General features: G+C 59.1%; 52 protein-coding genes, 1 tRNA gene and 3 riboswitches (2 of these 56 cut by a window edge). Of the genes, 28 read left to right on the forward strand and 25 right to left on the reverse strand.

What is annotated here, in order from left to right:
* On the reverse strand, positions 1-589 hold the 5' portion of the coding sequence (locus tag LOH53_RS00475) for a carbohydrate ABC transporter permease (protein WP_230065757.1). The gene continues 377 nt to the left of window position 1, outside the view; 589 of the gene's 966 nt are visible here — the first part of the coding sequence; the start codon lies at positions 587-589; the stop codon falls past the left edge of the window.
* Positions 589-1,899, reverse strand: a complete 1,311-nt coding sequence (locus tag LOH53_RS00480; protein WP_230065758.1) for an ABC transporter substrate-binding protein — start codon at positions 1,897-1,899, stop codon at positions 589-591. Before LOH53_RS00480 ends, LOH53_RS00475 begins: the two co-directional genes overlap by 1 nt.
* Positions 1,900-2,210: 311 nt before the next feature.
* On the opposite strand from LOH53_RS00480, the gene LOH53_RS00485 reads away from it, so the two are divergent.
* From LOH53_RS00485 to LOH53_RS00495, 3 genes are read left to right on the forward strand one after another with little or no spacing between them, the layout of a single operon-like run.
* Positions 2,211-3,350, forward strand: coding sequence for a GntR family transcriptional regulator (locus LOH53_RS00485; protein ID WP_230065759.1), 1,140 nt, complete (start codon positions 2,211-2,213; stop codon positions 3,348-3,350).
* A 7-nt stretch (positions 3,351-3,357) separates the two neighbouring features.
* Positions 3,358-4,371, forward strand: a complete 1,014-nt coding sequence (locus LOH53_RS00490; RefSeq protein ID WP_230065760.1) for a Gfo/Idh/MocA family protein — start codon at positions 3,358-3,360, stop codon at positions 4,369-4,371.
* Positions 4,368-6,284: a DUF2264 domain-containing protein gene (locus LOH53_RS00495; RefSeq protein ID WP_230065761.1), complete on the forward strand. Its 1,917-nt coding sequence runs from the start codon at positions 4,368-4,370 to the stop codon at positions 6,282-6,284. Before LOH53_RS00490 ends, LOH53_RS00495 begins: the two co-directional genes overlap by 4 nt.
* On the opposite strand, the gene LOH53_RS00500 is transcribed toward LOH53_RS00495, so the two are convergent.
* On the reverse strand, positions 6,244-7,764 hold the full coding sequence (locus LOH53_RS00500) for a sulfatase-like hydrolase/transferase (RefSeq protein WP_230065762.1): 1,521 nt from the start codon (positions 7,762-7,764) through the stop codon (positions 6,244-6,246). The genes LOH53_RS00495 and LOH53_RS00500 overlap by 41 nt on opposite strands.
* Before the next feature lie 160 nt (positions 7,765-7,924).
* Here LOH53_RS00500 and LOH53_RS00505 point away from each other — a divergent pair, with 160 nt between their 5' ends.
* Entirely contained in the window at positions 7,925-8,764 is an 840-nt protein-coding gene (locus tag LOH53_RS00505) for a sugar phosphate isomerase/epimerase family protein (protein WP_230065763.1), read from the forward strand.
* Positions 8,765-8,945: 181 nt separating this feature from the next.
* On the opposite strand, the gene LOH53_RS00510 is transcribed toward LOH53_RS00505, so the two are convergent.
* From LOH53_RS00510 to LOH53_RS00520, 3 genes are read right to left on the reverse strand one after another with little or no spacing between them, the layout of a single operon-like run.
* Positions 8,946-10,613: a DNA repair helicase XPB gene (locus LOH53_RS00510; protein WP_230065764.1), complete on the reverse strand. Its 1,668-nt coding sequence runs from the start codon at positions 10,611-10,613 to the stop codon at positions 8,946-8,948.
* The gene (locus LOH53_RS00515; protein WP_230065765.1) at positions 10,610-12,943 is read right to left on the reverse strand and encodes a helicase-associated domain-containing protein; all 2,334 of its coding nucleotides are present in this window, start codon (positions 12,941-12,943) and stop codon (positions 10,610-10,612) included. Before LOH53_RS00515 ends, LOH53_RS00510 begins: the two co-directional genes overlap by 4 nt.
* Positions 12,944-12,970: 27 nt before the next feature.
* Entirely contained in the window at positions 12,971-13,210 is a 240-nt protein-coding gene (locus tag LOH53_RS00520) for a hypothetical protein (RefSeq protein ID WP_230065766.1), read from the reverse strand.
* Positions 13,211-13,410: 200 nt separating this feature from the next.
* Between LOH53_RS00520 and LOH53_RS00525 the strand changes: the two genes are divergently transcribed.
* Together LOH53_RS00525 and LOH53_RS00530 are read left to right on the forward strand one after the other, a co-directional pair.
* Positions 13,411-13,791 (forward strand): cold-shock protein, encoded by a 381-nt coding sequence (locus LOH53_RS00525; RefSeq protein WP_230065767.1) that lies wholly within the window; start codon positions 13,411-13,413, stop codon positions 13,789-13,791.
* Between the two features lie 11 nt (positions 13,792-13,802).
* Positions 13,803-14,369 (forward strand): DUF3027 domain-containing protein, encoded by a 567-nt coding sequence (locus LOH53_RS00530; RefSeq protein WP_230065768.1) that lies wholly within the window; start codon positions 13,803-13,805, stop codon positions 14,367-14,369.
* 90 nt (positions 14,370-14,459) lie between these two features.
* On the opposite strand, the gene serC is transcribed toward LOH53_RS00530, so the two are convergent.
* Entirely contained in the window at positions 14,460-15,587 is a 1,128-nt protein-coding gene (gene serC, locus LOH53_RS00535) for a phosphoserine transaminase (protein ID WP_230065769.1), read from the reverse strand.
* 235 nt (positions 15,588-15,822) lie between these two features.
* Between serC and LOH53_RS00540 the strand changes: the two genes are divergently transcribed.
* The 3 genes from LOH53_RS00540 to LOH53_RS00550 all read left to right on the forward strand — a co-directional run bounded on the left by LOH53_RS00540 (position 15,823) and on the right by LOH53_RS00550 (position 18,808).
* Positions 15,823-16,518, forward strand: coding sequence for a metal-dependent transcriptional regulator (locus tag LOH53_RS00540; protein ID WP_230065770.1), 696 nt, complete (start codon positions 15,823-15,825; stop codon positions 16,516-16,518).
* Positions 16,519-16,648: 130 nt separating this feature from the next.
* Positions 16,649-16,875, forward strand: a riboswitch (cyclic di-AMP (ydaO/yuaA leader).
* A 2-nt stretch (positions 16,876-16,877) separates the two neighbouring features.
* The gene (locus LOH53_RS00545) at positions 16,878-17,678 is read left to right on the forward strand and encodes a M23 family metallopeptidase (protein ID WP_326832715.1); all 801 of its coding nucleotides are present in this window, start codon (positions 16,878-16,880) and stop codon (positions 17,676-17,678) included.
* 168 nt (positions 17,679-17,846) lie between these two features.
* Positions 17,847-18,031, forward strand: a riboswitch (cyclic di-AMP (ydaO/yuaA leader).
* Positions 18,032-18,034: 3 nt separating this feature from the next.
* Entirely contained in the window at positions 18,035-18,808 is a 774-nt protein-coding gene (locus tag LOH53_RS00550; RefSeq protein ID WP_230065771.1) for an NlpC/P60 family protein, read from the forward strand.
* A 79-nt stretch (positions 18,809-18,887) separates the two neighbouring features.
* Here the strand turns inward: LOH53_RS00550 and LOH53_RS00555 are convergent, their stop codons facing one another.
* Positions 18,888-20,462 (reverse strand): MDR family MFS transporter, encoded by a 1,575-nt coding sequence (locus LOH53_RS00555; protein WP_230065772.1) that lies wholly within the window; start codon positions 20,460-20,462, stop codon positions 18,888-18,890.
* A 74-nt stretch (positions 20,463-20,536) separates the two neighbouring features.
* Positions 20,537-21,175 (reverse strand): TetR/AcrR family transcriptional regulator, encoded by a 639-nt coding sequence (locus tag LOH53_RS00560; protein ID WP_230065773.1) that lies wholly within the window; start codon positions 21,173-21,175, stop codon positions 20,537-20,539.
* 234 nt (positions 21,176-21,409) lie between these two features.
* On the opposite strand from LOH53_RS00560, the gene mobA reads away from it, so the two are divergent.
* From mobA to LOH53_RS00575, 3 genes are read left to right on the forward strand one after another with little or no spacing between them, the layout of a single operon-like run.
* Positions 21,410-22,081, forward strand: a complete 672-nt coding sequence (gene mobA, locus LOH53_RS00565; RefSeq protein WP_230065774.1) for a molybdenum cofactor guanylyltransferase — start codon at positions 21,410-21,412, stop codon at positions 22,079-22,081.
* A gap of 47 nt (positions 22,082-22,128) precedes the next feature.
* A complete protein-coding gene (locus tag LOH53_RS00570; protein WP_230065775.1) occupies positions 22,129-22,428 on the forward strand; it encodes a DUF6457 domain-containing protein in 300 nt (99 codons plus the stop codon).
* Positions 22,429-22,434: 6 nt separating this feature from the next.
* Positions 22,435-23,679 carry a molybdopterin molybdotransferase MoeA gene (locus tag LOH53_RS00575; protein WP_326832716.1) on the forward strand — a complete coding sequence of 415 codons (1,245 nt, stop codon included), beginning with the start codon at positions 22,435-22,437 and terminating at the stop codon, positions 23,677-23,679.
* Between the two features lie 144 nt (positions 23,680-23,823).
* On the opposite strand, the gene LOH53_RS00580 is transcribed toward LOH53_RS00575, so the two are convergent.
* The gene (locus tag LOH53_RS00580) at positions 23,824-24,255 is read right to left on the reverse strand and encodes an Lrp/AsnC family transcriptional regulator (protein WP_230065776.1); all 432 of its coding nucleotides are present in this window, start codon (positions 24,253-24,255) and stop codon (positions 23,824-23,826) included.
* 127 nt (positions 24,256-24,382) lie between these two features.
* Between LOH53_RS00580 and LOH53_RS00585 the strand changes: the two genes are divergently transcribed.
* Positions 24,383-25,411 (forward strand): ornithine cyclodeaminase, encoded by a 1,029-nt coding sequence (locus tag LOH53_RS00585; protein WP_230065777.1) that lies wholly within the window; start codon positions 24,383-24,385, stop codon positions 25,409-25,411.
* 94 nt (positions 25,412-25,505) lie between these two features.
* Here the strand turns inward: LOH53_RS00585 and LOH53_RS00590 are convergent, their stop codons facing one another.
* The 6 genes from LOH53_RS00590 to LOH53_RS00615 all read right to left on the reverse strand — a co-directional run bounded on the left by LOH53_RS00590 (position 25,506) and on the right by LOH53_RS00615 (position 30,752).
* Positions 25,506-25,880, reverse strand: coding sequence for a hypothetical protein (locus LOH53_RS00590; protein ID WP_230065778.1), 375 nt, complete (start codon positions 25,878-25,880; stop codon positions 25,506-25,508).
* A 45-nt stretch (positions 25,881-25,925) separates the two neighbouring features.
* The gene (locus tag LOH53_RS00595; RefSeq protein ID WP_230065779.1) at positions 25,926-27,377 is read right to left on the reverse strand and encodes an alpha/beta hydrolase family protein; all 1,452 of its coding nucleotides are present in this window, start codon (positions 27,375-27,377) and stop codon (positions 25,926-25,928) included.
* Positions 27,374-28,249, reverse strand: coding sequence for a hypothetical protein (locus LOH53_RS00600; RefSeq protein WP_230065780.1), 876 nt, complete (start codon positions 28,247-28,249; stop codon positions 27,374-27,376). The genes LOH53_RS00595 and LOH53_RS00600 overlap by 4 nt, the downstream gene beginning before the upstream one ends.
* A 182-nt stretch (positions 28,250-28,431) precedes the next feature.
* Complete coding sequence (locus tag LOH53_RS00605; protein ID WP_230065781.1) at positions 28,432-29,265, reverse strand: amino acid ABC transporter ATP-binding protein; 834 nt, start codon at positions 29,263-29,265, stop codon at positions 28,432-28,434.
* The gene (locus LOH53_RS00610; protein ID WP_230065782.1) at positions 29,252-29,911 is read right to left on the reverse strand and encodes an amino acid ABC transporter permease; all 660 of its coding nucleotides are present in this window, start codon (positions 29,909-29,911) and stop codon (positions 29,252-29,254) included. The genes LOH53_RS00605 and LOH53_RS00610 overlap by 14 nt, the downstream gene beginning before the upstream one ends.
* A 22-nt stretch (positions 29,912-29,933) precedes the next feature.
* Positions 29,934-30,752, reverse strand: coding sequence for an amino acid ABC transporter substrate-binding protein (locus LOH53_RS00615; RefSeq protein WP_230065783.1), 819 nt, complete (start codon positions 30,750-30,752; stop codon positions 29,934-29,936).
* 362 nt (positions 30,753-31,114) lie between these two features.
* Here LOH53_RS00615 and LOH53_RS00620 point away from each other — a divergent pair, with 362 nt between their 5' ends.
* Together LOH53_RS00620 and LOH53_RS00625 are read left to right on the forward strand one after the other, a co-directional pair.
* Positions 31,115-31,366 (forward strand): hypothetical protein, encoded by a 252-nt coding sequence (locus LOH53_RS00620; RefSeq protein ID WP_230065784.1) that lies wholly within the window; start codon positions 31,115-31,117, stop codon positions 31,364-31,366.
* A 573-nt stretch (positions 31,367-31,939) separates the two neighbouring features.
* On the forward strand, positions 31,940-33,841 hold the full coding sequence (locus tag LOH53_RS00625; RefSeq protein WP_230065785.1) for an ABC transporter ATP-binding protein: 1,902 nt from the start codon (positions 31,940-31,942) through the stop codon (positions 33,839-33,841).
* Between the two features lie 9 nt (positions 33,842-33,850).
* Here the strand turns inward: LOH53_RS00625 and rarD are convergent, their stop codons facing one another.
* The 3 genes from rarD to LOH53_RS00640 all read right to left on the reverse strand — a co-directional run bounded on the left by rarD (position 33,851) and on the right by LOH53_RS00640 (position 35,577).
* A complete protein-coding gene (rarD, locus tag LOH53_RS00630) occupies positions 33,851-34,747 on the reverse strand; it encodes an EamA family transporter RarD (RefSeq protein WP_230065786.1) in 897 nt (298 codons plus the stop codon).
* A 69-nt stretch (positions 34,748-34,816) separates the two neighbouring features.
* Positions 34,817-34,888: transfer RNA gene (locus LOH53_RS00635), tRNA-Arg, on the reverse strand.
* 56 nt (positions 34,889-34,944) lie between these two features.
* Positions 34,945-35,577, reverse strand: coding sequence for a hypothetical protein (locus LOH53_RS00640; protein WP_230065787.1), 633 nt, complete (start codon positions 35,575-35,577; stop codon positions 34,945-34,947).
* A 49-nt stretch (positions 35,578-35,626) separates the two neighbouring features.
* On the opposite strand from LOH53_RS00640, the gene LOH53_RS00645 reads away from it, so the two are divergent.
* Complete coding sequence (locus tag LOH53_RS00645) at positions 35,627-36,499, forward strand: inositol monophosphatase family protein (RefSeq protein ID WP_230065788.1); 873 nt, start codon at positions 35,627-35,629, stop codon at positions 36,497-36,499.
* Between the two features lie 89 nt (positions 36,500-36,588).
* Entirely contained in the window at positions 36,589-39,225 is a 2,637-nt protein-coding gene (gene pcrA / locus LOH53_RS00650) for a DNA helicase PcrA (RefSeq protein ID WP_230065789.1), read from the forward strand.
* A 47-nt stretch (positions 39,226-39,272) separates the two neighbouring features.
* Here pcrA and LOH53_RS00655 read toward each other — a convergent pair whose 3' ends face one another.
* Positions 39,273-39,908, reverse strand: a complete 636-nt coding sequence (locus tag LOH53_RS00655) for a hypothetical protein (protein ID WP_230065790.1) — start codon at positions 39,906-39,908, stop codon at positions 39,273-39,275.
* 166 nt (positions 39,909-40,074) lie between these two features.
* Between LOH53_RS00655 and LOH53_RS00660 the strand changes: the two genes are divergently transcribed.
* The 6 genes from LOH53_RS00660 to LOH53_RS00685 all read left to right on the forward strand — a co-directional run bounded on the left by LOH53_RS00660 (position 40,075) and on the right by LOH53_RS00685 (position 46,273).
* On the forward strand, positions 40,075-40,893 hold the full coding sequence (locus LOH53_RS00660; RefSeq protein ID WP_230065791.1) for a hypothetical protein: 819 nt from the start codon (positions 40,075-40,077) through the stop codon (positions 40,891-40,893).
* A 189-nt stretch (positions 40,894-41,082) separates the two neighbouring features.
* Positions 41,083-42,252: an ADP-forming succinate--CoA ligase subunit beta gene (gene sucC / locus LOH53_RS00665; RefSeq protein ID WP_230065792.1), complete on the forward strand. Its 1,170-nt coding sequence runs from the start codon at positions 41,083-41,085 to the stop codon at positions 42,250-42,252.
* A 15-nt stretch (positions 42,253-42,267) separates the two neighbouring features.
* Complete coding sequence (sucD, locus tag LOH53_RS00670) at positions 42,268-43,170, forward strand: succinate--CoA ligase subunit alpha (protein ID WP_230065793.1); 903 nt, start codon at positions 42,268-42,270, stop codon at positions 43,168-43,170.
* Positions 43,171-43,257: 87 nt separating this feature from the next.
* Positions 43,258-44,256 carry a sugar ABC transporter substrate-binding protein gene (locus LOH53_RS00675; RefSeq protein WP_230065794.1) on the forward strand — a complete coding sequence of 333 codons (999 nt, stop codon included), beginning with the start codon at positions 43,258-43,260 and terminating at the stop codon, positions 44,254-44,256.
* Positions 44,257-44,319: 63 nt separating this feature from the next.
* Positions 44,320-45,366, forward strand: coding sequence for an ABC transporter permease (locus LOH53_RS00680; RefSeq protein WP_230065795.1), 1,047 nt, complete (start codon positions 44,320-44,322; stop codon positions 45,364-45,366).
* 10 nt (positions 45,367-45,376) lie between these two features.
* Positions 45,377-46,273, forward strand: coding sequence for an ATP-binding cassette domain-containing protein (locus tag LOH53_RS00685; protein WP_230065796.1), 897 nt, complete (start codon positions 45,377-45,379; stop codon positions 46,271-46,273).
* Position 46,274: 1 nt separating this feature from the next.
* Here LOH53_RS00685 and LOH53_RS00690 read toward each other — a convergent pair whose 3' ends face one another.
* A complete protein-coding gene (locus LOH53_RS00690; protein ID WP_230065797.1) occupies positions 46,275-46,580 on the reverse strand; it encodes a rhodanese-like domain-containing protein in 306 nt (101 codons plus the stop codon).
* 137 nt (positions 46,581-46,717) lie between these two features.
* On the opposite strand from LOH53_RS00690, the gene LOH53_RS00695 reads away from it, so the two are divergent.
* Complete coding sequence (locus LOH53_RS00695; RefSeq protein ID WP_230065798.1) at positions 46,718-47,845, forward strand: LOG family protein; 1,128 nt, start codon at positions 46,718-46,720, stop codon at positions 47,843-47,845.
* A 55-nt stretch (positions 47,846-47,900) separates the two neighbouring features.
* Here LOH53_RS00695 and LOH53_RS00700 read toward each other — a convergent pair whose 3' ends face one another.
* Positions 47,901-49,001: a VIT1/CCC1 transporter family protein gene (locus LOH53_RS00700; RefSeq protein ID WP_230065799.1), complete on the reverse strand. Its 1,101-nt coding sequence runs from the start codon at positions 48,999-49,001 to the stop codon at positions 47,901-47,903.
* Positions 49,002-49,204: 203 nt separating this feature from the next.
* Here LOH53_RS00700 and LOH53_RS00705 point away from each other — a divergent pair, with 203 nt between their 5' ends.
* Complete coding sequence (locus LOH53_RS00705) at positions 49,205-49,423, forward strand: hypothetical protein (RefSeq protein ID WP_230065800.1); 219 nt, start codon at positions 49,205-49,207, stop codon at positions 49,421-49,423.
* 68 nt (positions 49,424-49,491) lie between these two features.
* Here the strand turns inward: LOH53_RS00705 and LOH53_RS00710 are convergent, their stop codons facing one another.
* Entirely contained in the window at positions 49,492-49,779 is a 288-nt protein-coding gene (locus LOH53_RS00710) for a hypothetical protein (protein WP_230065801.1), read from the reverse strand.
* Positions 49,780-49,794: 15 nt separating this feature from the next.
* Positions 49,795-49,918: riboswitch (SAM riboswitch) on the reverse strand.
* A gap of 100 nt (positions 49,919-50,018) precedes the next feature.
* Entirely contained in the window at positions 50,019-51,503 is a 1,485-nt protein-coding gene (locus LOH53_RS00715; RefSeq protein WP_230066211.1) for a sodium:solute symporter, read from the reverse strand.
* A 217-nt stretch (positions 51,504-51,720) separates the two neighbouring features.
* Here LOH53_RS00715 and LOH53_RS00720 point away from each other — a divergent pair, with 217 nt between their 5' ends.
* Complete coding sequence (locus LOH53_RS00720; RefSeq protein WP_230065802.1) at positions 51,721-52,305, forward strand: cupin domain-containing protein; 585 nt, start codon at positions 51,721-51,723, stop codon at positions 52,303-52,305.
* A gap of 102 nt (positions 52,306-52,407) precedes the next feature.
* On the opposite strand, the gene LOH53_RS00725 is transcribed toward LOH53_RS00720, so the two are convergent.
* The gene (locus LOH53_RS00725) at positions 52,408-54,387 is read right to left on the reverse strand and encodes an APC family permease (RefSeq protein ID WP_230065803.1); all 1,980 of its coding nucleotides are present in this window, start codon (positions 54,385-54,387) and stop codon (positions 52,408-52,410) included.
* Positions 54,388-54,641: 254 nt separating this feature from the next.
* On the opposite strand from LOH53_RS00725, the gene speB reads away from it, so the two are divergent.
* Both speB and LOH53_RS00735 read left to right on the forward strand, forming a co-directional pair.
* Positions 54,642-55,733, forward strand: coding sequence for an agmatinase (speB, locus tag LOH53_RS00730; RefSeq protein ID WP_230065804.1), 1,092 nt, complete (start codon positions 54,642-54,644; stop codon positions 55,731-55,733).
* A protein-coding gene (locus LOH53_RS00735) for a thiamine pyrophosphate-binding protein (protein ID WP_230065805.1) crosses the window boundary here: on the forward strand, positions 55,730-57,278 show its 5' portion. 131 nt of this gene lie beyond the right edge of the window; 1,549 of the gene's 1,680 nt are visible here — the first part of the coding sequence; it begins with the start codon at positions 55,730-55,732; the stop codon falls past the right edge of the window. Before speB ends, LOH53_RS00735 begins: the two co-directional genes overlap by 4 nt.

Consider the following 57,278-nt stretch of genomic DNA (forward strand, 5'->3'; position numbering starts at 1 on the left):
TGATGGTTGTGAAGTAACCGGTCGTGGTCAGCACCATGGTGGCCATGATCAACGGAAAGATGTTGTCCTGGGCCAGCCAAGCCGGCGGTTCCGTGACTCCCAGAGGCTTGAGCAGGCTGTTGACCATGCCGCCCGGGTTGAAGATGAAGCCGGCCAGAATGCCAAAAACAAGGGCGTTGATCAGGTGAGGGAAGAAGATGACGTTGCGGGCTATCTTCTTTGCAGCCATGTCCCGGAGAACCAGCGTCATGGCAAAGGCCAAAATGAAGATTGCCGCACCAACCACGAACAACAGGAGCAGCGTGTTTCCGAAGGATTTCACGAACAACGGGTCTTGGAAGACTTGAATGTAGTTCTTGAAGCCCACGAAGGTCATGGGGCCGGAACCGGCCCATTCGTTGAGACTGATCCAGACTGCTGCTATCGCGGGGACGATGAACAACACGGTGTAGAAGAGGAAAGCCGGTCCGACGAACGGTACCAGAAGCTTGCGGCGCTGGCGTTCAATGCTGCTGCCGCCCCGACCCTGCTCCGGCTTGAGAGCCGGAGCAGGGTTGCGACGGGTGCGCTTGAGGGTGGAGGCAGACATTAGCCCTGCGCCTTCCAGTAAGCGATCGTCTTCTCCTTCATTTGGGAGACGAACTCGCCAGCATCAATTTTGCCTGTGAACAACAGGTCATCGGTGGGGTTGAAGTTTTTCTCCATGTAGCCGGCAGTGGTGACTCCGTCATTACCCATGTAAATTTCCTTAGCGTTGTCAATCGCTTTCTTGACGGAGGTGAGCTCCGGTGCAATGGCGGCGTCGGCACGCACAGGCAGAACCTTGGCATCCGTTCCTTCGGCGTCTTGGTACTTTTTGCCCATCAAGAAGGCTGCCAGTTGCTGGGCGCCTGCGGCGTTCTTTGCCTTCTTGGGAACGGCAAAGCCGGTGAAGTCAGCTCGCGCCATGGCGGGCTTTCCGGCCACGGACGGGTATGGGAATGAGGCGTATTTGAATCCGGGAGCGGCATACGTGCCGGTCTCTGTCGGGATCCATGAGCCGTTGAAGAGCAGATCTGCTCCTCCGGTGGCCCAGGCTTGCTGCTGGGCGGGCCACTTGCTGGCGTTGTAGCCCTTGATCATGTATCCGTTGTCGACGAGTTGCTGCACCGTCTTTGCTGCGGCCATGACCGCAGGGGAGTCCCAACCGGCGCCGGTCTTGTCGGCAGTAATTTTGGCGAATGCGCCGGGTCCTTCACTGTGGACCAGCGCACTAACAAACCAGTAAGCGTTGTAGCCGGCGATGTCGGCATCAGCAGCTATTGGCGCCTGCCCGGCAGCTTTTTGCTTGTCTAGGAGAGAGATAAAGTCTGTCCACGACGCCGGCGGGTTCGTCACCAGGTCCGGGTTCTTTTCTGCGTTGAACCAGACAGCGTCCGAGGTGAGACTGTAGGGCACCATCCACGGCTGGCCGTCTTTACCCTTGATGTTGTTCACAGCGAGGAACTTAGCCGGAATGAGCTCCGAGAGCTTCTTGCCGTCAATCATGGTGTTGTACGCGTCCGTCATTGGCAGCGCTTGTCCGGTGCTTCCCAATGCGATGTCGAGATTGGATTCAGAACCGTCAATGATGTCCGGGACGTTGTTGGTGTTCAGTGCCGGAATGATCTTTTTGGTGTTGGTTCGGCCCTGCCACTGCACATCGACCTTGGTACCAGTTTGTTTTTCGAAATCGGCGATGGCGTTTGCCATCACTTTTTGCTGCGGCTCGCCGACCTTCCACATAGACCAGTACGTCACTGTACCGCCCCCAGCAGAATTGGCGCTGGTACTGGCGCCACCACCCCCACAGGCTGTCAGGGCGAGCGTAGCTCCGGCCAACACGGCCAGGGCCTTTGAAAACCTAAAGTTAGGACTCATTTAGGACACCTCGTAAAGTAGTTGTGCCGTAGATCACGGCCTAGTGAGATGACTCAACCAGTCGGCAAAGAGATGAATCAAGGAGTATTTTGAGCTCTTTTTGGAAAACTTTCCACTCTTTGCTCGTCCTAGACACTCCAGATCACCGCGTAGGCGCGGATTCTGCGGCCTTTTGGTGCGATAAAGAACAGGCACTTTAAAAAAGGCATCAACGGATCCGAAAAATTGTTGGAAGAATGTTTCCTAAATCAACCTTTATTCCTATCTTCTTGGCTTGGCAGACTGGCCGGGATGCACTGTGAAAGGAAGCCGTGACTAAGAACCCAGCCCCGCGAAAGATCCGAGATGCTGATACACGCGACCTAAAATTCCGCTCATTGGCTGCAGATCTTCGCCGCGGCATTCAGGCTGGGACCTGGGCGGTGGGCGCCAAACTACCCACTGAAGCCCAACTGGCTGCAGAGACCGGCTTGTCTCTGACAACCGTGAGGCGGGCCTTTGATGACCTGGTCCATGAAGGGCTTGTGCTGCGGCGCCAAGGTGCTGGCAGTTTTGTTGCAGCGAGGCAACCGGCTCGGCGTCGTTCCCGGTTGACGGTCGGAGTGCTGCTCCCTGATACGCAGCTGTACTACCCTCGCGTTCTGCAGGGAATTGAGGAGACGTTGTCGGCACAGGATGTGAGTCTGCAGTTGGCTACGTATAACTACCTCCCTGAGCGGGAGGATTCGAGCATCGCTTTTCTCATTGAGTCCGGCGTGGATGGACTTATTCTGGTGCCCACCTTGACGGACATTGCGGACCCAGGCCGTCGCGTCACGGACCTGATGGCGCTGGACGTGCCTGTGGTGCTGCTTGAGCGCAGCCTGACGGACCTTGGGCCGGGGGACCGAACAGAGCACGTTTGTTCGGATCACCAAGGTGGAGCCTACGACGCCGTATTGCACCTCCTCGGTCTGGGGCACAAGAGTGTGTCGTTGCTAACGAGAGCGCAAACACCTACTGAAGCGGCCATTGTGGCCGGGTATCAGCGTGCTGCGGCTGACCAAGGGTTCGCCCCTCAGATGACCCGAATACTCAAAAGCGACTGGGAAAACGGTGCCCCGGACAAGGCTGTGGCCATGTTGCGACAGGTGGGGGCCACAGCTGCCCTTGTCTTTGGTGACAGGGAGGCAACATTACTTGAGGCCGCGGCGCAGCGAGCCGGAGTCCGGATTCCCGAGGACCTTGCGCTTGTTTCCTATGACGATGAAATGGCGGACCTTGCGCAGGTTCCGTTGACCGCAGTCGCCCCCGCCAAACATCGGATGGGAAAAATGGCTGCTGAAATCTTGCTCCGTCGGCTTGCTGAAGGAGACGACTGCCCGATCCACCAAGTTCGGCTTCGACCGCGGCTTGTCGTTCGGAAATCTTGCGGTGCCATCAGGCCACCTGCACACAACGAAGAGGAATGAGTCGAACATGCGGTTGGGAATTATTGGAGCCGGGGCTGTGGCAGTGCTGCATGCCGAAGGTGCCGCCGTCCTCGACGGAATCGAACTCACTGCTGTCTGTGATCTCCGGGCCGACGTCGGCGCACGAGTAGCCGAACCCTGGGGAGCCGCGGTCTTTACGGATTATCGTCAGATGCTGGCGGCCGGCGTGGTGGACGCGGTGGTCATCAACACTCCGCATAGCTTGCACAAGGAGATGGTGCTTGCAGCGGCAGCTCACGGCATCCATGTGCTTGTGGAAAAGCCGATGGCCACCACCCTCGCTGACTGCGTGGCCATGGAAGAGGCGTGTGTCCGTGCCAACGTGGTCATGGTGGTCGGGCTGATTCAGCACTTCATGGGTGAAAAGATCGCGCTATCTGCGGAGCTTTGCTCTGGGCGTCTTGGGAAAGTTCTGATGATCCATGATTACCGCAGCACGGATTACCGTCCCGCTGCCCGCCCTGCCTGGTTTTTTGACCGCGCAATCTCCGGGGGTGGGGCATTTATCAACATTGGCGCCCATTGTTTGGACCGTTCAATCTGGATCGGTGGGGCTCCTGCTGTGCGCATAGCTGCGAGCACACTGAATCGCTTTGGGGCTCCCGTTGAAACTGACGGCACCATGGAAATTGTTTTAGAAAATGGTGTTCAAGTGCGCATTTCCATCGTTTCTGACACACCGCACCATGTGGATGAAATGCTGGTGGTCTGCGAGAACGGGACCATTACGGCGGACCCGCGCAGCGGAACCTTCGTGGAGATCGACGGCACTTGCACCCAGATACATGAGTCATCGGAGCAGGACATTCAGCACGCCTTCACAGCCCAGCTAAAAGATTTTGCCGCTGCCGTGGACGGCGCCGTACCCAGCGTGGATGGCGAGCATGCCAAGCATGTGGTGGAGTTGGTGATGGCCGCATACGTCTCAGCCCAATCCGGCGTACCCGTTGACGTGGGCATTGCCGCGCGGCCGGGGGTGTCTTTACAGGACGCGCAGTGAATTGGCGCAAGGTGGGCACCGATCCGCACATTTCCCCATTTACCGGGTGGACCCGGGAGCACTGGGAGGCTGCGGCTGATGAACAAATCGCTGCAGCTTGGCGCTATTCTTCCCCCGGGGCTGCCCAGGTGCGTTTCCCTTCCGGACACGACCAGGATTCGGTGGAGCTCCTTGAAGGCTTCGCGCGGACATTTTTACTAGCCGCCTTTCGCCTTGCGGGGGCGGCGGGGAACCCAGAACGAGTGCCGGCGGGTTTGGCGCAGTGGTATGCCCGGGCTTTGGATGCTGGAACGGCACCGGAGTCACCAGAACGTTGGCCCCGCCTGACAGACCACGGACAAGCCACTGTGGAAGCCACTGGCATTGCCTTGGGACTACACCTGACGCGCCCCTGGATCTGGGACGAAGTACCCCAATCTGTACGCGATAACACTGCTGCGTGGCTCTCTGAGTCCGCATATTCGTATGGTGCGGAGAACAATCATGTCCTCTTCGCCGCCACTATCCAAGCTTTCCTCTGTTCGGCTGGATACCCTTACGACGGCGCCGGCATCGAGGCCGCACTAGCTCGGATTGAGGACTGGTACGTCGGTGACGGGTGGTATTCTGACGGTGAAGGTCGCCGGTTTGACCACTACAACGCCTGGACGTTCCACCTGTACCCGTTCTTCATCCTTGACATGTTGGGTGAACCGGAAAGCACCGGACGCCGGCAGATCTACCGGGACAGATTGGCTCAATTTGTGCACGGCTACAGCCACCTCTTCGGAGCCAACGGGGCGCCACTGATCCAGGGGCGATCGCTCATCTACCGGTGGGGCGTGACAGCACCCTTCTGGATGGCCTTACGCGAAGGAATTGCCGTCATTTCTCCGGGAACGTCCCGACGCTTGGCGTCCGGGACGCTGAAATATTTCCTCACTGGTGGTGCTGCCCCCGACGGCGTATTGACCCTCGGGTGGCACGGCGTGGATAGCTCAATCTTGCAGTCTTACAACGCTCCGGGCTCACCGCAATGGGCGGCAAAAGGCTTTCTGGGGCTGCTACTACCGGCTGATCATCCCGCCTGGGCGGACGTGGAGGAAGCGCTCCCCGTAGAACAGGCGGACTTCGCGCTCCCGCTGAAAGGTCCGGCATGGCTGGCCGTGGGAACACGGGCCACAGGTACCGTTCGCGTACTCAACGCAGGAAGCGACGGTCACCCACAAAAGGATGAGCCGCTTTACCGCCGTCTGGCGTTTTCCACCGCCACGGTTCCATGGCTCGACGCCGGTTGCCGGGACAACGATGTTTACCTCACCGGCCACGGTTCCACCAGTCGGCACCGCGGATTGCGCGGGGGTAGCGTGCGCCCTGGGGGCACTTCTAGTACATTCTCCCTTGATGCCGACGGCCGGGATGTGAGTGTCCAAATAGCCTGCTCCGTGATCGAAGGCATTGAAGTGCGCGCCGCCAAACTCACCGGCGTCGTGGGGCTAACCCCAGCCGTCTCCGGCTACCCGCGCAGTGCCCGTGAAGCACTCGTTGGCTGGTCAAAGATGCAGGGCGCCGAAGTGAGCTCCGTGGCGGGCGCCATCATGTCCAGCTTGCTCCTGCTGGACGGCAGCGCCGAGGCAACCGCCCGTGTGGTTTATGGCGGGGCAACCATCCTCGGTGTACACTCGGCCGTTCCCATCCTTGAATGGGGCCCAGTGCGAGCCAATGAACTTCGGGTGCTCTACCTTGTGGGACTGGACCTATCCTTGGCTGATCTTGAGCAATTTGCCGCGCGGATGCAGTGGGAATGGACCCCGGACGGGGTGCAACTACTCATCGGTGAGCAGCATGTGGTGCTTCCGTGGCAGCGTAAGACACCATGGCAGGCAGATGCAATCAACCAAAGCGTTTTTCGCTGGGAACCGCCCCGATACTAGCAGTGCTGCTTGGGGCCGTACCGTCCCAGTTGGGTTGCGTAAACGCTCCGGCCGGGTCCTCAGCAAGTCTCCCGTCGGCCGCTCTGATCGGGCAGTGCTGCCCTGCGCCTGCCACGGGTAGAGCGGAGCCATCAAATTCGGGAACACCATGAAGGGTAAACCACTCTGCCATTTGTGCGCGCAAGCCACTAATGGTGTGGTGGGTGTCGCCGTCGTCCATCAAATTCTGCCGCTCTCCCGGATCCGCGGCTAAGTTGTAAAGCTCGTGGGGTCCATCAGGGTAGCGGTGAACGTACTTCCATTCGTGCGTGCGGATCATCCGGACAGGTCCGTATTCGTCATACACCACCACCGCTTGGTCCTGGCGGTCGGCGGCAGCACCGCTACGGGTCTTCGCAGCTGGAGCCAACAACGGTGCAAAGGAAGAACCTGGCCCGGCCTCGAAGGGTGCCGGGTCCAAGCCAGCCAAATCGAGGATGGTGGCGGCGACGTCGTAGGCGGAGAGAAGCTCGTGGCGCACCACGTCCGCATCAATATGGCCTGGCCAGTGGAAAATGGCAGGAACTTTCACCGACGAGTCATACATGTTTTGTGGGAACGTGCCGTTGCCCTTGCCCCACACGCCGTGGTGACCGGCGTTGAAACCGTTATCACTGCTGAAGATGATCAGCGTGTCGTTTGCAATGCCCAGGAGTTCTAGATGTTCCATAATCGAGCCTATGGCTGCGTCCATGGCGCTGACGGCGGCAAAGTAGCCCACCAGGGCTGCCCGTACATCCGGCTCGCCGCCGATCGCAACCCCGTTCACGGTGGGTTGCCACGGGTGGGGGGCTTCCTGGGGGCAGCTGGCAAAAGAGCAATCTGCGTACAGGTCCTCAAATTCCTTGGGGTGCTGGCCCTTCCAGGGCTTATGGGGCGCCGTGTAGTTCACGGATAAAAAGAACGGTTCCTCGCGGTTCGCCTCCTTGTCTAAGAAGGCATGGGCGTCAGCCGTGATGGCGTCTGTGAGGTACTCGCTGACTTTCTCGCGCTCGCCGTTGCGGTACATGGTCGCGTCCCGGTAAGGACTACCGCCGCCCTCTAGACCGAACCAGTGGACAAATCCGCGACGTGCGGCGTCGTTCGCGCCCAGATGCCATTTTCCCGCCAGGCCCAACCGGTAGCCGTGGTCCGCTAGAACGTCTGTGAAGAGTGCTTGTCCAGCCAGGAAGTCGGGGGCCTTTGGACCAACCTCAACACCGGTGAGGTAATCGTGGACGCCGTGCCGGGAAGGGATTTGCCCTGTCATTAGGCTGGCGCGGGCCGGGGAGCAGACGGGGGAGACGCAAAAGAAGTTCTCGAGCCGGGTACCCGATGTGGCCAGGGCATCGAGGTGGGGAGTTTGGATCTCGTCGTTGCCGGCACATCCGAGCGCCCAAGGGCCCTGGTCGTCGCTGAGAATGAAGACGATGTTTGGTCCAATTTTTTTCGCGTTAACCATGGCTACTCCTTAGGCGGACGACGTATTTTAGAAAATTACCATCTTCAAAGAAGAGAAATAAAGAAGTATTTAGAAAGCCCACATCGTGTTTGGAAAGCGGTTTCCGGCCTTGGTTCGAGGGGTATCCTGAGACAACTGAAAGCATATTGAAAGGGGCACCATGCCACTGGCATTTTCAACGCTAGGCTGTCCGGGTTTGTCATTGGAAAATGTGATCGCGCTCGCACACGCTAGCGGAGTTACTGGTCTGGAACTGCGCGTGGCTGCCGGCGAATCTGTCTATCCTGGCATGTCCGGTGAGCAAGCGCGCGCTGTGGCTAGGACCCTGAGTCAGGCTGGTTTGGTGGTCTTGGCGCTGGCCAGCTATGTGCGCGTTTGCCAGCCCGATCCGGAGGGTCGCGACGGGGAGGTCGACGCCGAACTTCGCGACGCCGTCGAGCTTGCCGCGGCTCTTGGCAGCCGATATGTCCGAGTGTTTCCGGGTGCCGGAATTATCCCCACTTTGAAAGAGGAACCCAACCCCGCCATGCTCTCTGCAGACAAACTTGGTGGGCTTCGGCTCAACAGGGCGGCCGCGCAGGCCACGGAACTTGGCGTGACATTGCTGTTGGAAACACACGATTCCCATCCACGCGGCCAGGACATCATGCGGATCCTGGGCCACGTCGATACCGGTGCGCCGGTGCAGGTCATCTGGGATCTGATGCATCCTTGGCGCCATGATGAGGCTCCTGGGCGAACGGCACAACTATTGGCTGGGTCGCTGGCCTACTCGCAATTCAAGGACGGAATACGCAAAGCTGAGACCTACGACGTCACATTGACGCTGCCGGGGGAGGGAGAGCTGCCCTTGCGTGCCATGCGCGATCTGGTGTTTGGCATCGCCGCCTCACACGGCACTGTGGATCCGTGGATTTCACTGGAATGGGAACGTGCCTGGCATCCAGAACTGCCTCCACTTGCAGATGCCATTGCTGCCCTGCGGGCAGTTCTCGCTTAGACGGCTTACAGCTTGCGGCCAGTCTGTCCTCTGACCTTGTGGAGTCGAGGAATCGTGGGGCCCCCGCGTCAGCAATTTTGCCCGGGGCTGACCGCGCCGCGCTCGCGGTGCGAATGCGCGGAGCCTAGTGCCCCTGATGTAACCGAGCGTTGGGGGAGAGTGCCCCTGATGTAACCGAGCGTCAGGGGGCGTCGATGATGCGGTAGGCGTAGCCCTGTTCGGCCAGGAAACGCTGGCGTTTGGCGGCGAAGTCTGCGTCCACCGTGTCACGGGCTACGAGGGTGTAGAACGTTGCCGTGCGGCCGTCCTCTTTGGGACGCATGAGTCGCCCCAGTCGCTGTGCTTCCTCCTGGCGTGAGCCGAAGGACCCTGAAACCTGGATAGCCACGGAAGCTTCCGGGAGATCGATTGAAAAGTTGGCGACCTTTGAAACAACTAATGTCTTGATGATCCCCTGCCGGAATTCTTCAAAGAGCTGTTGGCGCCGCTTCACGCTGGTCTCTCCCTTAATTAGAGGTGCGTGAAGCCGTTCGGAAATCTCGTCGAGTTGGTCGATGTATTGCCCGATCACCAGCAGTTGTTCCCCTGCGTGTTGGGCAGCTAATTTTTCCACGACATCAGTTTTGCTCTCAGAGGTGGCGCACAAACGGTACTTCTGGGAATCGTCCGCCATGGCGTACGTCATGCGCTCGTCGGCGGGTAGATCAATCCGGACCTCTATGCAATCTGCCGGAGCGATGTACCCCTGAGCCTCAATGTCCTTCCATGGGGCGTCGTACCGCTTGGGCCCGATCAGTGAAAACACTTCTCCCTCCCGGCCGTCCTCGCGCACGAGGGTCGCTGTCAGCCCCAGCCGCCGTCGAGCTTGCAGATCAGCGCTCATGCGGAAGATGGGGGCGGGCAGTAGATGCACTTCGTCGTAGATGATCAGCCCCCAGTCGTTGTCGTTGAGCAGTTCCAGGTGCGGGTAAAGACCGCCTCGGCGGGTGGTCAGGACCTGGTAGGTGGCGATCGTGACAGGCCGTACTTCCTTGGCGGCGCCTGAATACTCACCGATCTCCGCCTCCGTGAGCGAAGTCCGGCGCAGCAGTTCTGCCTTCCACTGTCTGGCCGAGACAGTGTTCGTGACCAGGATCAGCGTAGTGGTGCCAGAGACCGCCATGGCTGCTGCACCAACGATCGTTTTGCCGGCACCGCAGGGCAGTACGATCACGCCCGATCCGCCGGCCCAGAAATTCTCCACCGCCATCGCTTGATAGGGGCGCAGGGACCAAGCGCCCAGAGACGCGCCTGTTGAGTCCACAGCGTCCGCATCCCCCGCCGTGAGCGTAATCGGATGCGGAGTACCGTCAACGTACCCGGCGAGATCCTCTGCCGGCCAGCCAGCTTTGAGCAGCAACGCCTTGAGCTCACCTCGCTGCGAGGAATGGACCACAACCGTCTGTGCGTCAATGAGCGGACCCAGCAGAGGCGCGATCTTCTTTGCGTGCATGACCTCCTCCAGTATGGGGAAGTCTGTGGTGCGCATGACCAGTCCGTGCACGGGGTCTTTTTCAAGACGCAGACGCCCGTAACGCGACATTATTTCGGCAATGTCGATCAGCAGTGGATGTGGCACGGGGAAGCGGGAATAGCGCAGCAATGTGTCCAGTACCTGTTCGGCGTCCAGCCCAGCGGCCCGAGCATTCCACAGCCCCAGGGGCGTGAGCCGATAGCTGTGCATATGTTCCGGGGCCCGCTCCAACTCGGCAAACGCAGCGATCGCATGGCGTGCTTCCGTAGCCTGCGGATGACCGATCTCCAGCAGGATGGTCTTATCGCTTTGGACGATCAACGGCCCGTCATTCATGGGGTCTCCTTCGTGGCTTCAGGGATCTTTTCCGCCGTGATGATCCGGCTGACGGGAATCCATTGCTCATGGCCGGCGTCGGGCACGCTCACGCGCAGCCGGCCTTCGATGAGTGCCAACGGGCGCACCACTAACCGCACTTCGCCTCCGTCGCTACCTGCCATTGTCAACTGGGTGAGAGCTCCGGTGGCAACAGCATGACTCAATCGTTCTTGCACCAGCGCCGTCGCGGACTCGCCATGCCCAGGGCTCCATGCGGGCCGGCTGCGCAGCAACGCCAGCTGTTCGTGCCTCGGGTCCAGAGGTACGACGCCGAGGTCCCCGCCAGTCTCGATTCTGGCCCTGGCCGCGGCTGCTTCATAGGGGGCGAGCGTGGCGTGCTCTGCGGGTTCTCTGGGGCGTTTCACACGCGTGGGATTGGCGCGAATGGCAAGATCACCGTTGGCTAAAGAGGCATTGACGCCGATGGCGCGCAGTGCCTTGTCGACTTCGGCAGGGGGCAGAGCGGAGATGGCGACCGTGGGTGCGATCAGCGTAAATCGCACGAGTGCACCGATGTCCCCGGCCAGCAGCTCCGCGAGTCGAGCAGGAGTGTCAGTGGTGATGAAGGTGGAAGCGGCACCGAGCATGATGCGTCCGTGCCGGGCGGCAGCGTCCTTGATGAGGTATCCAAGAGGCTGTGGGATTGGAGTGGTTGAGTGCTTACTTAAGAAGGCCGTGATGTCCGCCTCGGAGCGTCCGGCCGTGAATCCGCGTCCAAGCGACGCAGTACTGAAACGGTAGATGCCAGCGGCGCCTTTGCCTTCCGTGTCAGCGATCAGCGCGAGCTCACCGGATAGCGCGGGAGAGAGATAACCGGGGGCGATCGCGGTGAGATCGCCCTGCAACAGGACGTGCTCAACCGGCTTGGGCAGGGCCTGGTCCACGAGTGCCAACGCGTTCTCCCAGTCCCGTGCGATCACGGAAGCGCCCATGTCCGTCAAGGCGCTGGCGCCGGTGATTCCCAAGATCTCCGCCTCGGCCAAAAAGCCCGGAAGAGCTGCGGTGACGCGGCGGGCTGGACGCGGATAGTGCCAGGCGTAGCGTTCCCCCAGTTCCGTAATGGTCGGCGCCAGGGCGTGCGGGGGCACAGTCTTTACACGGGCGCCCCCGTAGTAGGTGCCCAGTACATCGAGCACGGTGGCGCGCAGCATGGCTGCGTCGGGGCGTAGTACGGCTCCGCTCAGGACCGTAACCACGGGCTTGCCGGAGCCCACCAGGGACGGCAGCCGAGTGGACTCCAACCAGGCAGTGACGAGCCATAACCACTGCTCGGCACGTTCACGCTGCAGCCATCCGGTTGCCGTGGGTCGCCACGTTGACGTGTCTGGATCCAGGGTCAATAGCCCGGCCATGGAAGCCAGCTCCAAGTAGAAGTACAGTTGTGCCACGCCGGTGTCGGTGTCCTGGCTTGCGTTGCGCACGGGACGCACGCCTACGCCGCCCGCAGCCAAGGTAGGCAGCGGAGTTCGGTTCACGGATTCGAGCAGGCTGGCCATGGTGCGCAGGAGAGTGGCGATGGCACTCAATGCCGCATTGTCTCGCAGTGAATCGGGCACAGTGCCGATTTCCTGTTTCGCCGGGACCGGTTCAAAGTGTGAAATGACATGGCCGTGACGCAACGCCAACCCCATCTCGCGGGGCAGCTCCACATGAGACTTGTCGATGGCCACCAAAAACCCCTTGTCCAGGAGCCAGTCTGCGGGGCCCCGGTTACCCCGGCCGAGAACGCCCAAGGGCGGGCCGGGCACTAATTTGGCCAGCAGCTCTGCAGCGCCAGCAGGCGCGTCGGCCAGCAGAGCATCTAAATCGTCGGCAAGCGTTGTTTCCGCACTGGCGCCCAGCTGGCGGTAGCTTCGGCCAAGCCCTGCAGGGTGAGAACCTAACATTTCGCGCACATTGGTCACGGGCAGGAAGTGCCGGTGACCGGCGTCGCAGGTACCGGAACTGGCCGAAGGGATGTTGACGGCAAGGGCGTAATCGCACAATTGCGCTAAAATGGCTGTCACTTGCTGGTGAGTTGCTCCGGAAACCGCAGTGGTCACCTCGGCGACAGTTGCTCCATAATCCGGATTTGCCGTGACCACTAGAGCAGTCAGCACTTGCAGCTGGGGCCGGTTGAGACGGTCAAGTGTACGGGCTAATCCTGCCCTGCTGCAGGCACGTGCCGCTAAGGCGGCGAAATCCACGGCGACCGGGTCCATGAGCTCAGGGCGCAATGTGAGCAGCCGCAATAAGGCAGTATCATCCCGTGCGGCAAGATCGGCGATTAACAGCGGGAGGGTGGACATCGTCAAGTGTGTTGGCCTAGCGCCGGCCTAGAGCCGTCGGCGGCGTGCGACGGCATGCAGGACGCTGGCGCCCATCATCAAGAAAGCTGCAGGCAGGCACAGCATCGCGATCCAGTCGAAGCCCGGCCACGGGGCCCCGCCAGCCCACTTGCTCAACAACACGATAATCAAAGCGGCCAGCGCCGCAAGTGCCAACACCACAGCGGCTATATTGAAAACTTGCCAACCGCGTTCGCCGCGGCCCGAGGATGGAGAAAGAGGGCTCATGTCCATAACGCTAACAGCGGACAGGTAGCGCACAAAGCGGCTGCTGATTCCCCAACGCGGTAATCTAGAAGGTAAGAGACCAGCTCGGCTGGCGCCTGTAGGTACCAGCTGCACGTTTCACAGCTTTCCGGTACCGCGAATCAAGTCCCGCGCAGGCGCAGGAAGAGATCCCCACTGATGAAATATATGAGGTAGAGCAAGTGCCGATCGGCAAAGTTAAATGGTATGACAACGAAAAAGGCTTCGGCATCTTAACTGCCGACGACGGCCGCGAAGTATTCTTGCGCGCCAACGCCCTGGCAGCCGGCACCGGAGACATCAAAGCTGGCACTCGTATGGAGTTTGGCGTGGCAGACGGTCGCAAAGGCGCCCAGGCCATGGCTGCAAAGGTTCTAGATCACGGCCCGTCCGTGGCTAAGGCCAAGCGCATGCCTGCCCGCGACCTGGCCCCCATTATTCAAGACCTCGTGTCCTTGCTTGAACGTTCCGTAGGATCCTTGACCAACGGCAAGTACCCGGAAGGTGATGCAACGAAGATCGCTGCCGCCTTGCGCAAGGTTGCCGACAACTTCGACGCGTAACGGTGCCCACCATGACCGAACTGCCCACGGAAACCGCCCCTGTTGCCGCTGACACTGCCAGCGCTGAAACCGGCGTCCCTGAAACCACTGCCGTTGCTGGGGTTGCGCAGGCTGCCTCGCGACCGGGTGTGCCGGTATGGAGGGTGGGAAAGCCGGATGCGTTCTTAGCTGACGCCATTGCCGTGGCCCGCGAAGCGCTCTTTGAGATCGCAACTGCGCAGGACATCGGCAAATACGTGGGTGCTCGCAGCGAAGGCATAAGGTGTGTGACCCACCTCTTTGAGTGTCTGCTGCCCGGCTACGTCGGTTGGGAATGGTTTGCCACGGTGACGCGCGTGTCCAGATCCAAGGATGCCACCGTCAATGAGGTGGGTCTGCTGCCTACCAATGATTCCGTCCTGGCGCCGCCATGGGTTCCTTGGGCCGAGCGCGTTCGTCCCGAGGACGCGCAAGATACGCCCGCCCAGGCAGATAACCATCACGAGGAAGACCTCCTCGAAGGTGAGCACGATGAAGACGGCGCAAATGAGCAAGTGCACCAGGACGACGTCGACGATTCTGACGGGGTCCGCGGCTAAGAAGCGTGCATGAGCATGAGAAAAGGTGACCTCTTCCAATAATTGGGAGGTCACCTTTTCTCGTGCACTAGTCAGTTGCGCCGGTGGCGGTTACAGATTTGTGATCACGTAGTCGATGCATTTGGTCAGTGCAGTGACATCCTCGGGCTCAATGGCAACGAAGGTTGCGATCCGCAACTGATTGCGACCGAGCTTGCGGTACGGTTCTGTATCGACGATGCCATTGGCACGCAGTACTTTTGCGACCGCGGCAGCATCGACTGACTCATCGAAGTCGATCGTAACGATGACGTTGGAGCGGTCCTCGGACTTCACTACGAACGGCGTTGCAACGCTGGATGCTTCCGCCCAGGAGTAAAGGCGGGCAGCAGAATCCGCAGTGCGCTTGGACGCGAAATCCAGCCCGCCGTTGGCGTTGAGCCACTTAACTTGCTCATTGAGCGTCACCAGCGTGGACAGCGCCGGTGTGTTGTATGTCTGGTTTTTCAACGAGTTTTCAATAGCCGTGTTCAAGTTCAAGAAATCTGGCACCCAGCGTCCCGTAGCGCCAATCCGGGCAGCGCGCTCCAGTGCGGCAGGGGAGAACAAGCCCAGCCACAGGCCGCCGTCGGATGCGAAGTTCTTCTGCGGAGCGAAGTAGTAAACGTCAGCTTCTTTGACGTCTACGTGAAGTCCTCCGGCCGCGGACGTGGCATCGACGAGGACCAGGGCGCCGTCGTCAGCTCCGACAACCCGCTGGACGGGGGCAGCGACGCCTGTGGAGGTTTCATTCTGCGGCCAAGCGTAGACATCGACGCCTGCCTCCGGCACAGATGTGGGGCGCGTGCCCGGGGCCGAGGTGATGATGGAGGATGCATCGATGAATGGGGCGTTGTTGGTAGCCGCGGCAAATTTGGAACCAAACTCACCAAAGGAGAGGTGCTGGGCCTTCTTCTCCACCAGACCAAAGGAGGCCACATCCCAGAAGGCTGTGGACCCGCCGACTCCAAGGATGACCTCGTAGCCCTCTGGCGCCGAGAAGAAATCCGACAGACCGGCACGGACTTCTCCGACCAGATTCTTCACTGGCGCTTGTCGGTGCGAGGTGCCCAGCAGGGCTGCACCCGCTGCGGAGAGGGCGGCCACCTGCTCGGGCCTGACCTTGGAAGGACCGGCGCCGAAGCGGCCGTCGATGGGAAGCAGATTGGCAGGGATGGTGAGGGGCGTTGATTCGCTCACTGATTGCTCCAAATTTCGCACGTTGGAAGTTAGGTCTCTTGGGCCTAGTGACGATTCTCCCGCACCGCAGTGATCATCCTCAAACGAGGGCCGCATATTGAAACAATTTGTTACGGGCCCGTGGTGTTCCCGTTTGCGAGACAATCAGTAGTTTTCGTCCGCTGTGTTAAGCAGGATAAAGTGAAGGGGTAGTCTCCTGCCCGGAAACTTGCCCACTCTTCAGGAGGAATCTTTCGTGACAGATCTGATCGACACGACGGAAATGTATCTTCGCACCATCTTGGAGTTGGAGGAAGAGAACATTGTGGCGCTCCGTGCGCGCATTGCAGAGCGGCTTCATCATTCAGGGCCCACGGTATCCCAAACTATCGGACGCATGGAACGTGACGGGCTGGTCATTGTTTCCGGTGACCGGCACTTGGAATTGACTCCCGCTGGCCGCGATAAGGCGACCCGCGTCATGCGCAAGCATCGGCTGGCCGAGAGACTACTCTCCGATGTCATCGGACTTGACTGGGCTTACGTCCATGATGAAGCGTGCCGCTGGGAACACGTGATGAGCGAGCGCGTAGAGCAAAAACTGTACGAATTGTTGGGTAAACCAGAAGAATCGCCTTACGGAAACCCTATTCCGGGGTTGGAAGAGCTCGGCGGGGCCGTGGCGCCATCGTTTGCAGCGGGGCTGTTCACCTTGGTGGACGCCATGGGAAGCTATTCTCCAGAGCAGTCCGTCACCATTCACCGTCTCTCCGAGCGGATCCAGGTCGACCCGGAGTTGCTGACCCAACTCGATGAGGGCGGGCTGCGTCCCGGAGCGAAGATTTCCCTAGCTCAAGCTGGGGAGTACATTTCGGTGCGTGTCCCGGGGATCGAGGGTGCCTTGGAATTGCCGCCTGAGGTCGCATCACATATTTTTGTTTCGATGAACTAAGCGCGCGGTCACTCCTCTGCCACCGCGGCAAATGTAACGAAATTGTCACGGACTAAGCTTTTACCGTATAGTAGCAACCCGGCGCCGTAATCAAAGCGTTACCAATTTTTGACACCGAGTCTTGCCTTCAAAAATTGGTTTATTGAATTTTAGGCAAGGACGGGGGAACCACCATTGGCGGACCGTGAGGTCTGTCTTGGGGTGAAGCCCGGCAACAACACTCATCCTTTCCACTGATGCACGCTCTCCGGGGCAGCGCTATGGATGGCTGTGTGCCACAGCCGGGCCGGGTCAATTAGTAGTACTCTCTGGCCCGAATCCGACAGCTAACTCCGTAGGTGCCACTAGAGAGGCAATTTGTGTCCGATGCAAGAGCGCATGGCCGCCGTCGCGCCATCACGCCGGCGATACCACCACTTCTTAGTAGTCGGCGTGAGGCCCTAGCGCTTGAGCGCACCAGCATTAAACCGCAGGTCTCGGCAGCTCATATGCTCCGGCGTTCTGTAGCCAACGGTGCGGGCCAGAAATTGGGACTTGCGCTGGCCGTCACCGGACTTGCGCTGGCTGTCACGGTGCCTTCAGCGGCATCATTGGCGGCGAATCCAAGCCAACCCCTACTTGCTTCAGCCAGCGAATCAGCGGTAACTGCAGCCTCCGACGTACCTATCTCCTTTGCCGCACCTTCCGTGTCCAGCGCGTTGAACCCCGACGGGAAGCTGAAGGCGACACTCGCTGTCAAGGCGTCCAACGTGAGCCCCCAAGCCGCAAAAGGCACACTGTCAGCTCCCTTGGCAGAATTAGTGGAAAGCTCGCCTTTCGGCGCGCGCATCAACCCACTGACTGGTGCCGTTGGCGAGATCCACGGGGGCAAAGACTTTGCGGTTCAGTGCTCCACCGCGGTTCTGGCCGCGGCTGGCGGAACTGTGACTTACGCGCAGTGGCACGAATTTGGTGGCGGTAACCGTGTTGTAGTGGACCATGGAAACGGCCTGGCGACGACGTACAACCACCTAAGCAGCATCGGCGTGAAGGTGGGCCAAAAGGTGGAACGCGGCCAGCAGATCGCTCTCAGTGGCACGACAGGCAATTCCACCGGCTGTCACCTGCACTTTGAGGTCATGGTTGACGACACCAAAGTCGATCCACAGGGCTGGCTCTAGTCCCTCCACATTCCCTCCACAGGGACTCTAGGTCACGAATTGAGCACTTTACCGTGACCTGAACGTGACATTGTTAAAAAACTGTTGTACCGTCGTAATCGCGCCCGCTTCGAATCAAGAGGGCGTCCGTGAGTGGATTGCCTAGCTCTGCCACCGCTCGTGGTCCGTTCGTAACAATCGTCTGGCAGGGGCGGGGGAACCAATATCGGGCTTCTTGCATGTTGAGAGGTCCTAGGGGTTAAGTCGCTAAAGCTTTCACTCGAAGGAACTATTCTTCAAGTCATTGAACCAAGCGGCCGGGTGACTCCCATCCGAATCCGACAGCTTACCTCGCAGGCTTTGGGAGAGGATCCTTCTTGTCTTCAAACACTGCCCTCGGGCGCCACCGCGCCGAGGTTGTTAAGACCAGCCCGATCTCCGTCATCACGAAAGCCGTCAGCTCCAACGTCGGTGGTGTCGGACGTCAGGCCGCTGTTATCGCAGCAGCTTCTGGGTTGGTCCTTACTTCTGGTATTGCTGCAAACGCAGCAACCCCCACCGTTGAGCGTGCTTCTGACGGTGGATCAACGCTTAGCCTGAGCACAGAGCTGGCCTCTGCTGTAACGGCGGCATCCACGGTGAAGATTTCCTTCGCCAGCCCTGTCGTCACTTCCACCCCTGCCGTTGTTGCGGCACCGGTTGTGGCACAGAGCAACAATGTTGCAGCTGTTGCAGCTGTTGCACCTGCCGCGAAGACAGCTGCTCCCGTCATCACGACCACGGAAGCTCCTGTTGCACAGGCTGCACCAGCAGTTCAGAGCGGCGTTGGCGCAACCATCGCAGCTGCTGCCTACGCCCAGTTGGGTGTTGAGCAGGACTGCACAGCATTGGCCTCGAATTCTCTGGCCGCTGCTGGTATTTTCTACCATGGCTGGCCGGCAGGTTACATGTCGCTTGGTCGTACGGTTAGCCAGGCAGAAGCTCAGCCCGGCGACTTGATCTACTACGCAAACGGCGGTGGTGGCCAAGCCCACATCGCAGTTTACGTAGGTAACGGTATGGCTGTTCATGGTGGATGGAATGGTCACACGACCACACTGTTCTCCGCTAACGTCGGCTCCGGCCCGGTCTTCATTGCGATCGGTCACTAAGATCCTTACGTAGCACCAAAGAAGGGACCCCGTCTTCGTGACGGGGTCCCTTCTTTGTTACTTGGATTAGCCTCTTGGCTTACGGAGAAACAGTTTCTGCGGTATCCAGAGTTTGATCCTTGACTGGTTGATGGTCAATGGTGGTTGCCAATGGGATCTCCTTGACGAAGCACAGCAGGATCGCAGCCAGGGCGAGCAGCGGGACCATGTAGACGAAGATTGGTGTCAGCGCATCGCTGTAGGCGCCAATCACGATTTGACGGGCCGCATCGGGTAGATTGCGAACAATCTCCGGGGTGAGCGAATTGATACCTCCTGCGGCGTGTTCCCCAGAGGTACTCATTCGGTCGGTGAGAATCATGGCCAGACGGTGCGCAAACAAACTTCCCACGACCGCCGAGCCCAGTGAGGCGCCGATCTGGCGGAAGTAGGTATTGGAAGCAGTGGCCATGCCCACTTGGGAATTCGGGAACTGGTTTTGAACAATCAAGACCAGGATTTGCAAGCTGGTCCCCAAACCAATACCCATCAAGGCCAAGTATGCACAAATGAGCCAAACCGGCATCGTAGCAGTCATCGTGGAGAGCAGTACCAAAGCGATGGCGACTATGACCATTCCGGAAATTGGCAGCCACTTGTATTTGCCTGTCCGGCTTACTATTTGGCCGGAGACTACTGAAGTTATTAGCAGACCCAGCATCATCGGGATCATCAAGAGCCCTGCCTGAGTGGCGTTAGCGCCCGTCACCATTTGCAGATAGGTCGGCAAGTATGCCAGCGTACCAAACATGGCGATACCCGTAATAAGACCAGCCCCGGTCGTCAGATTGAAATTGCGGTCCTTGAAAAGGTGCAAGGACATGATGGGTTGTTCGGCCCGGTGCTCAATCCAGACAAAAGTGACAGCGGCAAGGATGGTACCGGCGCCCATGGCAATGATCTGTGGAGAATTCCAGTCATACTTGGTTCCGCCCCACGTGCTGACTAGCACCAGCAAGGTGGAGGTAATTCCCAGCATAGCCATACCCGCGACATCCACGCGGGAACGGGTACGGGGGTGCTTGGGCAGGCGCAGGAAGAATGCGGCTGAAACGATCGCCAAGATGCCTAGTGGAATGTTCATCCAAAGCCCCCAGCGCCAGCCAATTCCATCTGTAAACCAGCCACCCAAGAGTGGACCGGCCACGGAAGAGATGGCAAAGACGCCACCAATGACGCCCATATAGCGGCCGCGGTCCCGAGCTGGAACGACGTCGGCAATAATGGCCTGGGAGAGCAGCATTAGGCCTCCACCACCCAGCCCCTGAATACCACGTCCAATGATTAGCCATGGGAGATCCTGGGCGAAGCCACCGATGATGGAGCCTGCGATGAAGATGGAAATGGCGCCAATGAACAAACCTTTTCGGCCGATAACATCGCCCAGTTTGCCATAAATGGGCAGCACTATTGTCGAGGCAAGAATGTAGATGGTGATGACCCACAGCATGTCATTGACGCCGTTGAGTTCTCCGACGATGGTTGGCAACGCTGTGCTAAAGATGGTCTGGTCCAGCGAGGACAGCAGCATGGTCAGAATGAGCCCGGCAAAGATGAGGTGGATGCGGCGCCGGTCCGGCGTCGTGGGTGGATGGAGCGATTGTATGGAAGTCATGAGAATCCTAGGGATGAAAGAAATGACGGTTGTGTTTGGGTCGTGATGCGACGGTGAGACCGGTGGATTAGTAGTTAGGGCCAGTGTTCGTTCTTGGTGATGCGCTGGATCAGCCGTGAGGCGCCAAGTACCAAATCTTCGCGGGTGTCTGCGAAATTACTGGTTGCCCACTTTTGCATGGTGTAACGCATTGCACCGAAGACGAGAGAAACCACCATGCGGGCCTCGTCCATGAGATCCGGGGTTTCTTTCTCGCTGCGGCCGCGGAACCTGAAGCGGTCCATGACGTAGCCGACGAAAACATCCTCGGTTTCACTGATCCGGGCTTTTTCCCGATTCAACAGTTCGGGGGTTTGTTGGATGAGTTGATGGCGTTCCCTGAAGTACTCAAGATCAGCATCGTTATCAACTATTTTTTCGGCGATCATGCTAAATAGGTCCCCAAAAACGCTAGAACCGGTGCCTTCCACAAATGCTTTAACTTGTGTTTGATTCGGCGTCGGTTTAGGGGATGAGATGTAGACGCCTTCCTTCGAGCCAAAGTAGTTGAAGAAGGTGCGGGCCGAGACCATGCTGGCGTCACAGATCATATCTACTGTGACATTTTCGTAGCCGTGTTGGAGTCCCAGTAGCGTCGCGGCGCGACGGATCGAGTGACGCGTCGCAGCGCGTTTGCGATCACGGAGGGTCTCCACTGGCGGCTCGTTGTTCAAGGTGACTCCATTACAGTGCGAAAATTTTCTGGTTGTCTTGAAGGACAGATACTACGATATATGCAGTTCCTGAAAATTTGCAGAGTATGCACAAATTGTTTTTTTGGGTATCAGGGTGTCGGGGCATCCGGGTGTAATGCTGACAGCTTTGGGTGACGCGCCCGGGGTGTGCGGGGCGGTTCTGACGGTGCGGACAGCAGTGTCATAGGGTGGGCACATGAATGAAGACAAACCATGACCGTGGGCAGGATCGCCGCTGTCGTCCTGTGCGGTGGCCGCTCAAGCCGGCTTGGTGGTGTTCCCAAGGCTGGTCTGATGGTGGACGGGCAGACACTATTAGCTCGCACGGTTGATGCTGCCCGCCACGCACTGGGTACCCCGGGTGGTACGGGCGCCCAACGCGGCGAGACAGCGCAAGGCGGCATCGTCGTCGTCGGACCTGTGGAAAGCGCTGCGCGATGGCTTGGTGAGGCTGCTCAGGATGTGGTCCTGGTTCAGGAAGACCCGCCATTTGGCGGACCGGCTGCGGGTATTGCTGCTGGCTTGGCCGGGCTGGAGGCTGGGGACGAGCGAGACTTCGCGTATGTGCTGGTTTTGGCGTGCGACATGATCGGTGCGGCCGCCCTGGCAGAGGCGCTCGTGGTAGCACTGGATGGTTGCGATCCGGACGTGGGTGTCATGGTTGAAGATGATGGACGCAAGCAGCCCCTGGCTGGCATCTACTCCCTAGGTGCACTCCAGGAGGCTGTGGACGCGGCGCGGTCCGCTGGAATGCTGGTAAATGCGTCCGTTTTCTCGCTGCTTGCTAATGTGAAGACTAAAGAATGCATTGTGCCCGCGGGACTGAGCGCGGACATTGATACATGGGATGATGCACGGCGCCACGGAATTCCTGCACCGCAGTGATAATACCGGTATTTGGAACGTCCGTGCTAGAAAAGAAAGGCTGGCACATGGAGAACAACGACGAGGTCTTGGAAGCATGGTTGGCGAAATTGCAGGCCGCCTTTGAAATTTCCGACATTGAGATTGATCTGCATGCCGTCTTGAATCTAGCGGGAGTGGCCGCACACTCTGTGGTACGCCCGGCCGCTCCTTTGACCACCTTCGTTGCTGGCCTGGCGGCGGGGTTGGCCGTTGGATCCGGTCAGGCAGGGGAGAAGGCCGCCATGGACTCCGCACTTGAGCTGGCTAAGAAGTTGGCGCGGTCCTCACAGGACGAATCCGACGCGGCAACACAGTCCGCTAGGTAGCAGCTCATGGTGTTGGGGCCTCCCGCCATGCCGACGCGTGGAACGGACGATGTAGCCCATGGGCACTCGCATGAGCTTGCGCCGACGTGGGAAGAAGCACGTGCCAAAGCGTATGAGGTGGCTGAACCGCTGCCCTCTCGCGGTGTAGCACTGGCAAGCGCCACCGGGTACATACTGGGCGTGGACGTCTGTGCCGTGCACGATATGCCGCACTATGCGTCCTCGGCTATGGACGGGTGGGCTGTCGCGGGCAGTCCTCCCTGGATCTTGGCTGAGCGGGGCAGCCGCCTCAGCCCAGGCCAGGCTGCACCGATCGTCACCGGCGGGCTCCTTCCCCACGGGGCAAAGGCCGTTCTGCGTAGCGAGTCTGGGAGTCTCTCCACTGACGAAGAAGGACTTCCAATTCTGGTGCTCGGTGGCGGAGCGCGCCCGGGCGAACCCAAAAATGGACAGCATATTCGCCCGGCTGGTCAGGAGGCTCGCAGTTTAGACCTGCTGATCAAGGCCGGAACGACTCTCAACCCGGCCCATATTGCCTTGGCGGCGCTCGGTGGTCTCGACGCGCTAGACGTTCTCGGCAGGCCCTCCGTCCAGCTCGTGTTCACCGGTGACGAGGTGGTGGCGGCGGGTATTCCAGCTCCCGGGTTCGTCCGGGATGCCTTCACCCCCCAGTTAGGGGGAGTCGTGGAGGCGCTGGGAGGTTCCGTGGTGGGGCTTCGCCGTGCGAGCGACAACTTGGAATCGATGCTCGAGGCGCTGGCGGACAACGAAGACAATCCGGCCGATGTCATTGTCACAACGGGTGCGACAGGGCGTTCCAGCGCAGACTTCCTGAGGGCGGCGATTACACAAATGGGGGCGAAGATGCATGTGGCAAACATCGCCATGCGTCCGGGACACCCGAGCCTTTTAGCCGAATTCCCTGATGGGAGGTTCCTTGTGGGGCTGCCAGGCAATCCGTTGGCAGCCATGATCGGCCTGCTGACGCTCGGCGCGCCATTGTTGGCGAGACTGGGCAGCCTTGCGATGCCAGCTACCTTTGAAGTGCCGTGCGGCTCGCCCATCAAAGAGTCCGCAGGGCCCACACGGCTGATGCCCTACCGGCTGGTGTACGGGCTGGCTTCGCCGTGCGCATTCACTGACTCGGCCATGATGAGGGGACTGGCAGCAGCCGACGGCGTCATGGTGGTGCCGCCGCACGGAGCGAAAATGGGCGAGAGTCTGCAGGCCTTCGCTTTGCCTTGGAAGTAACCCACCTCCGACGCTCGGTTACTTTCGGGGCTGTTTTTCCCGACGCTCGGTTAGATTAGGGGCTGTTTTTCCCGACGCTCGGTTAGATTAGGGGCTGTTTCCTTCGACGCTCGGTTAGATCCGAGGTTGTCGGAGTGCAAGTGATTACCGGAGCACGGAGCTGAGCAACAGGCTCGTCTCGCTGTTTTCGATACCCTTAATAGAACGGATTGTGCCGAGCACTTGGTCAAATTCCGCGAGGTTCTCCATACCCAGCTCTGCGACCAGATCCCATGCGCCATTGGTGGTGTGCAGGGCTCGAATCTCCGGCAGCCCTTTGAGCTCACGTATGACGTGTTTGGTGGCCTGGCCCTGGACTTCCAGCAGAGAGATGGCACGGATCGCCAATGGGTCAGTTTCATCACGCACGCGCACCGAAAAACCCACCACGGTGCCGGAAGCCATAAGGCGCTCCAACCTGCTGTTGACGGTAGCGCGGGAGACATCAAGGAGCCGGGCCAAGCTGGCCACAGGCTCACGACCGTTTTCGCGCAGTGCGGAAATGAGACGGCGATCCAGATCATCAAGGCTTTGCATGTACACAATGTACGCCGCGACGGTGTGTTCTGAGTAGTAACTATACGATATGTGTCTAATTTGTGTATTGATTATGCAGATCGTCATTCCGTACAGTGAAATCACCAGTGTGATTGAAAGGAACGTAATGACGCGCTTTGTGGATGTCAGAAATATGGCTAGGTGGGCAGCGACTCGCGGGCCGGAAAATATCCTTGCCGAGATGGCCGGATATGTGGAAGACGACTTCCGCCGCTGGGAGGAGTTCGATAAGAAGCCCCGCGTCGCCAGCCACACGCCTTTTGGGGTCATTGAGCTGATGCCGGCTAGCGACCGTGACACTTACGGCTTCAAATACGTCAATGGGCACCCGTCGAATCCTGCGCGAGGCTTTCAGACGGTGACAGCCTTTGGTGCGCTGGCCGACGTCCATAACGGCTACCCCACCTTCATGTCTGAGATGACGCTGTTGACGGCGTTCCGTACAGCCGCCACTTCAGCCATGGTGGCGAAGAAGCTTGCCCGCCCAGACTCGAAGACGTTGGCGCTCATTGGCGCCGGTAGCCAGTCAGAATTTCAAGCACTCGCTTTCCGCAGTGTCCTGGGAATTGAGCGGCTGACCGTGTGGGATACGGACCCGGAGGCCATGGAGAAATTCGTAAGGAATATGGCGCCACTGGGATTCGAGATCAGGGTAGCTAGCAGCGCACGGGACGCGGTGCGGGGAACCGATATTGTCACCACATGCACAGCAGATAAAGCGAACGCGGACGTCCTTACTGCGGACATGGTGGAACCTGGCATGCACATCAATGCCATGGGCGGCGACTGCCCCGGTAAGACAGAACTGGACCCGGTAATCCTTGAGCGCGGGCGCGTCTTCGTTGAATTTGAACCTCAGACTCGTATTGAGGGAGAGATCCAGCAGATGCCAGCTGACTTTCCCGTCACGGAGTTCTGGACTGTGCTTACCTCCGCAGCTCCCGGACGGACAGCTAAGAACCAAGTCACCATCTTTGACTCCGTGGGCTTCGCCATTGAGGACTTCTCAGCACTTCGATACGTGCGCGACGCCGTGGATGGTACTAACTTCTACGATGAGATTGATCTTGTGGCCAACCCGGAGGACCCCAAAGACCTCTTTGGTCTCATCGGTGCATTGGTCCCGCAAACCTAAGGATTGCAATGCCCGCGAACCTTCGGCGCTCGGAAAATGCGGAAGCGTTGGGGGGAAGTGCCCCGGTTGTAACCGAGCGTTGGGGGGAGGGGGGCTACTTCACGCCGGCATATTGACGAATTTGGCCCACGGTAGGAGTCACGGCGAGTCCGACGGCGGTGGGCCGGATACCGGTTTTCTCGGCACCTTCGTTGAACACATAGTAGGCAACGGAGGTGGTGGCATCTACGTCGGCCGAAGCATCTGCGAACGCGCGGAGTGATTCTGCCATGACCTTTTCCAGATCCGCATCCGCGGCGGCAGTGATCCGAATGCTAATGCTGGTGCTCATGCCGGCGGTGTTGTAGTAATTATTTGACGTGGACACCACTCCGGGGACGTTGCCAAGGGCAGTGTCTATGCCCTTGAGAAATTTTTCGCTGTTGAAGCTGCTGCCGCAACCGCCTAGAAGTGATGCAAATAATCCCATGAGAAGAACCATACTCAGTCTGCGGGTCAACGTGCGCATCCGGGGCTACCTCCGACCCACGGGGATGTCCACGGCACTGACCTTGGACGGGTCATCGCTGAGGAATACTTGCATGGACGGATCTTGTTCATAGGCTCCGACGGCAGGGTACTTACCGGTGTCCGCAAGGTCATGGATATAGGGTCCGGTTTCGTGGTTCTTGGCAAAATCTGGAATGAGTGAGTCGATTTTCCCTGTCGGGGCTCGATAAGGATCATCCATGGTGACCACTGAAACGTTGCTGGGGTGTTCAGCTTGCCCTCCCCAGGTGTTTGTCCCGCCTAGATCTAATCGAGGAACAATGTCGTGCTGATGTTGCGCCGCCAGCACATTGATACTGGGATCGATGGAATTGATATCAATGGGGGATCCAACCGTCATCACATTGGTGACGTTGAAATGGCTGTTGAATGAAGGATCTGACGCCAGCTGAGCGGCAATCATTCCACCTTGGCTGTGCCCGGTGAGCATGACGGGCGCATCCGCTGGGATACCTGCCTTCTGCATTGCCAAAATGACGTCCTGGCTGGCAGAGGTGGACTGGCCGGCCATCAACCTCAAGTTGCTGGTGAGATCCCGAGCCTGTCCGCTACCGTCTACGCCCCAGGTTTCCGTGCCTGGGATGTTCACAATGTACGCATAGGTACCGTCTCCTTGATCTACCTTGAGGATTCGAATATCGCCGTCCTCGGTACCTGGCAAGTGCCCCATTTGATACGCATCTTCAACCCCGGAGAAGATTGAGCTTGCTGATGTTGGTAGTTGCACCGGCCGGGCGGAATCATTCTCAACCGGAATCGGGTTTCCGGCATAAGGAGTGCCGTCGTCGAACCAGTGCGGGTTGATCATCCCCCCCGTGCCCAAAACTACGGCTAGATTTGCCCCGCTCCCCAAGGTGAGGGCAAGCTGAGAAACAAATCCGGAAATGGAGGGCGGATTGCCTATCAGTGACTGAAGGCCGGTCATGCCTAAATGGCCCAGTTGGGAGAGGAGATTTCCCGAGGCGTTGAAGAGGTTGCCGGCGCTGTGGCCGATAGTCCCCACCAGCCAGTCAAGTCCGTCCTTGACCTGGTCCGCACCCTTTCCAACAGCGTCCTTGACGCCGCCGATTACGTCACCGACACCGCCGGTGAAGTCGTCCCAGAGATTTTTGGCGTCCCCGATCAGCCGATCCAGGGGGCTACCGCCGTCGACGGAACTGGCACGTTCTTGTTCGGCAATGTTGCGTAGCACTACGGTGGCTACGTCTTCGAGGGCATTGGCGGTGCGGAGCAGCTGTGAGCGCTGTCCCGGCCATTGGGCCCGGAAGCGACCGCTGTCGGGTCCTTGCCAGCTGGTCCGCGAGACTGCCTGGTTGAGCTGGCTGCTGGCGTGGTCTAAGCGTTTAGCCGAGTCTTTGAGGAGTTTTACCAACTCGCGGCACTGCTGCGGGTCCAATCCCCACATGGTCCCGGTCATGCTTTTGCCTGCACATTCGTTAGTGCGTCATGGGCGCCCACGACTGCAAAGATGAGTTCATGGGCGATGTGTCCGGGGGGCACCTCTGTGATGGCCAGCTGGGGTGAAACGGCAGTATTGTGGGTCCGCACCGAATATAGATGCTCGTCCTTGACCGACCACATGCCTGCCCACATTCGTGGTGGATGTCCCTCAGCGGTGGACTGGACGGTCAGTGTCACGTTGGAATCTTCCCCGGCGGCCAGACTTGCTAGCGGCTCGGGAAGCGCACCAACGGGAAGCGCACCGGCTAGATCTCCGGCCGTCCCATCAGGGGCGTGAACCGGCCAGAGGCTCTCATCACCACCATTAACTTGGTCAACATTTAGTGGCGCGGCCTTGGCCGGGGCACGTACGGATGACAGGGGTGGTAGCAGCCGCTCCATGGCGCCCCACAGATTTTCCTCGTCAAAAAGTGTCACTTCCACGCTGTCTTCACTTCCGGTGAGCGTGGTCCCGGAGCTTGTTGACTCGCAAAGATGGCGCTGATGCACAGCTAGCCCGCGCCCACCGCGCACACCCATCACACTGGTGGTGCTAACGCCGGCATAAGTGGCACGGGCCGTGATCGTTATGGGTGCACTCAGAAGAAGTGCGACGGCGCCCATCCAAGCCCGCTGCACCTCGCCGACCTGGGGGGATAGTCCCAGAGTTGCCAGTTCGGCCCAGGCCGCAGAGCTGGATTGCGCATCGAGGGGCGTGGGAGCACCTATGTCGTCAGTTGCGGGGGTCAGGTCCAGGGCGTCAGCGGCGGTTTCACTGAGTACCCGCCACGCTGCGGTGCTGAGCTGGAGCCGGCGCAAAATGATGGGCCGGGTGGCGGCTTCAGGCATGTGATGTCTCCTCGGTGAATTACTGGATTCCCACGATGGCGGGTAAACGGTCTACTGGGGATAAAGCTATGCCACTTTCAGACTTTCGGCGATGGGCACGGCTACCCATGCTTGTCGGGCCAACTAGCCGCACACCCCTCACCGCGCGCATGGAAGCTAACAGCGCAAAAAAGAGTGGTGCCTCAGAGCTCATGCAGGAGACGACGCACAAACTGTTGGGTGCGTTCTTCCTTGGGTTCGCGCAGTACCTGGCTGGCGGGCCCGCGTTCCACCACGACGCCGTCGGCCATGAAGACCACCTCATCAGCTGTCTGCCGGGCGAACGCAAGCTCGTGAGTCACGATCACCATGGTCCAGCCTTCGTCGGCTAGTTCTTTGATGACAGCTAAGACATCGTCCACCAGCTCCGGATCCAGCGCTGAGGTGGGTTCGTCAAAGAGCAGCAACTGCGGCTTCAAGGCCAGCGCCCTGACAATGCCCACACGTTGTTGTTGGCCGCCGGAGAGCTCGAAAGGGTGAGCGTCTTTTTTCTCCAACAACCCCACCCGATCCAGCAGGCGTTCTGCCTCCGCAATGACTTTCGCGCGCGGGCGCTTCTGAACGCGGATGGGTCCTTCAATCACGTTTTGCAGCACACTCATGTGGGGGAACAGATTGTAATGTTGGAACACCATGGCGCTGCGATCACGCAGGGCCGCAACTTCCCGCGGACTCACGGTGGCGCTGAAGTCCAGAGTTAGCGGCGGAAGGTTATGTTCGACGCCGGAGGGCTCGTCCTTGCCAGCGGAACCATCCGCTGTGGTGTGGCTGGCACCGACGGTGACCGAGCCGGCGTCGGGCGTCTCTAATCCGTTGAGTGAGCGCAAAATGGTGGTCTTGCCAGACCCTGACGGACCGATAAGGGCAACAACTTTGCCGCGGGGAACGTCCAAGTCAATGCCGCGGAGGACTTGATTGGTGCCGAATGATTTACTCAGGCCGCGAACCTGAAGGACGGGTGCATCAATGGGCGACATAGCGGTCCAGCCTCTTTTCAAGTTGTGACTGCGCCGTGGATAGGGCCAGGCAGATCACCCAGTAGATGAGGGCCGCCTCTAAATACAAGAGCATGAATTCTTGGCTGAACGCTGCCACCTGCTGGGCCACACGGAACATTTCCGTGACCAGAATCAGCGACGCCAGGGACGTGTCCTTGACGAGAGAGATGAACGTGTTGGACAGCGGTGGCACGGACACGCGGGCAGCTTGAGGCAAGATGATGCACAGCAGGGTCTGGCTGCGAGACATGCCGATCATGTGCCCGGCCTCCCACTGTCCGGCCGGGACCGAAAGGATGGCCGCACGGATGACTTCGGCCGCATACCCGCCCACATTCAAAGAGAACGCGATGATGGCACTGGGCCAAGGATCGAGCTTGACGCCGATGGCCGGGAGCCCATAAAAAATCACAAAAAGCTGGACCAGCAGTGGTGTGCCGCGGATGACCGAGACATAAAACTGTCCCACACCGTTGGCTACCTTATTGCGGCTGATGCGCAGCATGGCAACGAGCAATGCCAGTATCAGTCCCAGGATAAAAGAGGACAACGCCAGCGGAATGGTGCCCTGGATGGCGCCCAGCAGTAGCGGACCCAGCGAACTCCAAAACAAGTCAAACCCCATGATGAGAACCTTAGCCCAGTGGTTACTTGCTCACGTCTTCGCCGAAGTACTTTTTACTCAACGTGCTTAGGGTTCCGTCAGCGCTAAGATCCTTCACCGCGGTATTGACGGCGTCAGTGAGAGCGGTGGAGCCTTTCCGGAAGGCAAAAGCAGACTCTGAGGAGTCCTTCGTGGTGGCTGCGATCTTCAGGCCGGAGTTCGGATTGGTCACTTGGTAGTCCAAGAAGGTCAACTTGTCGTTCACGATCGCATCCACACGGCCGTCCTTCAACAAGGTCACGGACTGGGCCCAGCCCTCAACGTTCTCCACCTTGGCCCCGCTTTCGGTGGCAAGCGTGTACCAATTGCTTGTGAGCGACTGCGCAGTTGTTTTGTCCTTCAGGTCCGCAAAGGACTTGATGTCCGAGTTGGCGTCCTTGGTGATAATGACGCCCTGGGAGACTGTGTAGGGGATGGAGAGATCGTATTTTTGTTGCCGTGTGGGATTGATCGTGACCTGGTTGGCGATCGCGTCAAAGCGTTTGGCTTCCAAGCCAGCGAAGATGGAATCGAACTGGGTCTCTTCGAATTTGGCTTTGACGCCCAGCTTCTTCGCCACAGCCGTGGCAACCTCGACGTCGTATCCGGTCAATTCTCCGGCGCCACCTTGGTGAAAGCTGAATGGCTTATAGGTGCCCTCTGTAGCAAAAACGATCTGGCCAGCTGATTTCACCGAGCTAAGCGAGGTATCCCCACCGGCTGCCGCTGAGGAATCGCCGCTGCCTGTTGCTCCACCACACGCGGCAAGGGCGATCGAAGCCGCTGCGAGCGTGCCGAGTATTCCAAAGGTGCGACGATTCATTTTCAGTGTTCCTTGTCGTGAAATTTTTTCGATTGCTGCGAAAACGTTGGGCCCCACGAGGGCTTGTCCGCCACGCTACCATCGTGGAACGCGGTTTCATGAGGGAATATTTCACCGTGTTACATCCATGGCAATGATGAGATTTGACTCACACTGTGATACTGAGATAGGCGCGGGTGAGTTGTGTGGATGCTATGGCCTTGTGGCGGCGTTTTTTTTGCTGAAGGGCGCCTCTATGCCGAACAGCATGACAGTAAGAGATCTCCATGAGTTCCCGGAATAATAGGGGCTCAATTAAGCTGAAGCTGTTAGAGTATGAAATAGATCACTAAATTCTCCCTCGTCTCAAGGAGTTGGCGGCAGTGAAGGAATTTCGAAATATCCCCCGGTGGGCGTTGATATTCTCCTCGTGCGTGGCCGTCGTGGCAGTGACATTTGTGATTATTGGAATATTCGATGTTGTGATGGGGGCGGGCACCGATAAGGTTTCCTTTGATGCCCTGGCCGCTGCAGCATTTGCTCTTGGTGCGTGGTCCATTGCAGTCAAAGGAAACCCTGAGCTTTCCAGACGCCGAGATGGTGCACCCAACCGTCGTAGTCCCCTCGACTGGTAAGCAACCGTTCGGTGTTCCTTGCGGGAGTCATTCCCTGTGCGTTCTCGAGCTTAATGCCCGCACGTGCAATGAAGTTCTCTCACACTGCTTCGGAGAATGATTCTCCGTCGCCAACGCTGAACCAGCCGACTGCTTCCTAAGCTGAGCTCGCTACTTTGGAGTTCCCAGGCATCGAACATCCCGTAGACAGAGCAGACGAGACCACCAGGTGTTCGTCCTTCGCGACCACGACTGTTAACAGTGCAGAAAAGACCAACACAAGCATCGCGGGTGAGTGAAATGGTGCTGACCACTCTAGGGTCCAGCAACTGGCTGTGAGCAAGTAGTCCGGCACTCGTTGGATAAGGACACCGAGATGACGGTTGGGATTGATGTAGCGAACGCTAGATTAATCTCCTCAGATTCTGCCTCGGGCAGCATTCATGGAACCCCGCAGCGCAGTCTGAGAACTGCGCCATCTAAGGACGCTGGCTGGGGAGCGCATGGAAGCCGTCAGAGGAGCGCGGGAATATCCCAGAGCGCCTAGGGGCTTAAGCTGATGGCTTGGCTCAACACAATTGAAGGATCACACATATGAGTATGGAAGGCGCCGCTTGGAGCTCGCTCTGGGGCACCATGCGGTCCGAGAAATCCAATAGCGGGATTTCTAAAGACACGGTGCGCCGGACAATACTTTTTGCCAAGCCCTACGGCCGCAAACTGCTCTTGTTCGTAGTGCTCTCTGTAGCGTCTGCAGCGCTCGCCGTTGCCACGCCGGTACTTGCGGGACAAGTGGTTAACGCGATCGTCGCCAAATCTGCCGTAGATGTGGTGGTTCGCCTCGCCGTGCTCATTGCCGTGGTGGCGGTGCTGGATGCCGGGTTGTCATTGATGATCCGCTGGATTTCGGCAAATCTGGGTGAAGGCGTCATTTTGGATCTGCGGACATCAGTGTTCGATCACGTCCAGCGGATGCCGATAGCGTTCTTTACGCGCACCCGTACCGGGGCGCTGGTCAGCCGCCTCAACAACGACGTCATCGGTGCCCAGCAGGCGTTTTCTGGGACGTTGTCAGGGATTGTCTCCAACTCGGTGCAACTGATCCTGACATTGATCGTCATGCTTAATACGTCCTGGCTAGTAACTTTGCTGGCGCTGGTGCTGCTGCCAGTCTTCCTGCTCCCAGCCCGCCGTTTTGGTTCCCGACTGGCCGGACTGCGCCGCGAGGGTGCGGATCTGAATGCCGATATGAGCACGCAGATGACAGAACGCTTTTCTGCTCCTGGGGCGACGCTCGTGAAACTGTTTGGCCGGCCCGCGGAGGAATCACGTGAGTTCGCCGCCCGCGCTGACAGGGTTCGTGAAATTGGTGTGCGTGCCGCCATCTTACAATTCGTGTTCTTCACGGCTCTCATGCTGGTCTCCGCTTTGGCGCTGGCCCTCGTGTACGGGGTGGGAGGCACGTTGGCGATCGGCGGCGCACTAAACGCCGGCGACGTCGTCGTCCTGGCTCTGCTGTTGACGCGCCTGTACGCACCTCTGACGGCGTTAGCGAACGCCCGCGTGGACATCATGAGCGCCTTGGTCAGTTTTGATCGAGTATTTGAGATTCTGGACTTGAAGCCGCTGATCACCGAGAAAGCCGTCACCACCCCGCTGCAACCCGGGCCGGTGGGTATTGAATTCGCTGATGTTCGCTTTGCCTACCCATCCGCCCAGAAGGTCTCCTTGGCGTCCCTGGAGGATGTTGCCGTGTTGGACACCCGTGGCGGGGAGGAAGTGCTCCACGGCATCTCATTCCGGGCCGAACCAGGTCAGACTGTGGCGCTGGTAGGATCCTCGGGAGCGGGCAAATCAACCATCGCCCAGCTGCTCTCTCGCCTGTACGACGTCGATTCCGGTGCCGTGCGCATTGGCGGAACCGACGTGCGGGACCTGTCCTTTGACGGACTGCGTGCCGCGGTTGGCATGGTGACGCAGGACGGGCACCTGTTCCATGAGTCCATCCGATCCAATCTGCGCTTAGCCAAGCCGGATGCCACGGATGCTCAGATTTGGGATGTGCTGCACCGTGCCCGGCTTGAAGACTTCGCTCTGGCCTTACCGGACGGCCTGGACACCGTGGTGGGCGAACGCGGTTACCGGCTCTCCGGCGGGGAACGTCAGCGCCTGACCATTGCGCGATTGCTACTGGTCCAACCCGCGGTTGTTATTTTGGATGAGGCCACGGCTGCACTGGACTCTACGAATGAGGCCGCCGTTCAGGCAGCCTTGGGTGAAGCGTTGGCGGGGAGAACTGCTGTGGTGATTGCCCACAGGCTTTCCACCATCCGTTCAGCTGATTTGATCCTGGTGGTTGAGGCGGGCCAGATTGTAGAACGGGGAACTCACGATCAACTCATAGGCAAGGGTGGTCGATACGCCGAGTTGCATGACACCCAGTTCGCCCAAGCTGTTGCCGCCGTCGTGGATGCCGAATTGCCGGAGAACGGGTAGCGGCCCGGGTCAGCGTGGCCGGCGCAAACGCGGGGCACGGCGGCTGTCCACCCCCAAGAAGATTAGCGCTAAGAGAATCGGCCCGTAAGTGAGCAGCGCTGACCAGCCCAGCGTCTCCCCGAGCAGGACTGAAACTCCTACCAGCAGCAGCGGCTCCACATAACTGAGCAGCCCAAATAATGATAAAGGCAGCCATTTGCTGGCCAAGAGGTAAAGCACCATAGCTAAGCCGCCCAGTATGCCAATGGCTATAGCGCCGACCCATCCGGTGGCGGCTGCGTTGCCGGAGATACCGTGCGGTCCACTGAGAATGTAGAAGATTCCCACGGGAAGCAGAAGCAGTAGCTCGACGGCAAAAGCGCCCAAGTTGTCAAAGCCGTATTTGCGGCGTAAAACAAAATACACGGGATAGCCCAAGCAGACCACAAGGGTAGGCCACGCGAGCCCTCCGCCAGAGACTGCCTGATGGAGAACGCCCAAAGCGGCAGCTGCGACGGCCAACTTGCGTAAAGGGCTGAGCCGGTCCGCGAAGAAGAACCGCCCTGCGATCACCATGGTGAGCGGCAGTAGGAAGTAGCCAAACGCTACGGACATCGCCATCGCATGCAGTGGTGCCCACATAAAAAGCCATAGCTGCACCCCGACGATGCCGGCAGCACAGATACCGGGCAGGATCAGCGTGGGCCGGAAGCGAACCCTAGAAAGTAGCGTCCTAACCTCAGCCCGGCCCCATGGAACAAAAGGCAGAATGAGGGCAAGCGTGCCCAAGGTCAAAACGACCCGCCAGCCAAATATTTCTTCGGAGCCCCAGTCAGAGAGTGAACCGGCAATGAGGAAGATCACGGCGAACAGTGCTGAGGCCGTGACGGAAACCGCCACACCACGCCGCGCTGAGCCAGTACTCATTCGATGGCCCTCGTCCACGAAGAAGGCCTGCAAGCGGCTTCAGTCGCAGACCGGAATGAAAAAACAAAGTGCCCCCGCCGGGGATCGAACCCGGATTTGCCCTTTAGGAGAGGGCCGTCTTATCCATTGGACTACAGAGGCGCATCATCCAGCCTAGCGGAAGCCACAATCAAGAAAAAACCGGAAGCTGTGGGGGACTAATTGATGGGGGCAGCCGCAATCACTTTGGGTTTGCGGCCCAGGAACAGTGCCACGCCAAGCGCGAGCAGGCTTGCGATCAACAAGAACCACGAAGCCGTGACCAGAGTCGAAGCTACGGTGACCGTCCCGGCGTCCAGCTTCTGGGCACCGAGCATGTTGTCAATACTGATGTTGGCCCAAATCTGGATGCCGGCAAACAGGATCGGGATGGCCCACAGGAACCAGCGCAACCACTTTTTGGCGACATTCATGGCAATCATGGTCATGGCGGTGAGACCAAATACCAGGGGAAAGAGCATCCCGGCAGTCTTGTGGACAAATTGCAGCTGACCTAAGGCATCCGAATTCAAGGCATCCCTCAGCGCCTGAATATGAGCCAAATCAAAGCCAAAAACCATGGAATCAGGCATGGCCAGCCCGCCAGATAATTCGGTCATCTGGTTCAGGGTCAAAATGTGGAAGTACCAAAACAGGAACAAGCTCGCCACGGAACCGGCAATGAGGATCAGATTTGCATTGCCCTGCGCCTTTTGAGGGGAACGCGCAGTACTCGCGTTGATGACCGGTTTGCTTGGCGGGGTAGCCTGCTGGCCATATTTGGCGGCGCGTTGGGCGGGAGTTTTAGCCATGTTCCCATTATGACGGAGAACGGCCGCCGACCCGCACTAGTCTGGTTGCATGGCCACAATTCTCAGCTCCACTTTGAGTGACGCGGACCTCGCCGCACTTCTTGTCCACAATGCCGGCAACCTGGCTCTGACCATGCGCTCTCAGGATACGCAGGCGCTGCGCGAAAGCGCCACGGAGAAAAATAGTGTCTCCGACATCGTGACCGCCGCCGATCTTTCCGCGGAACTCTACGTTTTTGAACAACTGCGACGCTTCCGCCCAGATGACTCAATAGTTGGTGAGGAGGGTGGGGGATACACGGGAACCAGTGGTCGGACGTGGGTGATCGACCCCGTGGACGGCACCTACAATTTCTTCAGCGGCTCCACTTACTGGTGTTCAGCGTTGGCCCTATGCCCTGCCACGCCGGACGACGCCGTCAGTTCCGCAACATCAGATGGCACCGCAGCGCTGTGGGACGACGAACCGCTCATTGGTGCCATTTACCAGCCCCAAGAAGACAAATTATGGCTCGGGGGGAGCAGCCAAAAAACAACACTCAATGGCATGCCGGTCGGTGTTGACCCGCGTGCTGAGATCGGCCAGCTATCAGCCGGGACGTATCTTCACCCCACCTGGTTTGCCGGGGAAAAGGCCGGGACCCCCTGGCGCAATGCCGCACAGCTGCCCGCCACACTGCGCATGCTCGGCTCTGGCTCCTGCGATCTTGCTCGTGTGGCGCAGGGAGAGCTGGGTGTGTGGTTCCAGCACAGCTGCCCGGCGTGGGACTGGCTGCCCGGCAAAGCGATCGTGCGTGCGGCAGGTGGGGAGACCGGCGTCGTGCGGGTCAACGGTCTTGACTGGTTTGTTGCCGGACCGGCGGAAGCTGTGGCAGCCATCATGGCGGCTTTGGCGGCTGGAACCACCGTCGACCCACATTGAGTGGATACCCGGGAAGGGGCGCGCGTTATCCACAAGCGGGCGAGTGAAACTTCGGGCTAGAGCCGTGGCCAACTAGACTTGGTGGCACCATGGACATGTTGTTTGACCCCTACGCCAAAAAGCCCACAGCGCATACTGCCGCCAGCCTCCCTGCCGCAATTCCGCTGTGGGAACACTCCGACCACGATGACCCTGGAGCTGACGCGCCAGAATTCGGAGAGGTTGCACCAGACGGTGAGCACGTTTCTGTTGCTGACGGGGTGGTCGGCGCGAGCAGTTTGCGGCAGGCCGGCGGGAACAGCACCGGAGCCCCCGCCGCGACGCTTAGCAGCCGTTGGCCTGCACCCGCTTCACTGCTGGAAGGGATGAATCCGCAGCAGGAAGCCGCAGTGGTCCATGCCGGGTCCCCGCTGTTGATAATTGCTGGAGCTGGCTCCGGAAAAACACGTGTCCTCAGCCACAGAATCGCCTATCTGCTGGCTACAGGACGCGCCCATCCGGGCCAGATTCTAGCTATCACATTCACCAACAAGGCTGCCGCGGAAATGCGTGAGCGCATCACCGGGCTCATTGGCGAGCCAGCCAAGACGATGTGGATTTCCACGTTTCACTCCTCCTGTGTGAGGATCCTGCGCCGCGAGGCCAAAACGATCGGCCTGAACTCCAACTTTTCCATCTATGATTCCGCTGATTCATTGCGTCTGATCACGCTAGTGGCCAAGGGCTTGGATCTTGACCCGAAGAAGTTTGCCCCCAAGGCGCTCATGCATAAGATTTCGGCGTTGAAGAATGAGTTGATCGACGATGACGAGAACTCCCTCAAGACCAACTTTAACGAACCGTTCGAAGCGGCGGTAGCCGAGGTCTATAAGGGGTATGCGCAACGTTTGCGCCAGGCTAACGCCATGGACTTCGATGACCTCATCGCCCAGGTGGTTTATATGTTCCGGGCGTTCCCCGGCGTGGCCGATTCCTACCGGCGCCGCTTCCGCCACGTTTTGGTGGACGAATACCAGGACACCAACCACGCCCAGTACGCGTTGGTGCGGGAAATCGTGGGACAAGAAACGGGAGCGGTCCCATTTCAGGGTTCCGTGCCCCTTGAGCCGGGCGAACTGACAGTCGTCGGTGACTCCGACCAGTCCATCTACGCGTTCCGTGGTGCGGATATCCGCAACATTGTGGAGTTTGAAAAGGATTATCCCTCCGCGGCCACTATCAAGCTAGAACAAAACTACCGTTCGACTCAGAACATTCTCAGTGCGGCCAATGCTGTGATCTCCCGCAATCCCAACCGTCGGGAAAAGCGGCTGTGGACGGCGGAGGGCGATGGGGAAAAAATTGTTGGATACGTTGCCGAATCCGAGCATGATGAAGCCCGCTTCATTGCCAAGGAAATTGACCGACTTGCGGATGAGAGTGATCTGCGTCCAGGCGACGTCGCCATTTTCTACCGCACCAATGCGCAGTCACGTGCCATAGAGGACATTCTGGTCCGCGTTGGTCTTCCGTACCGAGTGGTGGGCGGTACGCGCTTTTACGAGCGCAAGGAGATCAAGGATGCGCTTGCCTACCTGCGTGCCTTGGCAAATCCGGACGACGACGTCAATTTGCGCAGGATTCTCAACGAACCCAAACGAGGTATCGGAGACCGTGCCGAAGGGGCCGTGGCAGCACTGGCCGACCGCGAACGGATCTCCTTCTTTACGGCCCTGAACCGTGCTGATCAAGCTCCGGGAATCGCTTCCCGTTCTCTGAATGCGGTGAATACTTTTGCCAAGATGATGGCAGATCTGGGTGAGGTGGCTGCAAGCTCGGGCCCGGCCACGGTGTTGGAAGCAGTGTTGGAGCAGAGCGGGTATCTGCAAACGCTGCGTTCTTCCACTGACCCCCAAGATGAGTCCAGGGTGGAAAACCTGGCAGAACTGCTCGCCGTCGTGCGGGAATTTGAGAAGGAAAATCCTGTAGGGCCGGACGAAAACCCTGGAGGCACCCTCGCTGCTTTCTTGGAGCAGGTCTCTCTGGTGGCTGATGCCGACCAGATCCCAGACGCCCCGGGCGGCTCACAGGCCGACGCCGCGGCCGCGGTAGCCGAGGCAAAGCGTTTAGGCGTTGTCACCTTGATGACGCTGCACACTGCCAAAGGCTTGGAATTTCCTGTCGTTTTCCTCACTGGCATGGAGCACGGATTGTTCCCGCATTCGCGCTCCGCTACCGACCCCAAGGAACTCGCTGAGGAACGCCGGCTTGCCTATGTTGGACTGACTAGGGCCCGTAAACGGCTCTATTTGACCCGCTCCGAGGTGCGCAGTTTGTGGGGACAGAGCCAATATAACCCCGCCAGCCAGTTCATCGATGAGATCCCCGTTGAATTGATCGACTGGAAACGTGAGGGCACAGCGCGCATAGCGCCAACCATGGGAGGTGGCTTCGGCACGAGCCGATACTCTGGCTCGTCATGGGGAGCGGGCACTGCTGTAGGCGGACGGGACACCGGTCACCTGCCGCCGAGTATCTCAGCGCGCACCGCTGCAGGCCGCGTGCAGCCGCAAAAGGAAGTGATTTCCGTCAGTGTGGGTGAGCGCGTCAACCATACGTCGTTTGGCGACGGCACTGTGCTGGAGATCCAGGGGGCGGGGGACAAGACGGTGGCAAAGGTGCGCTTCGAGATTGGCGAAAAGCGTCTGTTGCTGCGCTATGCGCCGGTCACGAAGCTGGATTCCTGACGTTCACAGCAGTCTGGGCTGCAGTGGGGTAAGAGCCCAGCGGGCGCTTAGGCCCACGACCACGTTTTCAGCACGGAGTCGCAGAGGGCATCACGGTCGGCTTGGGAGACGGTGGTGCTGAAAGAGAACGTCGTGATGAATGTTTGCTCGCCGTGTGTCTGATAAAACTGCTCGATCTGATATTTGGCTCCGCTATGGGAAAACATGGCGGAAAGATGGGCGGACTCGGACCCGGCCACAGTGGTGCGAGGGCGAATTACCACGTCTGTGGCTCCGGCGTCCTTGATTTCTTTGACGCCTTGGGACTCGACCTGCTCAGGTGTAACTTTCCCCGCTGGTGAGAGCAAAACATTGACGTTATCGGCAAACCCGTCGGTGTCGTTTCGGTTCACCACCACTACGTCCAGTCCCTGCTGGGCCGGGTCCTGGTCTGGTTTGGTCCAGCCCTCGGGGACCACGATGCTGTATCCGGAACCGGTTATTTTATCTCCCGAAGCCGGTGCGGCTCCAGGATCGGAGGCCTGCGGATTGTTGGATTCCACGGACCGGGCGCCACTGGACTCGGAGGCCTGCGCCACAGTGGAGGAAGTCTGTGAGGAACTGGCGGAGGTAGTGGATGAACACCCCGCGAGTGCAAGAGAAGCGGCAAGTGCGATTACGGAGACGTGCAAGAGTCTGGGCATTGCCTTAGAGTACCAATGGCTATCGAATGGAACAAGTCATTGTCAGATGGCGGCGTGCCGTTTCAATGCATGGCAGGACGTGCCAGAGCAGCGCTAGCGCGGTCCAGGACGTGCCAGGGCAGGGCCCTAGTTGGGTCGGCGGCAGGCTATACGGCAAACTTATTCCATGGCACTTTCTCCTCGGCCCACCGTGCGGCACGTTGCGGGCGCTAAGCGTGCCTCAAACGGCCCTGGGTCACTCATGCGTGCAGCAACGCTCATCGTGCTGGCGGCTGCTGTCGGAACCGGCCTCGTGGGTTGCATCACGATCCCCACAGGCCCACCTGCCCAGCCCACGGTCACGGCAAAAGGACCCTTGAGCTATGTAGACAGGCTCAAAGCGATGGCTGTTGACCAAGCCACGGAAGATGCTGGGGGGGCAGAACTGCCAGCGTTTATTACGGATTCACGCAACATTGCCTGCGTCTTCACTTCCTCTCGGGCCGGGAATCTCAACCAGCCGTGGGAACCCAATAATTACACGGATTCAGCGAATGAAACGAGTCCCATAGTTCCGGTGGTGAACTGCGAACTCGCCAACTACCCGGCCCCGGATCCGGCGACCGTGAAGGGTACTTGCGCAGGAACCCACGTGGGTTATCTGGGTGGCACAGCGCTGCTCATGCCTGACGCCGTGAGCTACGGCGGCTGCCGGGCCGGTGTCACAGCGGTGGAGGCTGCGTTCGGAACAGCGGGCACAGTCAGCGAGAACATGTCCCGAATCCCGGTGTTGAGTCAAGGTCATGCCAAGGAAGCCCAAGGCTACCGCTGTGCCCCCATGGACGACGGCGTTGCTTGCGCGAACCTCTCTAACGGGCTTGGCTTTTTCGTCTCGGCAGACAAATATGAGCTCTTCGGACCCGGCCACGAAAGCCCAACAACACCTGCCGCTACGGCTCCCGCCACAACAACTCCGGCCTCAGGCGCAGCTACCAAAACCGGTTAGGCTCAGCGGTCAGCCATTCATGGTGAAACAGCTACTTGAGAGGTTTTCTGCGGGCCGCCAATGTGAGAGGAATAACCCTTAACACTGTGGTGCACGGGCCAAGTATGTGCTTTTAGTGCAAGGCGGTAGTGTGTGAAAAGGGGTTTTGCCCCTCAAAATCACTACTTCGACGTAGAAGGACACAAACCCGTGGACCTGTTTGAATACCAGGCGCGCGACATGTTTGAGGCTCACGGCGTTCCCGTGTTGGCCGGCATCGTGGCGCACACCCCTGAAGAAGCAAAGGCAGCAGCCGAGAAGATTGGCGGCGTCACAGTCGTCAAAGCACAGGTGAAGGTCGGTGGCCGAGGTAAGGCCGGTGGCGTTAAGGTAGCCAAGACCGCTGATGAAGCGTTCGAGCATGCCTCCGCCATTCTTGGCATGGACATCAAGGGCCACACCGTTAACACGGTCATGATCGCCCAAGGTGCCGACATCGCTGAGGAGTTCTACTTCTCCGTGTTGTTGGACCGTGCAAACCGTAACTACTTGGCCATGTGCTCGGTGGAAGGTGGCGTGGAGATTGAGGTCTTGGCAGTGGAGCGTCCAGACGCTCTGGCCAGGGTCGCCGTCGACCCCGCCGTTGGCATCGATGTGGCGAAGGCTGACGAGATCGTCGCCGCAGCAGGCTTCAACGCCGAACTTGCACCGAAGGTTGCAGCGGCCATCATCAAGCTGTGGGACGTCTTCAAGAAAGAGGACGCCACTCTGGTTGAGGTTAACCCGCTGGTTCTCACCGGAGCAGGCGACATCGTTGCACTGGACGGCAAAGTCTCCATCGATGAGAACGCTGACTTCCGCCACCCCGGCCACCTGGAACTAGAAGATGCCGCCGCAGCGGACCCGCTTGAAGCTAAGGCGAAGGCCGCTGGCCTGAACTACGTCAAGCTCGACGGCGAAGTTGGCGTCATCGGCAACGGTGCAGGGCTGGTTATGTCCACTTTGGACGTTGTGGCCTACGCTGGCGAAAATCATGGCGGCGTTAAGCCCGCCAACTTCTTGGACATTGGCGGTGGAGCCTCAGCTGAGGTCATGGCCAACGGACTGGACGTCATCTTGAATGACCCCCAGGTCAAGAGTGTTTTCGTCAACGTCTTCGGTGGAATCACCGCGTGTGACGCAGTCGCCAAGGGCATCGTTGGTGCACTGGCAACGCTGGGCACAGCAGCGAACAAGCCGCTGGTAGTTCGCCTCGACGGCAACAACGTTGAAGAGGGCCGCCGCATCCTCAATGAAGCCAACCACCCGTTGGTCACCCTGGCCGCCACGATGGACGAGGGCGCCAACAAGGCCGCCGAGCTCGCCAACGCTTCGAAGTAGAGGTTTAGAAAACTTATGTCTATCTTCTTGAACAAAGACTCAAAGGTCATCGTCCAGGGCATCACCGGCGGCGAAGGCACCAAGCACACTGCTCTGATGCTCAAGGCTGGTACGCAGGTCGTCGGTGGCGTGAACGCACGCAAGGCCGGCACCGAGGTCACCCACGGCGACGTCGTCCTACCCGTGTTCGGGACTGTCAGCGAAGCTGTTGCCAAGACTGGCGCCGACGTTTCGATCGTGTTCGTCCCCCCGGCATTCACCAAGGACGCCGTCGTTGAGGCCATCGAAGCCGGCGTTCCGCTGGTTGTTGTCATCACCGAAGGCGTGCCGGTTCAGGACTCAGCGGAGTTCTGGGCGCTGGCACAGTCCAAGGTTGACGCGCAGGGCAAGCAGATCACCCGCATCATCGGGCCGAACTGCCCCGGGATCATCACCCCCGGCGAAGCGCTTGTCGGCATCACGCCGAACAACATCACACAGAAGGGCCCGATCGGCTTGGTCTCCAAGTCCGGCACCCTGACGTACCAGATGATGTATGAGCTGCGCGACCTTGGCTTCTCCTCGGCGATCGGCATCGGTGGCGACCCCGTCATCGGCACCACGCACATTGACGCCCTAGCTGCGTTCGAGGCTGACCCCGAGACCAAAGCCATCGTCATGATCGGTGAAATCGGTGGTGACGCTGAAGAGCGCGCAGCCGAGTACATCAAGGCCCACGTCACGAAGCCCGTTGTGGGCTACGTTGCTGGCTTCACCGCACCCGAGGGCAAGACCATGGGCCACGCTGGCGCCATCGTCTCCGGCTCCGCGGGCACGGCTCAAGCTAAGAAAGAAGCCCTTGAAGCTGCCGGAGTCAAGGTTGGCAAGACGCCTTCCGAGACCGCCGCGCTGCTGCGCGAAATTTACGCAGCGCTGTAATTTAGTTGTGAAGAAGAAGCGCGTCCGGCCGACTTTTGGCCGGGCGCGCTTTTGTTGGCGGAAGTCCCAAATTGGAGGAAGCTTTACGTGAAAAGGATCTCTTGGCGAAAGTTGGCCGTAGCGGCTGCGATCGTGCCACTGTTTGCAATGAGCGCCTGTTCTAGCTCGGGCGGGCGCCCCGGCGAAACTGCGGCAGCAGGAGGGGGACAGGTCGCCAGCACATCAAGCATCAAAATTGCGCTCATCACGCACGCAGCCCCAGGAGATACCTTTTGGGACATCGTGCGCAAAGGCGCCGAAGAAGCTGCGGCCAAGGACAACGTTGATTTGCTCTACACCTCCGATCCTGATGGTGGGCGGCAAGCGCAGTTGGTCCAGCAGGCCATTGATCAAAAAGTGGCCGGTATTGCCGTGTCGCTGGCCAAGCCCGACGCGTTGAAGGCTGTCTTGAAGAAGGCGGAGGACGCTGGTATCCCCGTGGTCAGTATCAACTCAGGGGCGGACCTTTTCGCCAGCCTCGGAGCGTTCACACACTTTGGTTCCGATGAAGGAATCGCTGGCGCTGCCGTGGGAACACGATTGGCCAAAGAAGGTGTGACCCACCCCATCTGCGTTATCCATGAACAAGGGAACGTGGCATTGGAAGCTAGATGTGCCGGTGTGAAGACCAAGATCGCTGGAACCGAGATCCTGTATGTTCAGGGAACGGATATGACCCAGGTATCCTCCACCGTGACGGCGAAGCTGCAGTCCACGCCGAACGCCGACGCGATCATTGGTCTGGGTGCACCGTTCACGGCTACCATTCTCAAAGCCGTCACATCCTTGAACTTGGGAGCCAAATGTAAGATTGCCTCCTTTGACGTGGGGGCCGATCTGCTCCAGGACATCATCGACGGCAAGGTACTCTTCACCGTCGATCAGCAGCCGTGGCTCCAAGGCTACGATGCCGTGGACGCCCTGTGGCAGAACCACCGCGGCGGATTCAAAGTCGGCGGTGGACTTCCGGTCTTGACCGGTCCGGCCATCATTGACAAGACCAACGCCCCAGCGATCCTCACATTCGCCAAAGAAGGCATCCGTTAAGGATGACTTGATGCCGGGCCCGATGGCGTCATCGGTCAGGCCCGCTCACACCAGGAGAACCACATGAGCACCATGTCCCAATCCCCGCCGTCTTTGCGAGATGAACGCGTCGGGCAGCGCAGCCTCCTTTCCGGCCTCCTGGGGCGGCCGGAAATTGGCGCGTTGGTGGGTGCCGTAGTGCTGTTCATCTTCTTTGCCATCGTTGCCCCCGTTTTTTTGCAAGCCAATTCGTTCGCCACGGTGCTTTACGGGTCCTCCACCATCGGCATCATGGCTGTGGGTGTCGCGCTGCTGATGATTGGCGGGGAGTTTGACCTCTCAGCCGGGGTGGCAGTGATCAGCTCCGCGCTGACTGCCTCCTTGTTCAGCTGGTACTTCTCCACCAACGTATGGATTGGTGTGGGTTTGGCGCTCGTAGTCTCGCTCGCTATTGGCTTTGTCAACGGCTGGATCTTGATGAAGACAAAATTGCCGAGCTTCATCGTCACCCTGGCAACATTTTTGATGCTGACGGGGCTGAATCTGGCCCTAACGCGTTTGATTGGTGGCAGTGTTGCCAGCCCCTCCATCGCCACCATGGATGGATTTTCCTCGGCGCAGGCCGTCTTCTCCAACGATTTCACAATTGCCGGCGTGGACGTGAAAAGCCCCATTTTCATTTGGATCCTGCTCGTAGCGCTGACATCGTGGATTCTGCTGCGAACAAAGGTGGGGAATTGGATCTTCGCGGTGGGTGGGGACGAAAATGCTGCCCGAGCCGTGGGCGTTCCGGTTAAGTGGACCAAAATTGGCCTGTTCATGGGGGTTGGCTTCTGTGGCTGGCTTCTGGGCATGCACAACCTTTTTGCGTTCGACGCCGTCCAATCAGGTGAGGGTGTCGGTAACGAGTTCTTGTACATCATTGCCGCAGTTATTGGTGGGTGTCTGCTCACGGGCGGATATGGTTCGGCTATTGGTGGGGCTATTGGCGCTTTCATCTTCGGCATGGCGAACAAGGGGATTGTTTATGCCCAATGGAACCCGGACTGGTTCAAGTTTTTCTTGGGCCTGATGTTGCTACTGGCTACCATCGTGAACCTGGTTGTTAAACGCCGCTCAGAACTGAAGTAGGGACTAAGCCATGATGACGACTAACGAAAGCGAGCTCTTGGCCCATCCGCCGGCGCCCTTGATGGAGCTGGAAAATGTGGGTAAGAGTTATGGGAACATCATTGCCCTGACCGATGTGAGCATGGCAGTCGATGCTGGCCGTGTCACCTGTGTTCTAGGGGACAACGGTGCAGGCAAATCGACGCTGATCAAAATTATGGCCGGTCTCCATTCCCACGATTCTGGCACGTTCAAAATCATGGGCGAGGAACGAACGTTGAGAAGCCCTCGTGAAGCCTTGGATGCCGGGATTGCTGCGGTCTATCAGGACCTGGCAGTGGTGGCGTTGATGCCGATCTGGCGCAACTTCTTCCTAGGTTCCGAGCTGACATTAGGGCGTGGAGCGTTTAAACGCCTGGACGTGAAGACCATGAAACAGACTACGAAATCTGAGCTGGCTCGGATGGGGATCGATCTACGCGATGTGGATCAGCCTATCGGGCAGCTTTCCGGCGGTGAGCGTCAGTGCGTGGCAATTGCGCGGGCCGTCCATTTCGGGGCCAAAGCGCTCATCCTTGACGAGCCGACGGCCGCGCTGGGAGTCAAACAATCCGGCGTCGTCCTGCGCTATATTTTGCAGGCCAGGGACCGCGGGCTGGGCGTCATCTTCATTACCCATAACCCGCACCACGCGTTCCCGGTGGGCGACCGCTTCTTGCTACTCAAGCGCGGTAAATCCATGGGATATTACGAGAAAAAAGACATCACACTAGCCGAACTGACCGGGCAGATGGCCGGCGGAGCGGAATTGGCAGAACTGGCCCACGAGCTCGAGGAGCTGGGCGGACATGGTGAGCTGGTCACCGAAGTCCAAGCCGAGCTGGACGGAAAATCCGGTACAGCTCCGGGTGACCCAGCAGCAACGTAGCCTACTCCGGGGCCACCATCGGCATGCCCTCGGCAGCCCAGTTGCTCATGCCACCCACCAGAGTATCCGCGTCGTAACCGAGTTCAGTCAGGGCCTGGGCCACTCGCCCGCTACGGCCGCCACCATGGCAGACGGCGATGACGCGCCGGGACTTATCCAGCTCGTCCAGGCGCTGAAGGACCTCCCCTGCCGGAATATGCACGGCATCTTCAATCATGCCCGCAGTGATCTCATCCGCTTCGCGGACATCGATAATCTGGACATCCGGGTCCGCGGCCATAAAATCGCCTGTGTTGATTTCCTTCATTGTTGCTCCTGAATAAAAAGAATTGAAGCGCCGCGGCATCCCGGCGGTGAGTATGTGAAACTGTCCCCTCCACAGTACCCGCCAAGCCTGACGCCTTAGTTACCAGGGGGAGCCACTGGGCTAGCTAAGCTGGGGACGTGAATGTACCTACTTCTCCCCATTCCCGCACCGTTGAAGTCGAGGAAGTCGCTGGCTTTGACGCGCTCATTGCTGGCGGGGCAAAATCAATGCACGGCTGGATCTTTCAAGCCGTTGACCTGCGTACCCGCAGCAGTGAGCTGGTGGCTTTACGGGCCCCCGGTGCCATCTTCTTGGGATGCCTATTTGCACCCGAAATTGAGAATCTGCTGCGCTCCCGAGGGGCCTTGATTTTCCCCACGCTGCCCAATATTCCTTTCAACGCCTACCGCGGACACCTGTACACGGGTGCGGAACTGTATGCAGGCATCGCTGGCGGTGATTATGAAAGCGTGCCGGACGCGCTGATTTACCAGTGGACACTCCAACGTGGGCGCGGACGCGCTTTGGATGCCACGCTGGCCACTGCCATGCACGACCACGCCATCAGTGACGCCCTCGATGACTTCATGACCACTCTAGCTGGTGCCGGAATCCGGACTGTTGGAATTATGGGCGGGCACCGTTCGGCTCGCGGAAGTACAGAATATGCCCAGGCCGCGCACTTGGGCCGATCGTTGGCACGTCAGGGATTCATGGTTGCCACCGGAGGGGGTCCCGGAACCATGGAGGCCGCCAATCTCGGCGCCTATCTTGCCGGATACGATGATGACGCACTAGATTCCGCTCTTGGCACCTTAGCGTGTGTTCCCGGATTTCGTCCTTCCGTGAGCGCTTGGGCGCAGGCAGCAGAAGCCGTTTTGGCGCAATTCCCCACAGGCACAAAGAATCTTGGCATCCCCACGTGGTTTTACGGGCATGAGCCGCCCAACGTGTTTGCTACCAGCGTGGCCAAGTACTTTGCGAATTCGGTCCGCGAGGCAGTTCTGTTGGCCCGCTGTGATGGTGGCATCATCTTCTTACCAGGAGCGGCGGGGACAGTTCAGGAAATTTTTCAGGATGCCTGTGAGAACTACTATGCCTCGGAGGGTGGGGAGAGGCCCATGGTGCTGGTGGGTCGGCGCTACTGGGAAAAGGATCTGCCCGTCCGCCCTCTTCTGGCGGCGTTGGCTAGCGGCCGGACCATGGCTGGGCGCATCCATGTTGTCGATACGGTGGAGCAGGCCTGCCAAGCGATTGCCCACTAGCTTGCCCGGGTGCCTAGAGTCTGATCCAGCCGAGCACGGCTGCTTTCTTCTTGCGTTATCCGACGATCGCGCCAAAGGCCAGACCTAGGAGATACGTCGCAGCGGCAGCGCCCAGACCGATACCCAGCTGCCGTAGTCCGCGCCACAGCGGTGAAGCACCGGAAAGCAGACCGACGACGGCGCCCGTTCCCATCAGCGTCAGCCCCACCAATGCGCAGGCTAATGCCAGGGCCCCAAACCCCGTCATGCCGAACAGGAAGGGAAGGATGGGGAAGAGCGCACCGGACGCAAAAAAGCAGAAGCTTGAGCTTGCCGCGCCCCAGGCCGTTCCGAGTGTCTCGTGCTCGTCGCCTTCCTCGCCTTCCTCGGGGACATCGGGACGCAGCGACAAGCTGGGGTCACAGTCGCAGCTGGCATGCCCCAGGCGCTCGGCGGCGCGGTGTTCGGCGGCGTCACGGGACATACCCCGGGCCAAGTAGACCAGGACCAGCTCATTGTTTTGTAAATCCAGTGCTGGCGCGGCGGTCAACGTAACCTGGGTCGGTAGGGAGGCGTCTAGCAATTCGCGCTGGGACCGCACCGAAACATACTCGCCGGCGCCCATGGACAGCGCTCCTGCCAAGAGGCCGGCAATACCGCTAAAGAGGACCACATGGCTGCCCACGCCGGTGGCGGCCATACCCATTACCAGCGAGAGATTGCTGACCAGGCCGTCGTTGGCGCCAAAGACAGCGGCTCTGAAGGAGCCGGAAAGCCGATTGCGACCGCGAGTGGCTAATCCGCGGACCACTTCTTCATGGATGGCCTCGTCGGCGGCCATAGCTCGCGTTGCGTCCACATCGGAGGCATAGGGAGATCTGGACTCTGCGCGTTGTGCCAACGCCAGAACAAAGACCGAACCGAAACGACGGGCGAGTAACCCCAGGAGGCGATTCCGGGAGGATGGCTTGGCAGGCGGGCCGGCATGGCTGCCTAATAGCGCCAGCCAATGCTGTTCATGGCGTCCCTCCGAGTCGGCCAAAGCCAAAAGAATGGCTTTTTCCTCCCCGTCGCGGCGCTTGGCTAAATCCCGGTAGACAGACGCCTCGGCTCTTTCATCCGCCAAATACTGGCGCCAGCGCTTGATCTGCGCCGGGTTGGGTATGCGTTCAGGCATGATCGGGACTCCTCAAATCCAGCCATCACTGTAGCTCTTTTTGGGACGGTTTTTCGGTCGGTATGCCGTGAAGAAAAGTTTAGGGACGCCGCAATTAGATAGTCTTCGAAGAAATTCACAAGTACATGAAAGTACTTGACAATATGGAAAGTACTTTCGTATGCTGAGTGACATCAACGGTCACTAGTTATCTGGGAGTCACCATGAACACGAATACCCGCGACAACGGAACACGGTTCGTCTGGATGGGCTTTGCTGCAGGGCTGGCCTGCATGCTGGCCTTATTCATCTATGGGCTTGTGCGGGGGAGTGCGCCAATGCTGGTCATGGCCTCGAGTGTGGGCGTGGTGCTGGGCTCCACATGGACGGCCACCTCGGTCGCCCTCAAGAAGCGGGCACGTGAAGCTGCGGCTGCTGCGTGAGGCGTCCTTACCTTTCGCTGTGAAGTGTAGACGCCTGCCAACCGGCTTCGACACACATCGGAAGAAGGCTAGTAAGCGCTCAGACGGAAACCTAGTCTTAGCCCGGCCCGGACACCAGTCTGCGCCACAGTTATCACCAGAGTGCTCACCTCCGGTATCCACTGGGCGGGGCGAACGGCCTGTGTCAGTGCGCTCACTAGATCGGCTGGTTCCGCGGAGAAAAACAGGAGTTGGCCGGTCGGCGAGAAGAAAGAAACAGTGCCGAGATTGACGTCCACTGCCGGCAATACCGGCACCGAGTAGGGGCGCTTGGTGGTTGCAGTGCGCTGTGAATTACTAAACGAAAGAGTGGTCATTGGCGAAACCCTTTGTGAGTGCTCTTGCCCGCTCCGGTTTGTCTTTAGTTCCGCCGCGGGCCACTTCTTCATCCGAGCCACCCTGTGAACATGGGGTTGGCGTGCGACAAGTCGGAGCTTGACATCGCATCTCATGAAGCTGGATTCAGAGTACCGCTTTAAAGTACGACGGCGGCATGATGACGTCATAAAGACTCGCCATCGTACCGCCGTCGTGCTTTTACGTAACCGGGAATACCTTAGCGCGCGGCAGTTTCCGTCATGATCTCGTCCGTGTTGGAGTCAGTGGCTGCAGCAGCGAGGCGGTCATCCCAGACTTTGCGGATATGAGCCGGGGTTGGCGGGGTTAGCAATGAGACCACCACGTAAACGACCAAGGAGGCGGCTAACCCGTAGTAGATCGGCTCATTGGCATAGATGCCGTCGGCACTAGGGATAGCACTTGTCGCGTAGAGCACCAGCATCAACAAGGTCAGTGCGCAGCCGACGCACATGGACCAAGCGGCGCCCAGACCGGTACCCCGCTTCCAGACCAAGCCACCGATGATGGAGACAAGCAGGCCTCCAACCAAGATGTCGTAGGCAATGGTGAGCGCGAAGACGACGTCGTTGACGACAATCGAGATCAGCACGACCAGTACGCCGAGTCCCAGGACGTACCAACGGTTGGAATTGACGTCGTGTTCTGGGTTGGAAGTATCCGATGAATCTATGGTCTTGCCAAACCAGCTAGCGACGAACGGGACCACGTCCTTGCGTGCCACGGTTGCAGCGGCGATGAGGGCTCCGGAAGCGGTGGACATCATGGCAGCCACGGCAGCCGCCATGACAATACCGCCTAAGCCGATCGGTAGTAGGTGTGTGGCGACCTCGGCGTAGACAACGTCCTTCCCAAGAGTGGCGACGTCGATCCCTGGCAGTGCCACCCGGGCCGCAAGGCCGATCAACGCACCGGCTACACCGTAGAGAATGCAATAAATGCCGGCTGTTGCGCCGCCCCACCTGGCCACAGTCGGGGTTCTGGCGGTGAAAACACGCTGCCAGATGTCCTGGCCGATCAACAAGCCCAGGGTGTAGATAACGAAGTACGTGATGATGGTCTGGATACCGATTCCATCCCATTGGAAGAAGCTAGCCTCAACGCGGTCCTGGATGCCGGACAGTCCGCCAGCTGCGTTCCACGCGAAGGGAAGCATGAGCAAGAAGACCCCCACGGTCTTGATGACAAACTGCACTTGGTCGGCCAAAGTGATAGACCACATGCCGCCAATCGTGGAATAGACAAGGACAATTGCCCCACCTACGGCGATTGCCAGCCAGCGGTCCCAGCCGAAAAGTACCACGAAGATGGTTGCGTAGGCTCCCGTAGACGTTGCAGAGATCATGATGGTGTAGGCCAGCATGACAATGCCTGACATCTTGGTCGTTTCCTGGCCGTAGCGCAGGCTCAGCATTTGGGAAACGGTGTAGATCTTCAGCTTCTGGATGGTCGGGGCGAAGAGCAGGCTCAGGAGTAGTACCCCGACGCCGATCGCAACCACCAACCACATGCCGGAGATGCCAAATTTGTAACCCAGTCCTACGCCACCGACGGTGGAAGCGCCGCCAAGGACGACTGCGGCCATGGTTCCCGTGTAGAGGAAAGGTCCCAAGCGGCGACCGGCAACGAGGAAATCGCTGTTATTCTTGGTGCGCGATTTTCCCCACCAACCAAAGGCCAGCATGGCGACCAGGTAGAGGACGACTATTGCAATGTTCAGTGTCACGTGAAGCTCCAGTGTGCGGTGATGATGGAGAAAGCAAGAATAAATTGCATGAGAGACAACTTATGTTGCCTAACAGGCTAAACTGTGATGGTGGTTACAGTCAATACATGGCTGCAGTCGCTGGACGTATAGAGTCACGATGGGCATGAATTGCCAAAGACTTCAAGGAGCGAAGATGAAAGCACTGCCAGTGGAGCCCAGCTCGGCGCCGGTTGCCATTGGCTCGCGCATCCGCGCGGCACGCCAAGCTCAGCGACTCACCATTGAGCATGTGGCGGACGCGACCGGTCTGACGAAGGGCTTTTTGAGCCGTGTCGAGCGCGATCTGACCTCTCCTAGTGTGTCGTCCTTGGTCACCTTGTGCCAAGTCTTGTCGATTTCCATCGGGGACTTGTTCGCTGTGCCCGAGACGCATCTGACACTTCGCGGGGAGGGCCCGCGGATCTCCCTAGGCGGAGAGGGAATTGTGGAACGGTTGCTCACGGCACGTTCGGAACGACGCCTGCAGATCCTCGGCACGACCATCGGCCCCTTTGGCCGGGGTGAATCCGAGTTGTATGCCGTGGATTGCGATGTGGACGTCCTGCACATCATCAGTGGGGAACTGACATTGATTATGACGCAAGATTCGTACGATTTGAAGGCCGGGGATACCTTGTCCTTCCCGGGCCGCGAGCCGCACTCCTGGGAAAACCGCTCCGCCACACCCGTTGAAGCGCTATTCATCCTGGTCCCCGCAGCGTCCGGGGCTGCTGGATAACCACTCCCAACCCGACGCTCGGTTACTTTCGGGTCCCTTTTGCCCGACGCTCGGTTAGAAACGGGCCCTTTTGCCCGACGCTCGGTTAGAAACGGGTCCCTTTTAGCCGACGTGGACCCAAGGACGTTGCGTCAGGTCAGGCTCTGCCTCCCGCAGCACTTCTCGCGTGACGGGCGCGATCTCGCCTTCGCCGGTGAACATGAACTTGATCATGTTCGTGATCGGGTTTCCCTCGTTCCAGCGGAAGTAGATATGTGGAATCAGACCGGTGGCGTCGCGCACATGAAGCAAGACTGCGGCGATTGTATTGGGGACATTGGAACCGTGGACCTCAAGTATTTTGAAGCCGTGGCGGACCACGCCGCGCACTTCCAAGGCTGTCTCAAAGTCGGAGGAGTCATCCACGATAACTTCCATAAAGAGAACTTGGCGAGGATCGCCGATCTGGTTGACAGCGGCCGCGTGGTTGAGTTTACGGCGGTACGCGGCGGCATTGCGCGTCTTGGGGTCGTGGGAGATGAACCTGATGGTGCCCTCATCGACGGCGGCCACAAACGACATGGCGTGTTCGTCCATGCGAATGTAGGTGGCGCGCAGTTCAAACGCCCGGCGGAACCGTGAGAGCAAGCTGACCAAAATGATGCCCAGGATGAAAAGTAAAGCAATTTTCAGCCCGTCCGGGCGTTCGATCGAGTTTGCCACGGTGGTGTAGAGGAATGCCACGGAGACTGCGCCAAAACCAAAGGTCTTGACGCGCTCCTTCTTGCGCCTGGCAGAGAGCGTCACGGCGATGGCAGCGGATGTGATCAGTACCAACACTCCGGTGGCATACGCGCCTCCCTGAGCATCGACGTCGGCCTTGAATGCCACGGTAATGATGATGGCGATGACAGCGAACACCAAGACCAGCGGGCGCACCGCCCCGGCCCATTCCGGAGCCATGCCGAAGCGAGGCAAGTACCTGGGCACCAGATTGAGTAGCCCTGCCATCGCGGAAGCCCCCGCAAACCAGAGGATGGCGATGGTGCTGATGTCATAGACGGTGCCGAAACCCTCGCCGAGGAGATCGTGGGCAAGAAAGGCAAGTGCGCGCCCATTAGCGGCACCGCCGGGCTGGAATTCCGCGACAGGAATGAGGATGGTCGTAGCAAGTGAGGACGTGATGAGGAAGGTGCTCATAATGACCGCGGCGCTCGTCAGCAGCTTGTGCGCACCACGGATGCGCCCCTCCGGGTTTTCCTCGGTGTCGCTGGCAGGGCCTTTGATCTGTGGCATGACAGCCACGCCGGTTTCAAATCCTGACAGACCCAGTGCCAAACGCGGAAAGACTAGAAGGGCGACGGCGACCACCATGACTGGGTTGCCGTGCTGGGTTGTCAGCGCTGTCCACCAGTCTGCGGTCAGTAAGGGGCTCCCGGCGACGTGGAACAACGCAACAGAAATGACCACCAGGTTAAGACTCAAGAACACGGCGACAAGGACCACGGCAATGCTGATGGCCTCCTTGAAACCTCTCAGGAACACGATGGCCAAGGCGGTGATGAGCACTAGGGTGATGATGATGTTTTGTCCGTGCAAGAAACTGGGGGCAAAAGGATTTTCTATCACGTGAGCTGAAGCATCGGCAGCTGAGAGGGTGATGGTGATCATGAAATCTGTGGCGGCAAATCCCAGTAGCGCCAAGACGAATAATTTGCCCCACCAACGGGGGAGCAGGTTTTGCAACATGGCGATGGAACCGGCTCCGCGGGGACTCTCTCGGGCCACCCTTTTATAGACCGGCAATGCGCCAAAAAGGGTCACGAGGACCAAGACGATGGTGGCCAGTGGTGCCAGCACGCCTGCGGCGAGAGCCGCGATGGCAGGCTGGTAGCCAAGAGTTGAAAAGTAATCCAGGCCGGTCAGGCACATGACTCGCCACCACGAGTGCGGTTTGTCGCTGGGCTTGGGCCGACCGTGCGGACCCTGGCGCTTTCCGGAGCTTTCGGGCAGGCCTTCCATGAGCCACAGCCGCAGGGCCTGTTTTCTAGTGGGCTTGGTGCGATCTCCCGGGTCCGATGGTGCGTGGGCGAGGGATGTCACGAGAAATTCCTTTCGGCCGTGCACGCACGGCGGCTGAACCGCTCGACGGCGGCAGAGTGAGACTAGCACCGGATTTTGGTCAGAGAGCACATCTTGACGAAATCTTTACGCGAGCCCAATGATCCGTGGTCAAACTCACCTAGATCTTTATCCAAGGAAAACTTTTGGTTCACATTAGACAACTTGGGTTGTACGATTGTGAGCAATGACCTGTGTGTGATCCAGGTCTACTGGCTTATGAAATGAGGACGTTCATGAAAGAAATCCGCATCGAGACCAACGGTAACTTGGGGCCGATCGATTCCGCCCAGATCCCGCGCTATGCAGGCGCTGCCACGTACGCGCGACTGCCCCGCCTGGATCAGGTGGCTAAGGCGGATGTGAGCGTTGTTGGCGTTCCCTTTGACAGTGGCGTCTCTTATCGCCCGGGGGCTCGCTTCGGCGCCAATCATGTGCGGGAGGCATCACGTCTCTTGCGTCCGTATAACCCGGCATGGGATGTGTCTCCGTTTGAAAACTGCCAGGTGGCAGATGCTGGCGATATGGCCGTGAACCCGTTCAACATCAACGAGGCCATCGAGACCATCCAGCAAAATGCGCTGGACTTGACCGCAAGCGGCTCTAAGCTCTTGACGATCGGTGGAGACCACACGATTTCGCTGCCGTTGCTGCGTGCCGCCGCTGAGCGCGCGGGTGAGCCCATCGCTATGCTCCACTTCGACGCCCACTTGGATACCTGGGACACCTACTTTGGTGCGGAATACACGCATGGCACTCCTTTCCGCCGCGCGGTAGAGGAGGGCATCTTGGACACCGAGGCCATCTCCCACGTAGGTACGCGAGGGCCGCTATATGGCAAAAAGGACCTCGATGACGACCACCGCTTCGGTTTCGGGATCGTCACAAGCGCCGACGTCTACTATCAGGGCGTACTGGAAACTGTGGCAAAAATCCGCGACCGCATTGGTAAGCGCCCGCTCTACATTTCCGTGGACATTGACGTCCTGGACCCCGCGCACGCCCCCGGCACCGGAACACCCGAAGCTGGCGGTATATCGAGCCGCGAACTCATCGAGATCATCCGCGGCTTCCGTGGCATGAACCTTGTTGGCGCCGATATCGTGGAAGTGGCCCCGGCTTACGACCACGCCGAAATTACCGGTATTGCCGCCAGCCACGTTGGTTTTGAACTGGTGACATTGATGGCGGACAACCACGTTGCGGGGGATCGATTCGGTGCCCCCAACGGCTACGCAGCCCAAGCCCTTGATGCCCAAGAACGACGCCGGCCGGCCGGGTTCTCCCCGACGGCCTCCTCCGCTACGAGCCAGGACGGTTCCAAATGACAGCTACTTCGACGACGGGTTCCACCGTCCAGCGCAACGGCGGGGATCTCGTGGTGGAGACACTCGCGGCCCTAGGTGCCAAGACAGTTTTTGGAATCCCGGGACAACATGCCCTTGGACTATTTGATGCGTTGAGCCGTTCGCCTCTGCACTTTATTTCCTCCCGGGTTGAGAACAATTCAGCCTTCGCCGCTGACGGGTACTCTCGAGCCACCGGAGAGGTTGGTGTGCTCTTCCTCTCTACCGGACCAGGGGCACTGACCGCGCTGGCAGGTTTGCAGGAGGCTTATGCCACCGGCGTGCCGATGATTGTTGTTGCCAGTCAGATCCCGCTGGAAGGCTTGGGGGCGCGCCGGAAAGGCATGTTGCATCAGCTGGATGATCAAAAGGCTTCCGCCGCGAACGTTTCCAAGAGCCAGCGGCTCATCCAGCATGCTTCTGGTATTCCCTCGGCTATTCAGGACGCCTGGACGGAAGCTGTCTCTTCGCCGCAAGGGCCTGTTTGGGTGGAAGTTCCACAAAATGTGTTGTTGGATCCCATCTTTGTGCCCGCTGTGGAGGATGCATTGGCCGAGCCGTTCGATAATCCTCCCCGCGTTGAGCTGATTCGGGAGGCTGTGAAATGGCTCTCGGCTGCTGAGCGCCCGGCGATCGTGGCGGGAGGCGGTGTCCGGCGCGGTCACGCCGAGGCGCAGCTGCTCTCCATCGCACAGAAGCTAAACGCCCCCGTGGTGTGTACTCCCGGTGGCAACGGCGCGTTCCCTTGGAACCATGAGCTCTCGTTGCAGTCGTGGGTGGAAGACAGACACGTCACCGAAGTCCTAGAGGACGCCGACGTGCTGGTCGTCATCGGGTCCTCGCTGGGTGAGGTATCCAGCAACTACTTCACGATGGAACCGCGCGGACGGATTATCCAGATCGACGCCGAACCTCGCGTTTTGGAGTCCAACCGGCCGGCCCTGGGTATCCGGGCAGATTCTGGCCAGGCGCTGAGCGCACTGGATGAGGCCTTGTTGGAACCTCATGGTGAACAGGCCAACTGGCACGGAGCAACTCCGCAGGTAACTGTGAAAGAGACGTTAGCCAAGGTCGTGGCACGGTTGGACGGACAAGACCTCAGTCTTGAGCGTAAGTTTATGGCGGATATCCGCGATGCCGTTCCCGCGGACATGCAAACGTTCTGGGACATGACAATCTCCGCCTACTGGGGCTGGAGTTGCTGGGATTCAATGGCTGGGGAATTCCACTCGGCCCAGGGTGCTGGTGGATTAGGGTACGGGTTCCCGGCGGCCATTGGTGGCTCGTTGGGGCTGGAGAGCCAGGGCAAGCCAGCCCGCGTGCTGGCTGTTGCCGGTGACGGATCTTCCATGTACTCGATCTCCGAGCTAGCCACCGCGAAGCAGCACAATGCGGCCGTCACGTGGCTTATCGTGGACGATGGTGGATACGGGATCCTGCGTGAGTACATGATTGACACGTTCGGGAAGGCAACTCATACCGAGCTGGCCCGCCCGGACTTTGTGAAACTGGCTGAGGCGTTTGGCG

This window comes from Arthrobacter cryoconiti, assembly GCF_020905375.1.
GTDB lineage: Bacteria > Actinomycetota > Actinomycetes > Actinomycetales > Micrococcaceae > Specibacter > Specibacter cryoconiti.

Coding starts and splice junctions, on each gene's coding strand:
- LOH53_RS00510 (WP_230065764.1), bottom strand. CDS start 10,613: ATGAATGACGGGCCGTTGATCGTCCAAAGCGATAAGACCATCCTGCTG.
- LOH53_RS00600 (WP_230065780.1), bottom strand. CDS start 28,249: ATGCCTGAAGCCGCCACCCGGCCCATCATTTTGCGCCGGCTCCAGCTC.
- LOH53_RS00625 (WP_230065785.1), top strand. CDS start 31,940: ATGAGTATGGAAGGCGCCGCTTGGAGCTCGCTCTGGGGCACCATGCGG.
- LOH53_RS00580 (WP_230065776.1), bottom strand. CDS start 24,255: ATGCAAAGCCTTGATGATCTGGATCGCCGTCTCATTTCCGCACTGCGC.
- LOH53_RS00705 (WP_230065800.1), top strand. CDS start 49,205: ATGAACACGAATACCCGCGACAACGGAACACGGTTCGTCTGGATGGGC.
- rarD (WP_230065786.1), bottom strand. CDS start 34,747: ATGAGTACTGGCTCAGCGCGGCGTGGTGTGGCGGTTTCCGTCACGGCC.
- mobA (WP_230065774.1), top strand. CDS start 21,410: ATGACCGTGGGCAGGATCGCCGCTGTCGTCCTGTGCGGTGGCCGCTCA.
- LOH53_RS00700 (WP_230065799.1), bottom strand. CDS start 49,001: ATGCCTGAACGCATACCCAACCCGGCGCAGATCAAGCGCTGGCGCCAG.
- LOH53_RS00715 (WP_230066211.1), bottom strand. CDS start 51,503: ATGCTGGCCTTTGGTTGGTGGGGAAAATCGCGCACCAAGAATAACAGC.
- LOH53_RS00610 (WP_230065782.1), bottom strand. CDS start 29,911: ATGGGGTTTGACTTGTTTTGGAGTTCGCTGGGTCCGCTACTGCTGGGC.
- LOH53_RS00555 (WP_230065772.1), bottom strand. CDS start 20,462: ATGACTTCCATACAATCGCTCCATCCACCCACGACGCCGGACCGGCGC.
- LOH53_RS00575 (WP_326832716.1), top strand. CDS start 22,435: ATGGTGTTGGGGCCTCCCGCCATGCCGACGCGTGGAACGGACGATGTA.
- LOH53_RS00720 (WP_230065802.1), top strand. CDS start 51,721: ATGAAAGCACTGCCAGTGGAGCCCAGCTCGGCGCCGGTTGCCATTGGC.
- LOH53_RS00500 (WP_230065762.1), bottom strand. CDS start 7,764: ATGGTTAACGCGAAAAAAATTGGACCAAACATCGTCTTCATTCTCAGC.
- LOH53_RS00490 (WP_230065760.1), top strand. CDS start 3,358: ATGCGGTTGGGAATTATTGGAGCCGGGGCTGTGGCAGTGCTGCATGCC.
- speB (WP_230065804.1), top strand. CDS start 54,642: ATGAAAGAAATCCGCATCGAGACCAACGGTAACTTGGGGCCGATCGAT.
- LOH53_RS00690 (WP_230065797.1), bottom strand. CDS start 46,580: ATGAAGGAAATCAACACAGGCGATTTTATGGCCGCGGACCCGGATGTC.
- LOH53_RS00615 (WP_230065783.1), bottom strand. CDS start 30,752: ATGAATCGTCGCACCTTTGGAATACTCGGCACGCTCGCAGCGGCTTCG.
- LOH53_RS00680 (WP_230065795.1), top strand. CDS start 44,320: ATGAGCACCATGTCCCAATCCCCGCCGTCTTTGCGAGATGAACGCGTC.
- LOH53_RS00595 (WP_230065779.1), bottom strand. CDS start 27,377: ATGACCGGGACCATGTGGGGATTGGACCCGCAGCAGTGCCGCGAGTTG.
- LOH53_RS00685 (WP_230065796.1), top strand. CDS start 45,377: ATGATGACGACTAACGAAAGCGAGCTCTTGGCCCATCCGCCGGCGCCC.
- LOH53_RS00480 (WP_230065758.1), bottom strand. CDS start 1,899: ATGAGTCCTAACTTTAGGTTTTCAAAGGCCCTGGCCGTGTTGGCCGGA.
- LOH53_RS00605 (WP_230065781.1), bottom strand. CDS start 29,265: ATGTCGCCCATTGATGCACCCGTCCTTCAGGTTCGCGGCCTGAGTAAA.
- LOH53_RS00640 (WP_230065787.1), bottom strand. CDS start 35,577: ATGGCTAAAACTCCCGCCCAACGCGCCGCCAAATATGGCCAGCAGGCT.
- LOH53_RS00530 (WP_230065768.1), top strand. CDS start 13,803: ATGACCGAACTGCCCACGGAAACCGCCCCTGTTGCCGCTGACACTGCC.
- LOH53_RS00655 (WP_230065790.1), bottom strand. CDS start 39,908: ATGCCCAGACTCTTGCACGTCTCCGTAATCGCACTTGCCGCTTCTCTT.
- LOH53_RS00590 (WP_230065778.1), bottom strand. CDS start 25,880: ATGGGATTATTTGCATCACTTCTAGGCGGTTGCGGCAGCAGCTTCAAC.
- LOH53_RS00515 (WP_230065765.1), bottom strand. CDS start 12,943: ATGTCCACCCTCCCGCTGTTAATCGCCGATCTTGCCGCACGGGATGAT.
- LOH53_RS00570 (WP_230065775.1), top strand. CDS start 22,129: ATGGAGAACAACGACGAGGTCTTGGAAGCATGGTTGGCGAAATTGCAG.
- LOH53_RS00645 (WP_230065788.1), top strand. CDS start 35,627: ATGGCCACAATTCTCAGCTCCACTTTGAGTGACGCGGACCTCGCCGCA.
- LOH53_RS00585 (WP_230065777.1), top strand. CDS start 24,383: ATGACGCGCTTTGTGGATGTCAGAAATATGGCTAGGTGGGCAGCGACT.
- LOH53_RS00505 (WP_230065763.1), top strand. CDS start 7,925: ATGCCACTGGCATTTTCAACGCTAGGCTGTCCGGGTTTGTCATTGGAA.
- pcrA (WP_230065789.1), top strand. CDS start 36,589: ATGGACATGTTGTTTGACCCCTACGCCAAAAAGCCCACAGCGCATACT.
- LOH53_RS00710 (WP_230065801.1), bottom strand. CDS start 49,779: ATGACCACTCTTTCGTTTAGTAATTCACAGCGCACTGCAACCACCAAG.
- sucD (WP_230065793.1), top strand. CDS start 42,268: ATGTCTATCTTCTTGAACAAAGACTCAAAGGTCATCGTCCAGGGCATC.
- LOH53_RS00520 (WP_230065766.1), bottom strand. CDS start 13,210: ATGAGCCCTCTTTCTCCATCCTCGGGCCGCGGCGAACGCGGTTGGCAA.
- LOH53_RS00660 (WP_230065791.1), top strand. CDS start 40,075: ATGGCACTTTCTCCTCGGCCCACCGTGCGGCACGTTGCGGGCGCTAAG.